The sequence below is a fragment of the Spiroplasma endosymbiont of Nomada ruficornis genome (genome assembly GCF_964030795.1).
Classification (GTDB): domain Bacteria; phylum Bacillota_I; class Bacilli_A; order Mycoplasmatales; family VBWQ01; genus Spiroplasma_E; species Spiroplasma_E ixodetis_A.
This window is the reverse complement of sequence record NZ_OZ034962.1, coordinates 1,153,431-1,211,101: the sequence shown is the minus strand read 5'-3', so window position 1 is coordinate 1,211,101 and position 57,671 is coordinate 1,153,431. Positions and strand designations below refer to the sequence as shown.

Annotated in this window: 82 protein-coding genes (1 of these 82 only partly in view); 51 read left to right on the top strand and 31 right to left on the bottom strand. The window is 23.3% G+C overall.

Going from position 1 to position 57,671, the window contains the following annotated elements; all coding sequences use genetic code 4:
- The 6 genes from rpsP to AAHM79_RS07365 form a co-directional block, all read left to right on the top strand.
- Positions 1-147 carry the final stretch of a 30S ribosomal protein S16 gene (gene rpsP, locus AAHM79_RS07390; RefSeq protein WP_342257505.1) on the top strand. It extends 210 nt beyond the left edge of the window, so the window shows 147 of its 357 coding nt (coding positions 211-357); its start codon lies beyond the left edge, outside the window; the stop codon is at positions 145-147.
- Positions 148-435: 288 nt separating this feature from the next.
- Complete coding sequence (gene rimM, locus AAHM79_RS07385; protein WP_342257504.1) at positions 436-951, top strand: ribosome maturation factor RimM; 516 nt, start codon at positions 436-438, stop codon at positions 949-951.
- Positions 944-1,705, top strand: coding sequence for a tRNA (guanosine(37)-N1)-methyltransferase TrmD (gene trmD, locus AAHM79_RS07380; RefSeq protein WP_342257503.1), 762 nt, complete (start codon positions 944-946; stop codon positions 1,703-1,705). Before rimM ends, trmD begins: the two co-directional genes overlap by 8 nt.
- A gap of 3 nt (positions 1,706-1,708) precedes the next feature.
- Positions 1,709-2,074, top strand: coding sequence for a 50S ribosomal protein L19 (gene rplS / locus AAHM79_RS07375; RefSeq protein ID WP_252319419.1), 366 nt, complete (start codon positions 1,709-1,711; stop codon positions 2,072-2,074).
- Between the two features lie 85 nt (positions 2,075-2,159).
- Complete coding sequence (gene ylqF / locus AAHM79_RS07370) at positions 2,160-3,062, top strand: ribosome biogenesis GTPase YlqF (protein ID WP_342257502.1); 903 nt, start codon at positions 2,160-2,162, stop codon at positions 3,060-3,062.
- The gene (locus AAHM79_RS07365) at positions 3,052-3,669 is read left to right on the top strand and encodes a ribonuclease HII (RefSeq protein ID WP_339039984.1); all 618 of its coding nucleotides are present in this window, start codon (positions 3,052-3,054) and stop codon (positions 3,667-3,669) included. Before ylqF ends, AAHM79_RS07365 begins: the two co-directional genes overlap by 11 nt.
- 326 nt (positions 3,670-3,995) lie before the next feature.
- On the opposite strand, the gene AAHM79_RS07360 is transcribed toward AAHM79_RS07365, so the two are convergent.
- Both AAHM79_RS07360 and AAHM79_RS07355 read right to left on the bottom strand, forming a co-directional pair.
- Positions 3,996-4,946 (bottom strand): IS30 family transposase, encoded by a 951-nt coding sequence (locus AAHM79_RS07360; RefSeq protein ID WP_342257501.1) that lies wholly within the window; start codon positions 4,944-4,946, stop codon positions 3,996-3,998.
- A 120-nt stretch (positions 4,947-5,066) separates the two neighbouring features.
- Positions 5,067-6,227 carry an Mbov_0401 family ICE element transposase-like protein gene (locus AAHM79_RS07355; protein ID WP_342257416.1) on the bottom strand — a complete coding sequence of 387 codons (1,161 nt, stop codon included), beginning with the start codon at positions 6,225-6,227 and terminating at the stop codon, positions 5,067-5,069.
- Positions 6,228-6,300: 73 nt separating this feature from the next.
- Between AAHM79_RS07355 and AAHM79_RS07350 the strand changes: the two genes are divergently transcribed.
- Positions 6,301-8,007: a hypothetical protein gene (locus tag AAHM79_RS07350; protein WP_342257500.1), complete on the top strand. Its 1,707-nt coding sequence runs from the start codon at positions 6,301-6,303 to the stop codon at positions 8,005-8,007.
- Between the two features lie 150 nt (positions 8,008-8,157).
- The gene (locus tag AAHM79_RS07345; protein WP_342257499.1) at positions 8,158-8,436 is read left to right on the top strand and encodes a hypothetical protein; all 279 of its coding nucleotides are present in this window, start codon (positions 8,158-8,160) and stop codon (positions 8,434-8,436) included.
- Here AAHM79_RS07345 and AAHM79_RS07340 read toward each other — a convergent pair.
- Positions 8,433-9,305, bottom strand: a complete 873-nt coding sequence (locus AAHM79_RS07340; RefSeq protein WP_342257498.1) for a hypothetical protein — start codon at positions 9,303-9,305, stop codon at positions 8,433-8,435. The two genes, AAHM79_RS07345 and AAHM79_RS07340, sit on opposite strands and share 4 nt — an antisense overlap.
- Before the next feature lie 639 nt (positions 9,306-9,944).
- Here AAHM79_RS07340 and AAHM79_RS07335 point away from each other — a divergent pair.
- The 22 genes from AAHM79_RS07335 (at position 9,945) to AAHM79_RS07230 (ending at position 24,000) form a co-directional block, all read left to right on the top strand.
- Entirely contained in the window at positions 9,945-10,076 is a 132-nt protein-coding gene (locus AAHM79_RS07335; RefSeq protein ID WP_338958910.1) for a hypothetical protein, read from the top strand.
- Between the two features lie 12 nt (positions 10,077-10,088).
- Entirely contained in the window at positions 10,089-10,607 is a 519-nt protein-coding gene (locus AAHM79_RS07330) for a hypothetical protein (protein WP_342257226.1), read from the top strand.
- Positions 10,608-10,741: 134 nt separating this feature from the next.
- Positions 10,742-10,906: a hypothetical protein gene (locus AAHM79_RS07325; RefSeq protein ID WP_338957566.1), complete on the top strand. Its 165-nt coding sequence runs from the start codon at positions 10,742-10,744 to the stop codon at positions 10,904-10,906.
- A 2-nt stretch (positions 10,907-10,908) separates the two neighbouring features.
- Positions 10,909-11,346, top strand: coding sequence for a hypothetical protein (locus AAHM79_RS07320; protein ID WP_342257225.1), 438 nt, complete (start codon positions 10,909-10,911; stop codon positions 11,344-11,346).
- Complete coding sequence (locus AAHM79_RS07315) at positions 11,336-11,629, top strand: hypothetical protein (RefSeq protein WP_338957564.1); 294 nt, start codon at positions 11,336-11,338, stop codon at positions 11,627-11,629. The genes AAHM79_RS07320 and AAHM79_RS07315 overlap by 11 nt, the downstream gene beginning before the upstream one ends.
- 3 nt (positions 11,630-11,632) lie before the next feature.
- The gene (locus tag AAHM79_RS07310; RefSeq protein ID WP_338957563.1) at positions 11,633-11,794 is read left to right on the top strand and encodes a hypothetical protein; all 162 of its coding nucleotides are present in this window, start codon (positions 11,633-11,635) and stop codon (positions 11,792-11,794) included.
- A gap of 17 nt (positions 11,795-11,811) precedes the next feature.
- Entirely contained in the window at positions 11,812-12,018 is a 207-nt protein-coding gene (locus AAHM79_RS07305; RefSeq protein WP_342257316.1) for a hypothetical protein, read from the top strand.
- A complete protein-coding gene (locus AAHM79_RS07300; RefSeq protein WP_338957561.1) occupies positions 12,018-12,305 on the top strand; it encodes a hypothetical protein in 288 nt (95 codons plus the stop codon). Before AAHM79_RS07305 ends, AAHM79_RS07300 begins: the two co-directional genes overlap by 1 nt.
- Positions 12,244-12,810, top strand: coding sequence for a hypothetical protein (locus tag AAHM79_RS07295; protein WP_342257223.1), 567 nt, complete (start codon positions 12,244-12,246; stop codon positions 12,808-12,810). The genes AAHM79_RS07300 and AAHM79_RS07295 overlap by 62 nt, the downstream gene beginning before the upstream one ends.
- A complete protein-coding gene (locus AAHM79_RS07290; protein ID WP_338957559.1) occupies positions 12,810-12,953 on the top strand; it encodes a hypothetical protein in 144 nt (47 codons plus the stop codon). The genes AAHM79_RS07295 and AAHM79_RS07290 overlap by 1 nt, the downstream gene beginning before the upstream one ends.
- Positions 12,946-13,221, top strand: coding sequence for a hypothetical protein (locus tag AAHM79_RS07285; protein ID WP_342257222.1), 276 nt, complete (start codon positions 12,946-12,948; stop codon positions 13,219-13,221). Before AAHM79_RS07290 ends, AAHM79_RS07285 begins: the two co-directional genes overlap by 8 nt.
- Positions 13,190-13,462, top strand: coding sequence for a hypothetical protein (locus AAHM79_RS07280; RefSeq protein ID WP_342257221.1), 273 nt, complete (start codon positions 13,190-13,192; stop codon positions 13,460-13,462). The genes AAHM79_RS07285 and AAHM79_RS07280 overlap by 32 nt, the downstream gene beginning before the upstream one ends.
- Positions 13,463-13,577: 115 nt before the next feature.
- Positions 13,578-13,961: a hypothetical protein gene (locus tag AAHM79_RS07275; RefSeq protein WP_342257220.1), complete on the top strand. Its 384-nt coding sequence runs from the start codon at positions 13,578-13,580 to the stop codon at positions 13,959-13,961.
- Positions 13,962-13,976: 15 nt separating this feature from the next.
- Entirely contained in the window at positions 13,977-14,135 is a 159-nt protein-coding gene (locus AAHM79_RS07270) for a hypothetical protein (RefSeq protein WP_338957552.1), read from the top strand.
- A gap of 34 nt (positions 14,136-14,169) precedes the next feature.
- Positions 14,170-14,361 (top strand): hypothetical protein, encoded by a 192-nt coding sequence (locus AAHM79_RS07265; RefSeq protein ID WP_338957816.1) that lies wholly within the window; start codon positions 14,170-14,172, stop codon positions 14,359-14,361.
- 16 nt (positions 14,362-14,377) lie between these two features.
- Positions 14,378-14,755, top strand: a complete 378-nt coding sequence (locus AAHM79_RS07260) for a hypothetical protein (RefSeq protein WP_342257497.1) — start codon at positions 14,378-14,380, stop codon at positions 14,753-14,755.
- Positions 14,756-14,773: 18 nt separating this feature from the next.
- Entirely contained in the window at positions 14,774-15,958 is a 1,185-nt protein-coding gene (locus AAHM79_RS07255) for a hypothetical protein (RefSeq protein WP_342257421.1), read from the top strand.
- Positions 15,959-15,969: 11 nt separating this feature from the next.
- A complete protein-coding gene (locus AAHM79_RS07250) occupies positions 15,970-17,667 on the top strand; it encodes a hypothetical protein (RefSeq protein ID WP_342257496.1) in 1,698 nt (565 codons plus the stop codon).
- A 3-nt stretch (positions 17,668-17,670) separates the two neighbouring features.
- Positions 17,671-19,563: a hypothetical protein gene (locus AAHM79_RS07245; RefSeq protein ID WP_342257209.1), complete on the top strand. Its 1,893-nt coding sequence runs from the start codon at positions 17,671-17,673 to the stop codon at positions 19,561-19,563.
- A 189-nt stretch (positions 19,564-19,752) separates the two neighbouring features.
- Complete coding sequence (locus tag AAHM79_RS07240; RefSeq protein ID WP_338979395.1) at positions 19,753-20,703, top strand: IS30 family transposase; 951 nt, start codon at positions 19,753-19,755, stop codon at positions 20,701-20,703.
- 83 nt (positions 20,704-20,786) lie between these two features.
- A complete protein-coding gene (locus AAHM79_RS07235; protein WP_342257495.1) occupies positions 20,787-22,025 on the top strand; it encodes a hypothetical protein in 1,239 nt (412 codons plus the stop codon).
- Positions 21,976-24,000 (top strand): hypothetical protein, encoded by a 2,025-nt coding sequence (locus tag AAHM79_RS07230; RefSeq protein ID WP_342257211.1) that lies wholly within the window; start codon positions 21,976-21,978, stop codon positions 23,998-24,000. The genes AAHM79_RS07235 and AAHM79_RS07230 overlap by 50 nt, the downstream gene beginning before the upstream one ends.
- On the opposite strand, the gene AAHM79_RS07225 is transcribed toward AAHM79_RS07230, so the two are convergent.
- From AAHM79_RS07225 to AAHM79_RS07215, 3 genes are all read right to left on the bottom strand, one after another.
- Complete coding sequence (locus AAHM79_RS07225) at positions 23,997-24,275, bottom strand: hypothetical protein (protein ID WP_342257494.1); 279 nt, start codon at positions 24,273-24,275, stop codon at positions 23,997-23,999. The genes AAHM79_RS07230 and AAHM79_RS07225 overlap by 4 nt on opposite strands.
- A 150-nt stretch (positions 24,276-24,425) precedes the next feature.
- Positions 24,426-25,049 (bottom strand): hypothetical protein, encoded by a 624-nt coding sequence (locus AAHM79_RS07220; protein WP_342257493.1) that lies wholly within the window; start codon positions 25,047-25,049, stop codon positions 24,426-24,428.
- A 50-nt stretch (positions 25,050-25,099) separates the two neighbouring features.
- Positions 25,100-26,131 (bottom strand): hypothetical protein, encoded by a 1,032-nt coding sequence (locus AAHM79_RS07215; protein ID WP_342257492.1) that lies wholly within the window; start codon positions 26,129-26,131, stop codon positions 25,100-25,102.
- Between the two features lie 73 nt (positions 26,132-26,204).
- On the opposite strand from AAHM79_RS07215, the gene AAHM79_RS07210 reads away from it, so the two are divergent.
- Together AAHM79_RS07210 and AAHM79_RS07205 are read left to right on the top strand one after the other, a co-directional pair.
- Positions 26,205-27,365 carry an Mbov_0401 family ICE element transposase-like protein gene (locus AAHM79_RS07210; RefSeq protein WP_338957526.1) on the top strand — a complete coding sequence of 387 codons (1,161 nt, stop codon included), beginning with the start codon at positions 26,205-26,207 and terminating at the stop codon, positions 27,363-27,365.
- Positions 27,366-27,485: 120 nt separating this feature from the next.
- A complete protein-coding gene (locus tag AAHM79_RS07205; protein ID WP_342257491.1) occupies positions 27,486-28,436 on the top strand; it encodes an IS30 family transposase in 951 nt (316 codons plus the stop codon).
- A 175-nt stretch (positions 28,437-28,611) separates the two neighbouring features.
- On the opposite strand, the gene AAHM79_RS07200 is transcribed toward AAHM79_RS07205, so the two are convergent.
- The 23 genes from AAHM79_RS07200 to AAHM79_RS07090 form a co-directional block, all read right to left on the bottom strand.
- Positions 28,612-29,730, bottom strand: a complete 1,119-nt coding sequence (locus AAHM79_RS07200) for a hypothetical protein (RefSeq protein ID WP_342257490.1) — start codon at positions 29,728-29,730, stop codon at positions 28,612-28,614.
- Entirely contained in the window at positions 29,681-30,919 is a 1,239-nt protein-coding gene (locus AAHM79_RS07195; protein ID WP_342257419.1) for a hypothetical protein, read from the bottom strand. The genes AAHM79_RS07200 and AAHM79_RS07195 overlap by 50 nt, the downstream gene beginning before the upstream one ends.
- Positions 30,920-30,932: 13 nt before the next feature.
- Positions 30,933-31,055 carry a hypothetical protein gene (locus AAHM79_RS07190; RefSeq protein ID WP_338957828.1) on the bottom strand — a complete coding sequence of 41 codons (123 nt, stop codon included), beginning with the start codon at positions 31,053-31,055 and terminating at the stop codon, positions 30,933-30,935.
- 4 nt (positions 31,056-31,059) lie between these two features.
- Positions 31,060-32,952 carry a hypothetical protein gene (locus AAHM79_RS07185; protein WP_342257420.1) on the bottom strand — a complete coding sequence of 631 codons (1,893 nt, stop codon included), beginning with the start codon at positions 32,950-32,952 and terminating at the stop codon, positions 31,060-31,062.
- A gap of 3 nt (positions 32,953-32,955) precedes the next feature.
- Complete coding sequence (locus tag AAHM79_RS07180; protein ID WP_342257489.1) at positions 32,956-34,653, bottom strand: hypothetical protein; 1,698 nt, start codon at positions 34,651-34,653, stop codon at positions 32,956-32,958.
- Between the two features lie 11 nt (positions 34,654-34,664).
- On the bottom strand, positions 34,665-35,849 hold the full coding sequence (locus tag AAHM79_RS07175; RefSeq protein ID WP_342257421.1) for a hypothetical protein: 1,185 nt from the start codon (positions 35,847-35,849) through the stop codon (positions 34,665-34,667).
- 18 nt (positions 35,850-35,867) lie between these two features.
- Entirely contained in the window at positions 35,868-36,245 is a 378-nt protein-coding gene (locus tag AAHM79_RS07170; protein WP_342257219.1) for a hypothetical protein, read from the bottom strand.
- A 16-nt stretch (positions 36,246-36,261) separates the two neighbouring features.
- On the bottom strand, positions 36,262-36,453 hold the full coding sequence (locus tag AAHM79_RS07165) for a hypothetical protein (protein ID WP_338957816.1): 192 nt from the start codon (positions 36,451-36,453) through the stop codon (positions 36,262-36,264).
- A gap of 34 nt (positions 36,454-36,487) precedes the next feature.
- Positions 36,488-36,646, bottom strand: coding sequence for a hypothetical protein (locus tag AAHM79_RS07160; RefSeq protein WP_338957552.1), 159 nt, complete (start codon positions 36,644-36,646; stop codon positions 36,488-36,490).
- Positions 36,647-36,661: 15 nt separating this feature from the next.
- Positions 36,662-37,045, bottom strand: coding sequence for a hypothetical protein (locus tag AAHM79_RS07155; protein WP_342257220.1), 384 nt, complete (start codon positions 37,043-37,045; stop codon positions 36,662-36,664).
- A gap of 115 nt (positions 37,046-37,160) precedes the next feature.
- The gene (locus AAHM79_RS07150; RefSeq protein WP_342257221.1) at positions 37,161-37,433 is read right to left on the bottom strand and encodes a hypothetical protein; all 273 of its coding nucleotides are present in this window, start codon (positions 37,431-37,433) and stop codon (positions 37,161-37,163) included.
- Positions 37,402-37,677 (bottom strand): hypothetical protein, encoded by a 276-nt coding sequence (locus AAHM79_RS07145; protein ID WP_338957557.1) that lies wholly within the window; start codon positions 37,675-37,677, stop codon positions 37,402-37,404. Before AAHM79_RS07145 ends, AAHM79_RS07150 begins: the two co-directional genes overlap by 32 nt.
- The gene (locus AAHM79_RS07140) at positions 37,670-37,813 is read right to left on the bottom strand and encodes a hypothetical protein (RefSeq protein ID WP_338957559.1); all 144 of its coding nucleotides are present in this window, start codon (positions 37,811-37,813) and stop codon (positions 37,670-37,672) included. Before AAHM79_RS07140 ends, AAHM79_RS07145 begins: the two co-directional genes overlap by 8 nt.
- A 70-nt stretch (positions 37,814-37,883) precedes the next feature.
- A complete protein-coding gene (locus AAHM79_RS07135) occupies positions 37,884-38,378 on the bottom strand; it encodes a hypothetical protein (RefSeq protein WP_342257318.1) in 495 nt (164 codons plus the stop codon).
- Complete coding sequence (locus AAHM79_RS07130; RefSeq protein WP_342257317.1) at positions 38,317-38,541, bottom strand: hypothetical protein; 225 nt, start codon at positions 38,539-38,541, stop codon at positions 38,317-38,319. Before AAHM79_RS07130 ends, AAHM79_RS07135 begins: the two co-directional genes overlap by 62 nt.
- Positions 38,542-38,602: 61 nt before the next feature.
- Positions 38,603-38,809, bottom strand: coding sequence for a hypothetical protein (locus AAHM79_RS07125; RefSeq protein ID WP_342257316.1), 207 nt, complete (start codon positions 38,807-38,809; stop codon positions 38,603-38,605).
- Positions 38,810-38,826: 17 nt separating this feature from the next.
- Positions 38,827-38,988 (bottom strand): hypothetical protein, encoded by a 162-nt coding sequence (locus AAHM79_RS07120; RefSeq protein WP_338957563.1) that lies wholly within the window; start codon positions 38,986-38,988, stop codon positions 38,827-38,829.
- Positions 38,964-39,284 (bottom strand): hypothetical protein, encoded by a 321-nt coding sequence (locus tag AAHM79_RS07115; protein ID WP_342257315.1) that lies wholly within the window; start codon positions 39,282-39,284, stop codon positions 38,964-38,966. Before AAHM79_RS07115 ends, AAHM79_RS07120 begins: the two co-directional genes overlap by 25 nt.
- A gap of 12 nt (positions 39,285-39,296) precedes the next feature.
- Positions 39,297-39,710 carry a hypothetical protein gene (locus AAHM79_RS07110; protein WP_342257422.1) on the bottom strand — a complete coding sequence of 138 codons (414 nt, stop codon included), beginning with the start codon at positions 39,708-39,710 and terminating at the stop codon, positions 39,297-39,299.
- Positions 39,711-39,712: 2 nt separating this feature from the next.
- Positions 39,713-39,877: a hypothetical protein gene (locus tag AAHM79_RS07105; protein WP_338957566.1), complete on the bottom strand. Its 165-nt coding sequence runs from the start codon at positions 39,875-39,877 to the stop codon at positions 39,713-39,715.
- 134 nt (positions 39,878-40,011) lie between these two features.
- Positions 40,012-40,206 (bottom strand): hypothetical protein, encoded by a 195-nt coding sequence (locus tag AAHM79_RS07100; RefSeq protein WP_342257314.1) that lies wholly within the window; start codon positions 40,204-40,206, stop codon positions 40,012-40,014.
- Positions 40,207-40,269: 63 nt separating this feature from the next.
- Positions 40,270-40,530 (bottom strand): hypothetical protein, encoded by a 261-nt coding sequence (locus tag AAHM79_RS07095; RefSeq protein ID WP_342257423.1) that lies wholly within the window; start codon positions 40,528-40,530, stop codon positions 40,270-40,272.
- Positions 40,531-40,542: 12 nt separating this feature from the next.
- On the bottom strand, positions 40,543-40,674 hold the full coding sequence (locus AAHM79_RS07090) for a hypothetical protein (RefSeq protein ID WP_338958910.1): 132 nt from the start codon (positions 40,672-40,674) through the stop codon (positions 40,543-40,545).
- Between the two features lie 561 nt (positions 40,675-41,235).
- Here AAHM79_RS07090 and AAHM79_RS07085 point away from each other — a divergent pair.
- From AAHM79_RS07085 to AAHM79_RS07025, 13 genes are all read left to right on the top strand, one after another.
- The gene (locus AAHM79_RS07085; protein WP_342257488.1) at positions 41,236-41,559 is read left to right on the top strand and encodes a hypothetical protein; all 324 of its coding nucleotides are present in this window, start codon (positions 41,236-41,238) and stop codon (positions 41,557-41,559) included.
- Positions 41,559-41,702, top strand: a complete 144-nt coding sequence (locus AAHM79_RS07080) for a hypothetical protein (RefSeq protein WP_338957559.1) — start codon at positions 41,559-41,561, stop codon at positions 41,700-41,702. Before AAHM79_RS07085 ends, AAHM79_RS07080 begins: the two co-directional genes overlap by 1 nt.
- Positions 41,695-41,970, top strand: a complete 276-nt coding sequence (locus AAHM79_RS07075; RefSeq protein WP_338957557.1) for a hypothetical protein — start codon at positions 41,695-41,697, stop codon at positions 41,968-41,970. The genes AAHM79_RS07080 and AAHM79_RS07075 overlap by 8 nt, the downstream gene beginning before the upstream one ends.
- Positions 41,939-42,709, top strand: coding sequence for a hypothetical protein (locus tag AAHM79_RS07070; RefSeq protein WP_342257487.1), 771 nt, complete (start codon positions 41,939-41,941; stop codon positions 42,707-42,709). The genes AAHM79_RS07075 and AAHM79_RS07070 overlap by 32 nt, the downstream gene beginning before the upstream one ends.
- Before the next feature lie 15 nt (positions 42,710-42,724).
- Positions 42,725-42,883, top strand: a complete 159-nt coding sequence (locus tag AAHM79_RS07065) for a hypothetical protein (protein WP_338957552.1) — start codon at positions 42,725-42,727, stop codon at positions 42,881-42,883.
- A gap of 34 nt (positions 42,884-42,917) precedes the next feature.
- On the top strand, positions 42,918-43,109 hold the full coding sequence (locus AAHM79_RS07060) for a hypothetical protein (protein ID WP_338957816.1): 192 nt from the start codon (positions 42,918-42,920) through the stop codon (positions 43,107-43,109).
- A gap of 16 nt (positions 43,110-43,125) precedes the next feature.
- Positions 43,126-43,503 carry a hypothetical protein gene (locus tag AAHM79_RS07055; protein ID WP_342257486.1) on the top strand — a complete coding sequence of 126 codons (378 nt, stop codon included), beginning with the start codon at positions 43,126-43,128 and terminating at the stop codon, positions 43,501-43,503.
- 18 nt (positions 43,504-43,521) lie between these two features.
- Complete coding sequence (locus AAHM79_RS07050) at positions 43,522-44,706, top strand: hypothetical protein (RefSeq protein ID WP_342257485.1); 1,185 nt, start codon at positions 43,522-43,524, stop codon at positions 44,704-44,706.
- Between the two features lie 11 nt (positions 44,707-44,717).
- Complete coding sequence (locus tag AAHM79_RS07045; RefSeq protein WP_342257484.1) at positions 44,718-46,415, top strand: hypothetical protein; 1,698 nt, start codon at positions 44,718-44,720, stop codon at positions 46,413-46,415.
- A gap of 3 nt (positions 46,416-46,418) precedes the next feature.
- Positions 46,419-47,309, top strand: a complete 891-nt coding sequence (locus tag AAHM79_RS07040; protein ID WP_342257483.1) for a hypothetical protein — start codon at positions 46,419-46,421, stop codon at positions 47,307-47,309.
- A 72-nt stretch (positions 47,310-47,381) separates the two neighbouring features.
- Positions 47,382-48,332, top strand: coding sequence for an IS30 family transposase (locus AAHM79_RS07035; protein ID WP_338979395.1), 951 nt, complete (start codon positions 47,382-47,384; stop codon positions 48,330-48,332).
- A 557-nt stretch (positions 48,333-48,889) separates the two neighbouring features.
- The gene (locus tag AAHM79_RS07030) at positions 48,890-49,219 is read left to right on the top strand and encodes a hypothetical protein (protein WP_342257482.1); all 330 of its coding nucleotides are present in this window, start codon (positions 48,890-48,892) and stop codon (positions 49,217-49,219) included.
- A gap of 94 nt (positions 49,220-49,313) precedes the next feature.
- On the top strand, positions 49,314-49,721 hold the full coding sequence (locus AAHM79_RS07025) for a hypothetical protein (protein WP_342257481.1): 408 nt from the start codon (positions 49,314-49,316) through the stop codon (positions 49,719-49,721).
- 90 nt (positions 49,722-49,811) lie between these two features.
- On the opposite strand, the gene AAHM79_RS07020 is transcribed toward AAHM79_RS07025, so the two are convergent.
- A complete protein-coding gene (locus tag AAHM79_RS07020; RefSeq protein WP_342257480.1) occupies positions 49,812-50,735 on the bottom strand; it encodes a hypothetical protein in 924 nt (307 codons plus the stop codon).
- Between the two features lie 414 nt (positions 50,736-51,149).
- Here AAHM79_RS07020 and AAHM79_RS07015 point away from each other — a divergent pair, with 414 nt between their 5' ends.
- Entirely contained in the window at positions 51,150-51,614 is a 465-nt protein-coding gene (locus AAHM79_RS07015) for a hypothetical protein (protein ID WP_342257479.1), read from the top strand.
- A gap of 71 nt (positions 51,615-51,685) precedes the next feature.
- Here the strand turns inward: AAHM79_RS07015 and AAHM79_RS07010 are convergent, their stop codons facing one another.
- Positions 51,686-52,984: a YfcC family protein gene (locus tag AAHM79_RS07010; protein ID WP_342257478.1), complete on the bottom strand. Its 1,299-nt coding sequence runs from the start codon at positions 52,982-52,984 to the stop codon at positions 51,686-51,688.
- On the opposite strand from AAHM79_RS07010, the gene AAHM79_RS07005 reads away from it, so the two are divergent.
- The 5 genes from AAHM79_RS07005 to AAHM79_RS06985 all read left to right on the top strand — a co-directional run bounded on the left by AAHM79_RS07005 (position 52,950) and on the right by AAHM79_RS06985 (position 57,387).
- Complete coding sequence (locus AAHM79_RS07005; protein WP_342257477.1) at positions 52,950-53,189, top strand: hypothetical protein; 240 nt, start codon at positions 52,950-52,952, stop codon at positions 53,187-53,189. The genes AAHM79_RS07010 and AAHM79_RS07005 overlap by 35 nt on opposite strands.
- 332 nt (positions 53,190-53,521) lie before the next feature.
- Positions 53,522-55,282, top strand: coding sequence for an APC family permease (locus AAHM79_RS07000; RefSeq protein ID WP_342257476.1), 1,761 nt, complete (start codon positions 53,522-53,524; stop codon positions 55,280-55,282).
- Positions 55,283-55,538: 256 nt separating this feature from the next.
- Positions 55,539-55,898 (top strand): hypothetical protein, encoded by a 360-nt coding sequence (locus AAHM79_RS06995; RefSeq protein WP_342257475.1) that lies wholly within the window; start codon positions 55,539-55,541, stop codon positions 55,896-55,898.
- Positions 55,899-55,945: 47 nt separating this feature from the next.
- The gene (locus AAHM79_RS06990) at positions 55,946-56,371 is read left to right on the top strand and encodes a hypothetical protein (RefSeq protein ID WP_342257474.1); all 426 of its coding nucleotides are present in this window, start codon (positions 55,946-55,948) and stop codon (positions 56,369-56,371) included.
- A gap of 239 nt (positions 56,372-56,610) precedes the next feature.
- Positions 56,611-57,387, top strand: coding sequence for a hypothetical protein (locus AAHM79_RS06985; protein WP_342257473.1), 777 nt, complete (start codon positions 56,611-56,613; stop codon positions 57,385-57,387).
- The last annotated feature ends 284 nt before the right edge of the window (positions 57,388-57,671 follow it).

Here is a 57,671-nt window from a genome sequence, read left to right as displayed (position 1 = left end):
GTTCGTAGTTTATTATCAGCAGAAGGAATTATGACTAAATTTCATAATTTAAGACAAGAGAGAAAAAGTAGCAAACCTAAAAAAATAACAAAAAAAGTTACTGTAAAAAACAAAAAAACTGCTACTACTGATTCTATTAAAAAATAAGAAGCACTCGCTACTTAATATTAAAATATGCTACAAGTGATTAATTAATATGTATGTAACATTGTTAGAAGGTTTAATTGAACCAATTTTACTTGATAAAATTTGTGAAGTTGAGATTCGCGAATTAGTAGAAAAAAATCACTATGATTTAATATTAATGGTACCAATCATTAATATCAGTATTGATTGGTAAAAAAGGAAATACTATTCGTGCATTATCAACAATTATTGAAAGCAAAGCATATTTAGAAAACAATACTATTAAATTAGTAATTAATGAGTTTTAAGATGAAATATTTAGAATTAGGTACTATTGTTAATACTCATGGTCTTATTGGTGAAGTTAAGGTTTTATGTAATTATTATGGTAATAAATTTTCATGAAAAGAAAAAACAACAGTTTATTTAGAAGAAACTAAACAACTAACACCTTTAATTATTTCAAGAGTAAGAAATCATAAGCAGTTTTTATTATTAACATTTGAAAATTATAATACTATTGAGTTAGTAGAAGGTATGAAAAATAAAAATTTAGTTATTAATACTGAAGAAATAATTAATGACAACTTACCTTGATTTTATGAAGATATTCTAAATTATGAAGCATTTGATGCTAATAATAATGCTTTTTTAGGAAAAGTTATTGCTTTCTTAGATAATAATCATCAAGGTTTATGAGAAATAAAAATGACTAATAAAAAAACCTTTTTTATTCCTAATAATAAAGTATTTATTAATAAAATTCATAAAGAAGAACAAAAAGTTTATTTTAATATTATTGAAGGATTAATTAATAATGACTAAAAACCAATTCACAATTATAACTTTATTTCCCAATGCTTTTAATGATTTTATGCAAACATCAATCATCAAACGAGCTATTACTAAAAAACAAATTAGCATTGATATTATTGATATTAGAAGTTTTGCTAATAATAAACACCAACAAGTTGATGATGATCCTTATGGTGGTGGCAATGGTATGGTTTTACAAGCAATGCCAGTAATTAATGCTATTAATAGCGTAAAACTTAAATATCCTAAGGCTAAAACAATTTTACTTAGTCCACAAGGTCAACAATGAAATCAACAATTAGCTTATAAATATAGTCAAAAAAATATTAATTATATTTTAGTTTGTGGTCATTACGAAGGTATTGATGAACGCATTATGTCTTATATTGATGAAGAGATTTCAATTGGTGATTATGTATTAACTGGTGGTGAATTACCAGCAATGGTTATTATTGATTGTATTACTAGGTTAATTCCTAATGTTATTCAACATCAATCTCATCTTAATGATTCTTTTAATAACTCATTATTGGATTATCCAACATATACAAGACCAGAAGAAGTACTAGGTATGAAAGTTCCAGAAGTTTTAATTGGTGGTCACCATGAAAAGATAGCAGAATATCGTCATCAACAAGCATTAATTAATACTTATAAAAAAAGAATTGATTTATTTAAAAAATATCAATTATCTGCAAAAGATAAAATAATAATTGAAGAATATAAATCTTCACTTAAAAAAAATAAACGAAAGGAGAAATAAAACATGCAAAATGCAATTATTAAATTAGTTAGCGAAAGTCAACTAAATCATAATCTTCCTAATTTTAAATCTGGAGATACAATCCAAGTTTTTTCTAAAATTAAAGAAGAAAAAAAAGAACGTATTCAAATGTTTGAAGGAGTAGTTATTGCTCGCAAAGGTTCAGGAATTACGCAAAATGTTATTGTTCGTAAAACTGTTGGTGGTAAAGGTGTCGAAAAAACATTTGCTTTACATTCACCATTAATTGATAAAATTAATGTTATTCGTAAGGGTAAAGTAAGAAGAGCACGTATTTTCTACTTACGTAAATTAAGCGGTAAAGCTGCTAGAATTAAAGAAATTAAAACAGTAAAACCCGTTAAATAATAATTAAACCACCGTTATTAAAATCAATGGTGGTTTTCTAAATTGATATAAAATAATAATAAAATGTATTAAAGGAGTTAAAAAAATGCCTAATGAAAGTACCCATAATCAAATTCATTGATTCCCTGGTCATATGATGAAAGCCATTAAAGCAATTGAAACTAAGTTACCAATTATTGATGTTGCAATTGAAGTTTTAGATGCACGAGCACCATTAGCAACAAAAAGTACTTTATTAGATCGTTTATTAGAGAAAAAAATAAGAATTATTGTTCTTAACAAAGTTGATTTAGCAGATGATAATTTTACTAAAGAATGAGTTACTTTTTTTGAAAGTCAAGGTTTTTCTGTTTTATTGGCAAAATCATTAACTACAAAAATGAAACCACAGTTGTTAAATTTAATTACTAAATTAATGGAACTGCAAATGGAAAAAGAATTGGCAAAAGGTATTGTTAATCCAAAAATTAAGGTATTAATTATGGGATTACCAAATACGGGTAAATCAACATTTATCAATAATTTATTGCAACGTAAAGTAACACAAACTGCTAATATACCTGGTGTTACTAGAGGTCAACAATGAATTAAATTAAATCCAACGATTGATTTGTTAGATAGTCCTGGTATTTTACCACCAAAAATGAATGATCAAAAAGTAGTAATGATTTTAGCTTTAATTAAAGCAATTCCTGTTAAACATTTATTTTTAGAAGAAATGGCTAATTTTGCTTTAACCTTTTTACTTGAGAATTATTATGAAAGATTAGTAAAATATTATAATATTAATTTTGAAATTAAAAATATTAATGATGAAACATTATTTCTTTATTTTAAGAAATTAGCACAAAAATATCATTTAAAATTGGCTAATGATGAAGATAATACTCATCGTGCCATGAATTTATTTATTAATGATTTACAAGTAGGGAAACTAGGATTAATTTCATTTGAAATACCACCTAAGATTTTAAAACATGAAAAGTAGTTTACGATACGAAATTGATAATTATTCATCAGGAACATTAATTGCTGGTTTTGATGAAGTGGGAAGGGGAGCTATTGCAGGACCAATTGTTGTTGCAAGCGTTATTCTTAAACCAAACTTTAATCATCCTTTAATTAAAGATTCAAAACAATTATCAGCAAAACAACGAATAGCAATGTATCAAATTATAATTGATAATGCACTAACAGTTGTTGTTAGTATTAAAAGTCATCAATTTGTTAATATTCATAATCCTAAGCAGACTAGTATTTTAGCAATGATAGAAGCATTTAATAAATTAAAAATAGTACCTGATGTGTGTTTAGTTGATTTTGAAAAACCGCAATTTCCTAATTTTCTAGGAAAAGTTGAAGCAATAGTTAAAGGTGATCAAAAATCACTTAATATTGCTAGCGCTTCGATTATTGCTAAAGTAGTAAGAGATAAAATTATGATTGATTATGATACTCAATATCCTAATTATGGGTTTAAAAATCATAAAGGGTATTATACAAAAAATCATCAGATAGCATTACAAAATTATGGTATTTGTGATATTCATCGTATTAGTTGTGCGCCCGTTAAAAAATATAGCGGAATTATATAATAGAGAAACTTTTATTATTACAATTATTTACTGGTAATAAGTTATTATCTTTATTATCAATTACTAACATAGTTGAAAATATTTCTTTATATATTTTTTTGGGAGCGTACCGATGTTGTCAATAATATTCAAATTTGTCTTTAAATTATAAGTTTAGACGAGAATAATTTAGACTTCAATATGCAATTGTAAGTTAATCTTAACACTTCAAAAATATTAGTCAACAATAATACTTACTTTTATAACTCAAAAATTCTTATTAAAGTTTTCTTTAATAAGTTTTATTTTATTTTTATTTATTTGCTAAATTGTAAAGGTAAGTGCAACTAAATTATTTTTCTATCCAAATATTCGATTGGTGAAAGATAATTTAGTATTTTTCTCGGTCTTTGATTTAAAGACAATATAAATTTATGAACTTCATTTTTATTAGTTTTTGAAAAAATAAATTTTTTAGGAAATTTTTCTCTAATTAAACCATTAGTATTTTCATTAGTACCTCTTTGTCAAGGTGAATATGGATTGGCAAAATAAATTTTTACATCTAAATTTTTTTCAAGTTGTTGTCAATTTGAAAATTCTTTGCCACGATCAAAAGTAATAGTTTTAACAATGTTTTTAGGAAGAATTGATAAATAATAACTGACATTTTTATTAATAACTTTAGTAGTTCTGTTTTTAACTAACATGGCTAAAGTCAATCGTGATACTCTTTCAACTAAAGTTATTAAACATGATTTGCTTTTACCTCGTGATGATACTATAGTATCTCCTTCTCAATGACCAAGTGTTATACGATCATTAACATTTATATCTCGTTCTTTAATTGATTTACCATTAAACTTGCCACGATTTTCTTTAGATTTTCGTTTTTTACCTTTTCTTCTTAAATTTTTACTAGTAACTTTATCAAGCATTCCAAAATAAATTCAAGTATAAATTGTTTTAAAACTAATAACTCACTCTTTATGAAAATTTTTAATTCTGCCATAAATTTGTTCAGATGATCAACCTAATAGTAATTTTTGTTGTACATATTTTACTAAATTCTTATTTTTAAACTTATGAAAACTAATATGTGATTGTTTTCGATTTTCAGCTTTATTTTGTGCAATTAATGAAAAATCATGATTATTATCTTTATTTCTATTAATTTCTCGAATAATAGTACTAATACTTCGATTAAGATTTTTAGCTATTTCACTAATTTTAAATTTAAATTTCAATTGATTCTCAATATAAATCCTTTCATCTATGCCAAGATGTTTATAACTCATATAAAAACTCCTTACTTTTTTCTAAACTAAATTTAGCATTATGAAATTTTTATATGAGAATTTTTTGCAATTTTATTTACTTGCACTTACAAGTATAATTCAGCAAATTTAAGTTTTAATTTATAATAACTGGATAATTGTATTTATTTGATAACATTTAAAATTAACCATTTTTGTATACATATCAATGTTATAAGTTCTATCACCAATCATATGCTTTAAAATTTGTTTAATATTAGTTTCAGTAAAGCAACCAATATTTTCAACTAATGCTTGGTTTAATACACCATCTTTTGCATTAATAAAATAACCAACTTTTAATTTTTTATATTGTAAAGTTAATGCTTGTAAAAAATCAATTAATTCATAATATTGACCTTTGGCAAATAAATTTATTGCATTTTGATAGTGTAATTTAGCAATTTGATTTTTTCTTCTTCCTGCCATTATACCAAGAAATAAAACATGAAAAGCATGAAATTTATCTAAAATAAATTTAGCATTTAAAATTGTAGCAGTTTTTCTAATTCATTTTGCACTATCTCCACAAACTATTAAATTTGCTTGGTCAAAGTTTTCAAAAAATAAATTACCATATTTTTCTATTAATTTTGCGGTTTTTTCAGCACCAATTTCTGTTTTTGAAACTCTTATTTTACATACAGCTCTTTTATTAATTAATTTTCCATTTTTCTTTTTACCAGTACACATTACTATTAATCTCATCGAACATTTTTTACAATTTTTAGTATTGTGTTTTTCATTAAACTTAAATTTTCGATGACCATCATCAATATTTACATATAAATTTTGATTTGGTTGTAATGGTATTTTGGGAATATTTGCTTTTGGTAATTCAAATTTTTGATATGTTCTACAAACTGTACTATTACTTATTAAATCTTCAATAAAAGTATCACAAACATCACGATACTTTTTACCATCAGCAAAATATTTTAAAATTTGTTTAATAACGTTAGGTGCAAGTTTACTATATTTTTTAACACCAAGATAATTATCTAATAATGATACGTACTCCATTTTTTGTGTTTTTGTGTTATAATGTGTACAAATACGTCGCTTATAAGTTAATAAAACTTTTTTTGCTTTTAATTTTCGTTGTCTAAATCTATATGATTTATATTCAGATTTATCACATATACTTCATAAATAATCATCTATTTTTGCAAATAATTCTTCTGTTTGTTTTAAACTTAATTCATCTTGATTAAAATCATGTTTGTCTCAATCAAAATGATTTGCGAATGGTAATATAAACATTTTTAATGTTCCTTTCTAATTTTTGTTTGTTAATAATTTAAGTTTAATTTTTTTTAAAAAATAAGGAGTAAATATGGCTTTTATTAGTAGTTATGGACAATTAAATAAAAAATATAATCTTAATTTTAGTGATAATAATTATGGTTTTAGTTGAGATATTTTTAAAGAATTTGTTGGTGATGAATGAGCAGAATATTTTACTACTAATTGTTTTTATCGTTTTGTTCCAACAGCACGTGGAACAAGAAAAACTTGAAACTGTTTAGCATTTGATTTATTTATATGTTGTAATTTTAGAGATAGTAGTGTTCAAGAAGTAAGAAGATATGAAAATACTCATAGTGAAACTACAATTGGTGCTTTAATGAATGTTTGTCAAGTTTTATTAGATACATATAATATTAATTTATTACCTAATAATCCACATGGCATTAAATGAAAAATTACTAAGGATGGGGGATGTATTATCTTTCCAAGTAATCAACAAATTGACTTTATTGGTTATGCTAATGGTAATAAGATTTTTGGAAAAGAAGCAGGTGGGTCAAGTTTTTTAGGTTCAAGAACAGATGAAATTATTATGGCAGAAGAAAAAGAAACATTAACTGAAAAACAATTAACATATCGATATGAACGTTTACAAAACTCTATGTTTAGAAGTAATCGTATTAAAGTATCAAATAAACCTATTAAAGAGTGAAGTTGAACATTTATTGATAAAAATATATATAGTTCTACCTTTGGACAAAAGATTACTCGTTATTTTTATAAAAGTTTTTTCATTACTTTTACATGTAATCCTTATGATAAATATCATCCATTTTATTTAAAATACTGTACACCATTTTTACCATTAAATGATGAAGTCATGAAAAATCTTAAAAAAGTTGGTAAAGTTTATTATGAAAATAAAGATATGTTTAGTGGTTTAGGTTTATTTGTTTTAAGATTTACTATTCAACCATTTTGAAATAAATTACCTGACATTCAACAAAGAACATTATTAGAAATGGAAAAAAGTAATCCAGATGAATATAATACTGTTTATTATGGTTTTGAATTTTTAGATAGCGATGCAACAATTTTCCCATTTCAAAAAACAGTAAAATATTGACAATCATATGATTTAAAACAATTTTATAATCAAGAAAAAGAAATGTATAAATTTGATTTTTATAGTGTTGGTATTGATTGAGCTACGGGACCAAAAGACCATAATGTATTTATGGTAGTTGGTTTTAAAGAATATAATAATACTGGTTATTATGATGCTTATATTATTTGTGAATTAGTAGTTACTCCAAATGATTTTATAAATGAAAATGAAAAAATTAATGCTTATGTTAATGAAATTTTAGGATTAATGGATAATTTTGAAAATTTTGAACAAGCAATTTATTTTTATGATGATAAAGCAAGAACAGCAATGGATTGATTAAATCAAAAATTAATTGATGAACACAATACTATTTTAATAACACAAACCGCTATTAAACATGCTTCAAATTTAAATCAAGAAGCCGGATTAACTAATAGAGTAGTTTGAATGAGAAATATTATGAGTTATGGAAACTTTTATGCAAATAAAGATGATTTACCAAAAACAACTCAATGTTTAGAAGAATTACGTTATGACCAAACCAAAACTAACATTCCTGACAAAAATATGTATCAAGACCCTTATGATGCATTATTTTATGCATTATATCCATATAAAAATGTAATTAGGGGTAAAAATAATGCTACTGTAAAAAAAAGTATCTTCACATTTGCAATATAATAAATAAGCGCAATACAATTAATATTATAGGTATCAAAAAATAAACACCTTTAATTTAGGCGTTATTTTGCTTTTAAAAGCATACTTGTAAAAATAATCAAAAATAGTACAATTTAAAAGTAAAATCAAGGAAAAAAGGAGATATTTATTATGAAAATATGAATAAAAACAAATTTTCAAAAAATATCATTATCATTTGCTGTAATAACTGGTGTTACCGGTTTAATCTTAGGAATAGTTTCATATAATAAAAATAATCAATTAACATATTTTTATGATTACGACCATGAAGCACACTGGGGGGCAACTATTTGAGCAAGACAAGTAAGTAATAAACATAAAATTACTCTTTACTGAGCATCAAATAAATTAACTGATGATGCAGTAAAATGAGATGGTATTTATCCAGATGGATATTTTGATAATTAAATTTCTAAATTTATATAAGAAATATTTTCATTATATTTATCAAATAAATTAATATTATTTAAATTTATTTCTTGTTTATTTGTTACTAAAATTAAATCATAATTACCAGCACCAAATAGTCCGCTAACTTCAATTCGATTTAAGTTATTAATTGGATTTTCAATTTGTAATTCAAATTCACTATTATTGTCAATTTGTAAAACTTCTTTATAAAATTCTAATTTAGAAAATAATTGTGATTTATTTGAACCATATAAATTTAAAGCATTTTCGGTTTTATTTTTATTAATAATTAATCTTGTAAAATATTTTCCATATTCACCATTACCTAATGTTCAATCTGCCGGAATTAATGATGGTATATTATTGCTTTCTAATTCATTAGTTATGGATAGTCAGTTAAATTGATTATCATCTAATTTCAATAATTCATTTTGACTAATGTCATTGTTTTTTAGTTTAATGTTATTGATATCTGTAAAATCAAAATATGCAGATTTTAATACTACTTTTATATCTTTAAATTCTCAAATCTTATCAGGTGTAGAATGTATAGGATTTGATTTTAATTCAAAATAATAAGGTAATAATAATTTATAGTCATCATTTAAACCGTTATTAATAGACATGGTTGAATAAATATTTTTTGATAGCATTATAACTATTTGTTTTAATATTTTAACTTTTGGTAAATTTGTATAGTTAGGATAATCTAATTCTCATTGTTTAAATAAATTAGTAATAACTTCATTTGGTTTTTGTCCTTCAAACTTAGCACGAATTTTATCTAAATCATTCATTTCTTTTAAAACATTACTTAATGATGCACCATCAAAGTTTCTATTATAAGTATATGTATAAGTTAACATATCTAATAATACTTTTTGTAAACTATCAATTGGTGGTCTATCTTTTATTTCTAGTTCAACATCATGAAATTTATTTGTTGTAGAAATAAATAGGGAGCGTACCGAAGATGTCGATAAATAAAAATTTTTAAAAATAACTCCTTTCTTTTTTAAACTATTAAATTAAAAAATAAATGACAAAAGACGAGAATAAAATTCTTGTCTTTTTTTGTAATTGTAAAATTTTAAAATTTTTAATAACCGTCTTTAGCACTATTATCAACACGTGTTAGGGAAATAAAAAAGTGAACTACAACATAGTTGTTAAAAATAGTAGCTAGCATGTGGACTTGCATGGATAAATAAAAAGTGGAGTGATACCTAATAAAATATACTAACCAGAAATGGTAATTCTTGGGGTGGGAGCGAATTGGAAACTAGTATATATAGACCCGGAGTGGGGACCAACTATTATTCTTTATTTAACCAACCTTGCCACTACCAAGTGAGCAAGTGTTGGTTTTATTTTTTATTTTTTTTTGAAAAATTTTTGGGCGAGAAAATAAATTTCAAACTTGTAAAAAAAATTGAGGCATTCGGTTCAATTAAAATATTAATTTGCTAAACGCAAATTAAATAAATATTGAATCGAATGCCTCAATGTTTTTTAAAATTTCACAATTTATTTTTGAGCCCAGAATTGCTGGAATGAATAAAACAAATAGTAGTATTATTAATAATCTAAGAATAAAAATATATGTTCTTTATGCTAGAAGCAACAGAACATATTAGGAAAGGATTATTATGCAAATAGAATTTAAAAAAGAACAAATTGTTAAAGATAAACCACAATCTATTCTTATTGATTATGTTGAATATAAATTATCTCTTCCAAAATGAATGATTAAAAATAATTCTTTTATTGTTGATAACAGTTGCACATATTGAGTTTTTAATTTAGAAAATATTAAAAAAGAATTAAGTGGTAATGAATTAATAAAGTTATTAGAACCATATATTAAAGACCAAAAAATAACTGTTAATAAACCAACTGCTCCAAAAGAATATTATCTTAATGATATAAAACTTGAACAATTAACATTTTATGAACAGCATAATAGTTGATTTATGGGTGAAATAACAGATAACAAAACTAAAATTACTAATCCTTGTTTTAAATATAACATTACGTGAGAAGAAAACAGAAAAGGTTTTAAAATAAATAATCCATATAAACATGATGATTTACCAATTAATTATATAGTTACTTCTTATAAGGAAATTTCAACTCATAATGAAAAAGTATTTTTGTTGAACATGTAAACAAAATAAATTAGATTATTTATTCTTTAATACTAATGATATAAAAACAAGAAAATATTTTTTAAGAGATAAAAATAGTAAAGCAATTTGTTATGACTGTATTTTAAATATTAGGTTAAGTAGGAGGTATAAATATGAATAAAGAAAAAATACTTGAATATCTTAAAGATGAATGAGAATGAAATAAAGAAATGAGAGACGATGAAAAAGTAACTAAACTTTGAAAAAGTTGTTTTAATGGAAGATTAAATCTTATATCTCAATTAAATCAAAAAATTAAAAATGGTGAATTTGATTAATAATGCAATATGACTTAATTATTGGGATTGACCCCGCTGGTATTGGTAATAATGGAATTGTTATATATTCAAATGAAACAAATAGGATTATTTATACAGAAACATTCAACACAACACATGTTTTTGAAAGTAAAAATCGTTATAAAAGAATATTATCAATAATCAAAGAACAATTTTTTGAAAACAAAATATTAGTTATTGTAGAAAATTTCTTTTTAAGTTCAAAACAATTATTAACTAATCCATTAGCAACTCCTAAAATTATTGGTTCATTAATGGTATTAGTACAAGATGTTTTCAACTGAGATTATCTAGAAAACCAACCAAAAAATAAAAATAAAATAACAAATTATAAAGGAAATATAAAATTAAAAAAACATGAACAAGATGCATATAAACACATTCAATACTATTTAAGGAATTATAAAAATGAAAGATAAAGCCAATTATGTCAAATTAACAGTAAAACTAAGTAACACTATTGAAGCAAAATATTACGAAAAAGGTAATAAAGAATTATATTATAGTGTTCGTGGTCAATGAAATGGTTTAAACTATGTTACTTTAATTTTTAATAATCCAAAATTTTATAACCGATGTATTTTATTAAACAAAAACGATGAAATTATTGTCACTGGTCAAATTTTTAATACTTTAAACATTCCTAAAAATCGTGTATTTTGTTCAATTAATGTTAAATGATTTAAAAAATGAAAAGAGTAAAAAATGATATGATGAGAAATTTTATTAATAGCACCAATATTAATAACAAGTATAACACTAATAATATTTTTAATATTTATTATTAAAGAATTAAAAAATGAATATAAAGTATTAAAAATATTAAGTGAAATTGCTAATCAAATTGAAAATAAGGAGAATAAATAATGAAATGTTTTCTTTGCATGCATGGAGAAATATATTCTCCAAAAACCTTGTATAAAATAAAAAAATTGAAAAAAATAATTTACCAAGATAGAGATATTGATAGTGAAGATTTTAAGAAAAGATATGAATATCTTTTAAAAAAATTAGGTGATGGTGATAATCAAATTATTTGAATAAATTTCTTAATAAAGCAAGAAAGAAATAATAGAAAGGAGAATAAATAATGAATAAAGAAGTATGTTGTGAAGATTGTTGTGTATGTGATAAAAAACATGATTTATTTACTTGCGAAAAAAACTGCTGAGAAAATGTATGTGAACATTGTTATCAAGGTGATAAAGAACATAGAAATAAAGTTGATGAAATTAATAAATCAAGACATAAAAATTGTATTAATAAAGAAAGATTTATGCAATATCTTAAAAACACATATCGCTTAAACGGATATTATGAAGAAGTTTATAAACCAATTAAAACCAGAATTAAAGACCGGTGATTTGATAATGACTAATTATTTACTTTCAATTGACCCAAGTATTAAAAATACTGGATTTACTTTATGAAAAAAAGTTTATTTACATGATAAATATGATTTTTGAAATTGAAAACCAATATTTGTTAAAAGTTATAATTTAAAAGAATATGATGGACAAAGAAAATTTTATTGAGATATAAAAGTTAATGATAATGAATTGGATTTAATTATTGAACGTGGTACTTTTAATTCAAAAAATGGTATTGGTTATGAAAATCAAGAACATTTACGTGGTTTTATTGCAGGACAATTTAATAAATTATTAACAAAAGATATGTTAATAAGTCCAAGTGAATGAAAGAAATGATATGAACGTTATGACCCACCTATTTTTTGATTAAGACCTTGAGATAAAGAACTAAGTATATATGTTGCTGAAGAAATTATTAAAGAAAATAATTGAAATATAAAAATATCAAATCATGATGAAGCAGATAGTTTATTAATTGGTTGATATTATTTAAATAAGGAGAATAAATAATGAATAAAGAAAAATTACTTAAATATATGAAAGATATAATTAAATGAACTAAAAAAATTAATTATACAAACTCTGATTTGGACAAAAATATTTTAAATTTATTAATTGAAAAAATAGAAAAAGGTGAATTTGATAATGACTAAATTAACAGATTTATTTGGTCAAGATAAAATAGAAATATTTTCACCAAATCCCAAAGATTTAACAGATAGTAATGATATAAAAACAATTATTTTATGAAAATATCCTAATGTTATTGCTGAATATTTAGTTGTTTCTCAACCACATGCAAATACTGCTATTTTAGTTGGTGATAACGTTCACTATACAGGTTGAGTTGAAGTGTTTATTAAACCAAAAAATGAAGGAGTAAATGAAAATGCCAAATGACACGAATGTACAATCAAATAACTATACTTTATTAAAAATAATAAGAATTGGAATAAGTCCATTATCAGCAATGATTGGTACAAGTGCTTATTATGGTCAAATTATTGGTAATCCAGTATTAGGAAGTATTAATGCTTTATTATTTAGTAAAAAGTTAGGAATTGATATATGAAACTTAAATCAAATGCCAAGTACTAAAAAGAAAATATTAAATTCAAGTAAAAAAAATATTATTAGGTTTAGGAACTATTGGTTTAATTAATTATGCAAAATTTACAAAAATCAATCCTAATCCTGAACCACCACCTTGATTAACAACTACTACCACAGAAACACCACCATGACCATTATTATTAACTAATGATAATAAACAACAAATGGATTGAGATACATATATTAGTTTAAGTACTTATGGTATATCAAATCTAATTGGTGGGTTAAGTGAACTAATACCTAATAGATTTGAAGTAATAAGAAAAATATGTAATATGGCAACTAGTGGATGTCTAATTTCAAGTGGTGTAGCTATGGGTATAAATAATGATTTTAATAATGCTTATGCAGTACCAACAATAGTTGCTGGTGCAAGTGAAATTATACATAATTTATTACCTATGGAAACTACAAATTATAATCAAGAAATGCAAGAAACATCATTTACAAATGAAACAAGAAGATTAATTAATAGTGATGCTATTAGTAATAATAGTGGAAGTAGTGATGTTTTATATGAAAGACCAACTACATATGATAGTTTATAAAGGAGATGATAACTAATGAATAAAGAAAAATTGATTGAATATTATAACAATGAAATTCAGACATATAAAGAAAGAATGGAACAATTAAATAAAGAAATATCTTTATTGGTAACTATTATAAGTAATTCAAAATCAATGATTGAAAGAATTAATAATGGTCAATTTGACGAATAATTAAAAATAAATAATTGAAAGGAAATAATTGAAAATGAAAGAATTTTTACATGAATTAATTATTATTGGAACAAGTGTAGGAACATTAATTTGTAGAGAATTAATTGTTTGATTTAAAAGATTTATTACAACTCCAAAACATATTAGAAGAAATAATAAAGTGATGAAACATCAAAAAAAATTAGCAAAACTTAATGAAAAAATTAATGGAAAAGAAAATAAATAATAAAGGTGTGATTTAAATGTTAGAAAATGAAACTAATGTTGAACAAAATACTGAACCTTTAATTGAAAATAATAATTTACAACAAGAGCAAGAAATTAAGATTGTTGAATTAGAAAATAAGTTAAATAAACTTAATCAAGAAATTAAAGAAAAAGAAATAATTAATATATTTAAAAAATATCAAGTTAAAAAAGAATTTTATGAATTTTTAAAATTTAAAAAAAGTAATATAGAAAATTCAAAAATTGAAGAAACTATTAAAAAAATGATTAAAGAACAACCACTATTTAAAGAACCAATTAATACAGGTGGTAAACAAGAAACAATATTAACAAATCAAGAAACTTCAATAAAAAGTAGTTTATTAGATTATAAAAAGAAAAATAATTTATAAAAGAAAGGAAAATTTAAAATGCCAAATCCAGTGCCATTTAAACAAAATTGAGATAATACTACAAAATTAGTAGAAACACCTGAATTTATAGAATTTTATAAACAATCAAATAGTCCATGAGCAAGTTTTTTTCCAATTGAAATGGTTAATTCTACAAAAATTGAATTTATAGTTAAAAAACCAAAAGACCCAACATTCAAAATACTTCATTGAAATGATAAAAGTAAAGGATTAGAAGTTGGTTATGTTGATACTGATAAAATTATTAAAGAAATTACAAAAGAAGCTAGTACAGGAGAAATGATTGGTGAAGTTGATTTATTTGCAGATAATGGGCAAAATTTACTAGAAAGTATGCAATATGAAGTTGCTAATGATTTAGCAGATTATTTAGCAAATAATGATACAAATACAATTGCTAAATCTGCCAAAAAAGTAATCATTACTGATACAACACCAGTAGGATATTTAAAATCAATGTTATCAGCATGAAATACTTTATTTCAATTAAGAAATAGTAATAATTGTAAATTTTTTATAACAAATAGTCTTTATGATACTTTAGTTTATTTAGCAGATAATAAAGGTTTAATTACTGATAATCAACTAGCACAACAATTAAGATTAAATGGAACAAATTTATATATTAAAGGTGTATTATGTCAAATTGTTATGGATGATTATATGACATTTAAAAATACTGAAAATAAAAATCAAATTATGAATTTTGTTTTAGCAACACCAAAAGCAATGAAAAGATATATGTTACAACAAACTAGTATATATGTTGAAGATATTAAAGATGGTAAAGTTCCAAAAAGATATTTAGTTGGTGGACAAGTAACAGGAGAATCTATTCCTTATATGTCAAACTCAGAAACAGAATCAAGATGAATGTTATGTGGTATTGTTAATAAAAAATATTTAAGTGAAGAAATTACAACATTAACAACTAATATTACTGCTGATACTACTAAAAAGAATAAATTATTAGATACAACAATTAAAAATACAACTGAACTAAATAATTTAAATCCAAATTTAACAACTCCAATTATTAATTATTTTAGTGATGCCCAAGGTCAAGTTGATGTAAGTAATCAAAACCAAAAAGCAGGAGATTTATATGTAGTAATCACTACTAATGACACTGATAAAAATTATCAAGGTTCAACAAATCCTATAAAAATAACTCTTAAATAAGGATAATTATTATGCCAATTGGTACAACTAGTACAGCAATACTTTTAAACATAAATAAACCAAAACATACTAGAACAAGTCAACAACAAGAACATAAAAGTTGATGATGAGAAATTTTAGAAATGATTGGTGTACAAGTAATAGCAGTAGCACTTGCTCCTTTTACTGGTGGATTAAGTGAAAGTTTAGCACTTGGTTTAGGTGCAAGTGATTTACTTGCTAGTATTAGTGCTGTTGGTGTAGAGTTTTTAACTGATTTTACTATTAATCAAGTTTATGATTATTTAAAAGGAAATGTTACACCATTAAATACTTTTTTTAATATATTACCTGCATTTGCTGGACTTAATAGAATTAGTCGTGGTTATCGTACAACTAAATTTATTAGTTTAGCAGAAAAAACTAAAACATTAGAACAAATTGGCATTAAAAAAGCAAAAAATTTACAAGAAATCATTAGTCAAGTAAGTGGAAAAGAAATTTTAACAGATAAAATTATTGGAAATAAACGTTATTTATTTAATTATAACCATGCTCCAAATCGCGAAACAATAATACAAAATTTAGGTTTTGTTGCTGAAAGACAATATAAAAATAATTTTGCAAAATTAGAAGTACAAGAATTAAAAAATTATTTATTATTACAAAATGAATTAATAAAGTTAAGTACACAGTTAACTCCTAAATTTAAAATTAAAGATATTGATAAAGCAAACAATTTTTTACAAAAATATAATACTGATTTAAAAGAAGTATTAAAAATGAACCAACATGACTGATTAAATTTAGTTCATACAATACATGCAGAAAATAGATATGGAAAATCTTTAATTTTAGATTTACAAAAAATTCGTGCTAATGCAATTAAATTTAATTTTAAAAATAGTTCAATTCATAAATTAGTATTAAAAGCAAATCAAACTTTTAAATATTTTGATATTAAATTTTATTTTAAAAAAGGTTTAAATAAATTTTGAAAAGATACTTCATATTTTGAAAAAATAAGAATAAATATTTATAAATTACAAGAGAAATTCGAAAAATTAGAAAAACAAGCATTTGAAAAAATTAATAAATTAAAAGAAAAAACAATTGATGTATTTACAAGTGCTGAAAAGAAAGCAATTAAACATGCACAATTAATTCCATTAAATTCACCAGTATTTATGGCTTGTAAAATTCAACCTTTATCATTAGATAAATGTGGAATTACTATTTATCATCGTAATCCTAAATATAAACCAATTGTAGTTATTGATAGTATTATCAAAGCAGAAACTTTTGTTATTCAAATACATCCATTTCATTGATATAGATGATATAGCGGTTGATATATTGGATATGGAGTTAGTCAAAATAAATGATTAAAAAGTATTGCTTTTGCTCTACCAGTTGTACAACAAATGATTAAAGATAGTTTTAAAATTTATAGGCAAATATTAAGGACAATTAGAACTTATCATAAAGTAGTTAATGTTATTAATAATCCTATTGATAATGTCAATAAATCATTTAAAAGGGTGGGTTTAAAATTATCAGTTAATACTGTATTTGGTACTGGATTGTTAAGACATTTAGAAAAATTTGCATATAATCAAGTTGTAAAAAAAGGAAAGAAAAAATTACAAAAAGAAATTATACATATATCACATAGAAAAACTAAATCAAAAACCAAACGTTATAAAAAAGCATTTTTTAAGGAATGATAAAATATGATTAATAAACTTTGAACTGGTGTCAGTTTAGAAAATTATAATAACTGATATCCATTAACTGGAACAATTACAGAAACACCACGACAATATATAAATACATGACCAAATGTTGATGATTGATTTAAAACATTTGCTATTCGTGCTCAAAATGATATTAATGCTTATCTTGATTTTATTTTATCTAAATTTCCTTTTGATAGTTTTAAAGATGAATTAATTAAAGAAACTTTAAGAGATATGGTTTATGTTATGGTTGAACATTGAGTATTTAATCGTACACCAATTGAATTTAATGTTGATGCTACTATTCAATTTAATAATGGTAATCAATTTAGTGCAAGTAGTACTCCTACGATTAATATTTGAGATTTAGCACCTAGTAGAATGAAAATATGAGCAAGATTAACAGAATTAAAACAAATATTTTCAAATTATAATAATGATGAAATAGATGTTGAAAAAATTGACTTAAAAGCATTTTATACTAGAAACCAAGTTAATGAATTAATTCAAGAACAAAAAGAATTTACATTATCAAAGCAAATAAAATTATATGATGATACCATTAATGGTAATAAAAATGAAACATATAGGGGACCAGTTACAAATTTAATAAATAAAGGTTATGTTGCAACAGAATATGACTCAAAAACTGAAACTATGATTTTAGATTGACCTAATGAAATTGGAACATTACCACCTGATGTTTTACAAAACAATCCACAAATTGGTGATTATACACATGCACCAACTTGTGATTTTTCTGCTAAACAACAAAAACGAATTACTACAAATGAAAATGAAATTACCAAATTAAATAGTGAATTAATTAAAACAAACGAAAATATTAATGATGTTAAAAATAATTGATTTAATATTGAAACTAGTCCCTTATGAAAAAAAGTTGAAAATAATAATATAGAAATATTTAAATGATATTTTATTAAAATCAGTTATCAATATTCAACAGAAAATAACTTTATGAAATTTTATAAAGTAATTAAAATTTATTTAAATAATGTTTTTAACGAATTTGAATTGTTAAATGTTGATTCCATGACTTATGGAGAACAAATACAAAATAAAAATATTTTAAATATTGGAACTATTTACTATAACAATAAAAAGAAACAATTTAGTGGTGGTGGTAATTCTTATCCTGAACTTGGAAAAATTAATTTAATTGGTGATATAGAAGAAATATATCAATATCAAGGAATAGATACACCAACTGAATTTATAGCAGAAGAAAATACTGAACATGATTATTATACAAAACTAGAAACAAATCAATTATTAGATAAAAAACAAGATAAGTTAATTGCTGGTGAAAATATTAAAATTGATGAAAATAATAAAATTAGTGCTACTTGCGGGAAAACTGATTTAACTGATTATTATAAAAAAGAAGAAGTAGATAAAAAATTAGACAATAAAATGGATAAAGACCAATTCAAATATGCTTTTTCTATAAATACTATTGGTACTGAAATTCCTAATTTAGAAACTACTGATAAAACTGTTGCTGGTGCTATTAATGAAATTATCAAAAAACAACCACAACCAATTCCAATTCCTCCAAGTAGTTCAATTTGAAAAGAAGTAGGAATAAGAGAAAAAAATAAATGAGATAATTGACAAATTACTTATGATTTTATAGTTAATAAAAGATATAAAGTTTATTATTCTTGAAATATATATAATAATGTTTTTGCAATTAAAGAATTTATTATAACTAATACAAAAATAGCAGGTGTACCAATAGAAGTTTTTAACAATAATACTAATGTCTTAGTTTTATCAGTACAACACTCAAAATTTATTACTATTTATTCTTTAAAAGGTAGCGATAAAGGTAATACATGAAAAGTAGAAGAATTACAGGAATAAAATTATGATTTGAAAAATTATAAAAATTATTTTAAGTTTAATTGGAGTTTTATTATCTTCTGCTGTTGCTGGTTTAATTATATTTGCTGAATTATACTTGTAAGTGCAAGTAAATAAAATTGCAAAAAATTCTCATATAAAAATTTCATAATGCTAAATTTAGTTTAGAAAAAAGTAAGGAGTTTTTATATGAGTTATAAACATCTTGGCATAGATGAAAGGATTTATATTGAGAATCAATTGAAATTTAAATTTAAAATTAGTGAAATAGCTAAAAATCTTAATCGAAGTATTAGTACTATTATTCGAGAAATTAATAGAAATAAAGATAATAATCATTATTTTTCATTAATTGCACAAAATAAAGCTGAAAATCGAAAACAATCACATATTAGTTTTCATAAGTTTAAAAATAAGAATTTAGTAAAATATGTACAACAAAAATTACTATTAGGTTGATCACCTGAACAAATTTATGGCAGAATTAAAAATTTTCATAAAGAGTGAGTTATTAGTTTTAAAACAATTTATACTTGAATTTATTTTGGAATGCTTGATAAAGTTACTAGTAAAAATTTAAGAAGAAAAGGTAAAAAACGAAAATCTAAAGAAAATCGTGGCAAGTTTAATGGTAAATCAATTAAAGAACGAGATATAAATGTTAATGATCGTATAACACTTGGTCATTGAGAAGGAGATACTATAGTATCATCACGAGGTAAAAGCAAATCATGTTTAATAACTTTAGTTGAAAGAGTATCGCGATTTACTTTAGCAATATTAGTTAAAAACAGAACTACTAAAGTTATTAATAAAAATGTCAGTTATTATTTATCAATTCTTCCTAAAAACATTGTTAAAACTATTACTTTTGATCGTGGCAAAGAATTTTCAAATTGACAACAACTTGAAAAAAATTTAGATGTAAAAATTTATTTTGCCAATCCATATTCACCTTGACAAAGAGGTACTAATGAAAATACTAATGGTTTAATTAGAGAAAAATTTCCTAAAAAATTTATTTTTTCAAAAACTAATAAAAATGAAGTTCATAAATTTATATTGTCTTTAAATCAAAGACCGAGAAAAATACTAAATTATCTTTCACCAATCGAATATTTGGATAGAAAAATAATTTAGTTGCACTTACCTTTACAATTTAGCATTTATTATAGTAAAAATTGTCTTAAAAATTAATCAAATATTTTAGAAAGGAGAAAAAAATGAAACCTTTTTGACCAAGAAAAGATAAAACAAATATTAATAATAATGAAGAAAAATCTAAATTAATTTTTTTAGAAAATAAAAGTACACACACTTCTATTTTAAGTTATTTTGGTTTTAATGATTTTAATCATGAGACTTATTTTACTGATTTTGTTGCTGAAAATAATGCTAATTTATATAATGCTCCATTGGATATTAATAATGAAACTATTAAACAATATTTAATTAAACAAGAATTTTATAGAAAGAATTGAAATTCTATTTTTAAATTAAGCAAATTAGGAATTAGTGGTTATTTAATTTATATTGCTAATGATGATTTATATTTTCAAGTAGTAGATATACAGCAAAGAATTTATGATATTACTGGTAAATTAATTCAATGTACTATTTTTTATGATAGTTATCAACAAAATGCACAAACAGTAAGATTATTTGAAGTTTATAAATTAAATAATGAACAAGTAACTATTAATCGTGCAATTTATAGTATTAGTGATAATAAAAAACAATTTCCTTTACCTTTTAAAGAATATAGTAATAATCCTAATTTAGAACAAGAACAAACATTAAATATTAATTATATTCCAATAGCAATTATGAGAAATAAAGCAAATGAGTTAGCAGATTGTAATAAAGTAATGGATAAAATTAAAGCATTAGATGTTATTGATGAACAAATTGTTTTAGATACTATTTTAAATTCACCAAAGTTTATTTTTGACCAAACTTATGGTAATGCTAAATCTACAATGGATGAAGCCGTAAGAACATTAGTTACTAACAACTATATTTGAAAAACTACTGGTGATAATAATGAAAAAAGTGAAAATATTAATATGACAAGTAGTAATTTTAAAGGTAAAAATTTAACTGATATATATGATTGAAATATTAATGAAATATTTAAACGTTGTGGTATTCATATACCAAGTCAAAAGAAATCAGCACAACAATCGGTTCCCGAAAGTACAGCGGTAAATATTTCAACTATTAATTATATTGAACAAAAATTATGACAATTTAATATTGATATTCTTAAATTTATTCAAATATTAGTACGTTTAGATAAAGATTTATTAAATAGTAAAACATTTAATATTAATGATGAACAAGAAATTCATAACTTAACAGTTAAATTAAAATTATTTAATCCAGAAAATAACCAATTAATAGGAGAAAACAATGGAAAACAACAACAAACCACAAACGAAGTTTCCACAGAAACAAACTAAACTTAATCAAGCAGAAATAGAAAATGATTATTTAATTGATAATATTCCTTATGATTTTACTAATATGATGAGTGCTACTAGTGACCCTGATATTAATAGAGCATACGATGAATTTAAAAAAAGAAAAATTTATATTTATGAAATTGAACGTTTATTTAAAAATAATGAAAATAATAGTTTAAGATTTTCAGCAAATACTATTAAAATAGGTTTTATTGATATTGATAAAGTATTAAAAACTACTGCTGTTGAAACATCTGATTTTACTATGCAATTAAATCAAAGAGCAAGTACTAATATTAATGACAATACAATTGAATATAGTATGACTGATATTAAAAATTTAATATTTCAAGAAATAAATTTATTAAATCAATTTAAGTTATATGCAGTTAGTATAAATGAACCATTAACTGAAAATAATATTGATAATTTATATATTATTAATAATTATTCAGAACCTTATCAAAATCCAAAAACTAGAAGTACTAAAAGTATTACTATTATTAAAATTAAAGACTTTAAAACAAGAGATGGTTATCCAATTATTATTAAATTACAAAAACCACTAGATAAAGACACCAAAGTTATTGGTTTAAAAATTAAAGCACCTAGAAGCATGATTTTTGGCAATATAAAGGTACTTGGTGAAGTCGACAATATGGAGGTATACCCAAAGTTATTTGTCAAAGATAAGATAGCATTTCCGCTATTATCAATGCCTATTGAAACTCAACCAAAAGTTAGAATATTACAACAATGATTTAGTGAACAAATATTACCTTGAAATTTAGCAAAACAATTTATAGGACAAGAAAAATCAGTTTTAGATTTAATTGCTATTGGCGGTGGTAGAGAAACAAGAAAAGAAATTATTAATAATGCAAGAGTAACTAATGATAAAATTGGTTATGATGTTTCTAAAAATTCAAAAGTATGACCATTATCTGATGAACTAGAATTAAAAGATAAAAAATTAGAGTCATGATTTTTAGTAAGTGACTATAATTTATTTATTTCTACAACAAATAAATTTCATGATGTTGAACTAGAAATAAAAGATAGACCACCAATTGATAGTTTACAAAAAGTATTATTAGATATGTTAACTTATACATATACTTATAATAGAAACTTTGATGGTGCATCATTAAGTAATGTTTTAAAAGAAATGAATGATTTAGATAAAATTCGTGCTAAGTTTGAAGGACAAAAACCAAATGAAGTTATTACTAATTTATTTAAACAATGAGAATTAGATTATCCTAACTATACAAATTTACCAAAAGTTAAAATATTAAAACAAATAGTTATAATGCTATCAAAAAATATTTATTCAACCATGTCTATTAATAACGGTTTAAATGATGACTATAAATTATTATTACCTTATTATTTTGAATTAAAATCAAATCCTATACATTCTACACCTGATAAGATTTGAGAATTTAAAGATATAAAAGTAGTATTAAAATCTGCATATTTTGATTTTACAGATATCAATAACATTAAACTAAAAAACAATGACATTAGTCAAAATGAATTATTGAAATTAGATGATAATCAATTTAACTGACTATCCATAACTAATGAATTAGAAAGCAATAATATACCATCATTAATTCCGGCAGATTGAACATTAGGTAATGGTGAATATGGAAAATATTTTACAAGATTAATTATTAATAAAAATAAAACCGAAAATGCTTTAAATTTATATGGTTCAAATAAATCACAATTATTTTCTAAATTAGAATTTTATAAAGAAGTTTTACAAATTGACAATAATAGTGAATTTGAATTACAAATTGAAAATCCAATTAATAACTTAAATCGAATTGAAGTTAGCGGACTATTTGGTGCTGGTAATTATGATTTAATTTTAGTAACAAATAAACAAGAAATAAATTTAAATAATATTAATTTATTTGATAAATATAATGAAAATATTTCTTATATAAATTTAGAAATTTAATTATCAAAATATCCATCTGGATAAATACCATCTCATTTTACTGCATCATCAGTTAATTTATTTGATGCTCAGTAAAGAGTAATTTTATGTTTATTACTTACTTGTCTTGCTCAAATAGTTGCCCCCCAGTGTGCTTCATGGTCGTAATCATAAAAATATGTTAATTGATTATTTTTATTATATGAAACTATTCCTAAGATTAAACCGGTAACACCAGTTATTACAGCAAATGATAATGATATTTTTTGAAAATTTGTTTTTATTCATGTTTTCATAATAAATATCTCCTTTTTTCCTTGATTTTACTTTTAAATTGTACTATTTTTGATTATTTTTACAAGTATGCTTTTAAAAGCAAAATAACGCCTAAATTAAAGGTGTTTATTTTTTGATACCTATAATATTAATTGTATTGCGCTTATTTATTATATTGCAAATGTGAAGATACTTTTTTTTACAGTAGCATTATTTTTACCCCTAATTACATTTTTATATGGATATAATGCATAAAATAATGCATCATAAGGGTCTTGATACATATTTTTGTCAGGAATGTTAGTTTTGGTTTGGTCATAACGTAATTCTTCTAAACATTGAGTTGTTTTTGGTAAATCATCTTTATTTGCATAAAAGTTTCCATAACTCATAATATTTCTCATTCAAACTACTCTATTAGTTAATCCGGCTTCTTGATTTAAATTTGAAGCATGTTTAATAGCGGTTTGTGTTATTAAAATAGTATTGTGTTCATCAATTAATTTTTGATTTAATCAATCCATTGCTGTTCTTGCTTTATCATCATAAAAATAAATTGCTTGTTCAAAATTTTCAAAATTATCCATTAATCCTAAAATTTCATTAACATAAGCATTAATTTTTTCATTTTCATTTATAAAATCATTTGGAGTAACTACTAATTCACAAATAATATAAGCATCATAATAACCAGTATTATTATATTCTTTAAAACCAACTACCATAAATACAGTATGGTCTTTTGGTCCCGTAGCTCAATCAATACCAACACTATAAAAATCAAATTTATACATTTCTTTTTCTTGATTATAAAATTGTTTTAAATCATATGATTGTCAATATTTTACTGTTTTTTGAAATGGAAAATTGTTGCATCGCTATCTAAAAATTCAAAACCATAATAAACAGTATTATATTCATCTGGATTACTTTTTTCCATTTCTAATAATGTTCTTTGTTGAATGTCAGGTAATTTATTTCAAAATGGTTGAATAGTAAATCTTAAAACAAATAAACCTAAACCACTAAACATATCTTTATTTTCATAATAAACTTTACCAACTTTTTTAAGATTTTTCATGACTTCATCATTTAATGGTAAAAATGGTGTACAGTATTTTAAATAAAATGGATGATATTTATCATAAGGATTACATGTAAAAGTAATGAAAAAACTTTTATAAAAATAACGAGTAATCTTTTGTCCAAAGGTAGAACTATATATATTTTTATCAATAAATGTTCAACTTCACTCTTTAATAGGTTTATTTGATACTTTAATACGATTACTTCTAAACATAGAGTTTTGTAAACGTTCATATCGATATGTTAATTGTTTTTCAGTTAATGTTTCTTTTTCTTCTGCCATAATAATTTCATCTGTTCTTGAACCTAAAAAACTTGACCCACCTGCTTCTTTTCCAAAAATCTTATTACCATTAGCATAACCAATAAAGTCAATTTGTTGATTACTTGGAAAGATAATACATCCCCCATCCTTAGTAATTTTTCATTTAATGCCATGTGGATTATTAGGTAATAAATTAATATTATATGTATCTAATAAAACTTGACAAACATTCATTAAAGCACCAATTGTAGTTTCACTATGAGTATTTTCATATCTTCTTACTTCTTGAACACTACTATCTCTAAAATTACAACATATAAATAAATCAAATGCTAAACAGTTTCAAGTTTTTCTTGTTCCACGTGCTGTTGGAACAAAACGATAAAAACAATTAGTAGTAAAATATTCTGCTCATTCATCACCAACAAATTCTTTAAAAATATCTCAACTAAAACCATAATTATTATCACTAAAATTAAGATTATATTTTTTATTTAATTGTCCATAACTACTAATAAAAGCCATATTTACTCCTTATTTTTTAAAAAAAATTAAACTTAAATTATTAACAAACAAAAATTAGAAAGGAACATTAAAAATGTTTATATTACCATTCGCAAATCATTTTGATTGAGACAAACATGATTTTAATCAAGATGAATTAAGTTTAAAACAAACAGAAGAATTATTTGCAAAAATAGATGATTATTTATGAAGTATATGTGATAAATCTGAATATAAATCATATAGATTTAGACAACGAAAATTAAAAGCAAAAAAAGGTTTATTAACTTATAAGCGACGTATTTGTACACATTATAACACAAAAACACAAAAAATGGAGTACGTATCATTATTAGATAATTATCTTGGTGTTAAAAAATATAGTAAACTTGCACCTAACGTTATTAAACAAATTTTAAAATATTTTGCTGATGGTAAAAAGTATCGTGATGTTTGTGATACTTTTATTGAAGATTTAATAAGTAATAGTACAGTTTGTAGAACATATCAAAAATTTGAATTACCAAAAGCAAATATTCCCAAAATACCATTACAACCAAATCAAAATTTATATGTAAATATTGATGATGGTCATCGAAAATTTAAGTTTAATGAAAAACACAATACTAAAAATTGTAAAAAATGTTCGATGAGATTAATAGTAATGTGTACTGGTAAAAAGAAAAATGGAAAATTAATTAATAAAAGAGCTGTATGTAAAATAAGAGTTTCAAAAACAGAAATTGGTGCTGAAAAAACCGCAAAATTAATAGAAAAATATGGTAATTTATTTTTTGAAAACTTTGACCAAGCAAATTTAATAGTTTGTGGAGATAGTGCAAAATGAATTAGAAAAACTGCTACAATTTTAAATGCTAAATTTATTTTAGATAAATTTCATGCTTTTCATGTTTTATTTCTTGGTATAATGGCAGGAAGAAGAAAAAATCAAATTGCTAAATTACACTATCAAAATGCAATAAATTTATTTGCCAAAGGTCAATATTATGAATTAATTGATTTTTTACAATCATTAACTTTACAATATAAAAAATTAAAAGTTGGTTATTTTATTAATGCAAAAGATGGTGTATTAAACCAAGCATTAGTTGAAAATATTGGTTGCTTTACTGAAACTAATATTAAACAAATTTTAAAGCATATGATTGGTGATAGAACTTATAACATTGATATGTATACAAAAATGGTTAATTTTAAATGTTATCAAATAAATACAATTATCCAGTTATTATAAATTAAAACTTAAATTTGCTGAATTATACTTGTAAGTGCAAGTAAATAAAATTGCAAAAAATTCTCATATAAAAATTTCATAATGCTAAATTTAGTTTAGAAAAAAGTAAGGAGTTTTTATATGAGTTATAAACATCTTGGCATAGATGAAAGGATTTATATTGAGAATCAATTGAAATTTAAATTTAAAATTAGTGAAATAGCTAAAAATCTTAATCGAAGTATTAGTACTATTATTCGAGAAATTAATAGAAATAAAGATAATAATCATGATTTTTCATTAATTGCACAAAATAAAGCTGAAAATCGAAAACAATCACATATTAGTTTTCATAAGTTTAAAAATAAGAATTTAGTAAAATATGTACAACAAAAATTACTATTAGGTTGATCATCTGAACAAATTTATGGCAGAATTAAAAATTTTCATAAAGAGTGAGTTATTAGTTTTAAAACAATTTATACTTGAATTTATTTTGGAATGCTTGATAAAGTTACTAGTAAAAATTTAAGAAGAAAAGGTAAAAAACGAAAATCTAAAGAAAATCGTGGCAAGTTTAATGGTAAATCAATTAAAGAACGAGATATAAATGTTAATGATCGTATAAAACTTGGTCATTGAGAAGGAGATACTATAGTATCATCACGAGGTAAAAGCAAATCATGTTTAATAACTTTAGTTGAAAGAGTATCACGATTTACTTTAGCAATATTAGTTAAAAACAGAACTACTAAAGTTATTAATAAAAATGTCAGTTATTATTTATCAATTCTTCCTAAAAACATTGTTAAAACTATTACTTTTGATCGTGGCAAAGAATTTTCAAATTGACAACAACTTGAAAAAAATTTAGATGTAAAAATTTATTTTGCCAATCCATATTCACCTTGACAAAGAGGTACTAATGAAAATACTAATGGTTTAATTAGAGAAAAATTTCCTAAAAAATTTATTTTTTCAAAAACTAATAAAAATGAAGTTCATAAATTTATATTGTCTTTAAATCAAAGACCGAGAAAAATACTAAATTATCTTTCACCAATCGAATATTTGGATAGAAAAATAATTTAGTTGCACTTACCTTTACAATTTAGCAAATAAATAAAAATAAAATAAAACTTATTAAAGAAAACTTTAATAAGAATTTTTGAGTTATAAAAGTAAGTATTATTGTTGACTAATATTTTTGAAGTGTTAAGATTAACTTACAATTGCATATTGAAGTCTAAATTATTCTCGTCTAAACTTATAATTTAAAGACAAATTTGAATATTATTGACAACATCGGTATGCTCCCAATAAATAAATTATAGTCACTTACTAAAAATCATGACTCTAATTTTTTATCTTTTAATTCTAGTTCATCAGATAATGGTCATACTTTTGAATTTTTAGAAACATCATAACCAATTTTATCATTAGTTACTCTTGCATTATTAATAATTTCTTTTCTTGTTTCTCTACCACCACCAATAGCAATTAAATCTAAAACTGATTTTTCTTGTCCTATAAATTGTTTTGCTAAATTTCAAGGTAATATTTGTTCACTAAATCATTGTTGTAATATTCTAACTTTTGGTTGAGTTTCAATAGGCATTGATAATAGCGGAAATGCTATCTTATCTTTGACAAATAACTTTGGGTATACCTCCATATTGTCGACTTCACCAAGTACCTTTATATTGCCAAAAATCATGCTTCTAGGTGCTTTAATTTTTAAACCAATAACTTTGGTGTCTTTATCTAGTGGTTTTTGTAATTTAATAATAATTGGATAACCATCTCTTGTTTTAAAGTCTTTAATTTTAATAATAGTAATACTTTTAGTACTTCTAGTTTTTGGATTTTGATAAGGTTCTGAATAATTATTAATAATATATAAATTATCAATATTATTTTCAGTTAATGGTTCATTTATACTAACTGCATATAACTTAAATTGATTTAATAAATTTATTTCTTGAAATATTAAATTTTTAATATCAGTCATACTATATTCAATTGTATTGTCATTAATATTAGTACTTGCTCTTTGATTTAATTGCATAGTAAAATCAGATGTTTCAACAGCAGTAGTTTTTAATACTTTATCAATATCAATAAAACCTATTTTAATAGTATTTGCTGAAAATCTTAAACTATTATTTTCATTATTTTTAAATAAACGTTCAATTTCATAAATATAAATTTTTCTTTTTTTAAATTCATCGTATGCTCTATTAATATCAGGGTCACTAGTAGCACTCATCATATTAGTAAAATCATAAGGAATATTATCAATTAAATAATCATTTTCTATTTCTGCTTGATTAAGTTTAGTTTGTTTCTGTGGAAACTTCGTTTGTGGTTTGTTGTTGTTTTCCATTGTTTTCTCCTATTAATTGGTTATTTTCTGGATTAAATAATTTTAATTTAACTGTTAAGTTATTAATTTCTTGTTCATCATTAATATTAAATGTTTTACTATTTAATAAATCTTTATCTAAACGTACTAATATTTGAATAAATTTAAGAATATCAATATTAAATTGTCATAATTTTTGTTCAATATAATTAATAGTTGAAATATTTACCGCTGTACTTTCGGGAACCGATTGTTGTGCTGATTTCTTTTGACTTGGTATATGAATACCACAACGTTTAAATATTTCATTAATATTTCAATCATATATATCAGTTAAATTTTTACCTTTAAAATTACTACTTGTCATATTAATATTTTCACTTTTTTCATTATTATCACCAGTAGTTTTTCAAATATAGTTGTTAGTAACTAATGTTCTTACGGCTTCATCCATTGTAGATTTAGCATTACCATAAGTTTGGTCAAAAATAAACTTTGGTGAATTTAAAATAGTATCTAAAACAATTTGTTCATCAATAACATCTAATGCTTTAATTTTATCCATTACTTTATTACAATCTGCTAACTCATTTGCTTTATTTCTCATAATTGCTATTGGAATATAATTAATATTTAATGTTTGTTCTTGTTCTAAATTAGGATTATTACTATATTCTTTAAAAGGTAAAGGAAATTGTTTTTTATTATCACTAATACTATAAATTGCACGATTAATAGTTACTTGTTCATTATTTAATTTATAAACTTCAAATAATCTTACTGTTTGTGCATTTTGTTGATAACTATCATAAAAAATAGTACATTGAATTAATTTACCAGTAATATCATAAATTCTTTGCTGTATATCTACTACTTGAAAATATAAATCATCATTAGCAATATAAATTAAATAACCACTAATTCCTAATTTGCTTAATTTAAAAATAGAATTTCAATTCTTTCTATAAAATTCTTGTTTAATTAAATATTGTTTAATAGTTTCATTATTAATATCCAATGGAGCATTATATAAATTAGCATTATTTTCAGCAACAAAATCAGTAAAATAAGTCTCATGATTAAAATCATTAAAACCAAAATAACTTAAAATAGAAGTGTGTGTACTTTTATTTTCTAAAAAAATTAATTTAGATTTTTCTTCATTATTATTAATATTTGTTTTATCTTTTCTTGGTCAAAAAGGTTTCATTTTTTTCTCCTTTCTAAAATATTTGATTAATTTTTAAGACAATTTTTACTATAATAAATATAATTAAACCAGCAACAGCAGAAGATAATAAAACTCCAATTAAACTTAAAATAATTTTTATAATTTTTCAAATCATAATTTTATTCCTGTAATTCTTCTACTTTTCATGTATTACCTTTATCGCTACCTTTTAAAGAATAAATAGTAATAAATTTTGAGTGTTGTACTGATAAAACTAAGACATTAGTATTATTGTTAAAAACTTCTATTGGTACACCTGCTATTTTTGTATTAGTTATAATAAATTCTTTAATTGCAAAAACATTATTATATATATTTCAAGAATAATAAACTTTATATCTTTTATTAACTATAAAATCATAAGTAATTTGTCAATTATCTCATTTATTTTTTTCTCTTATTCCTACTTCTTTTCAAATTGAACTACTTGGAGGAATTGGAATTGGTTGTGGTTGTTTTTTGATAATTTCATTAATAGCACCAGCAACAGTTTTATCAGTAGTTTCTAAATTAGGAATTTCAGTACCAATAGTATTTATAGAAAAAGCATATTTGAATTGGTCTTTATCCATTTTATTGTCTAATTTTTTATCTACTTCTTCTTTTTTATAATAATCAGTTAAATCAGTTTTCCCGCAAGTAGCACTAATTTTATTATTTTCATCAATTTTAATATTTTCACCAGCAATTAACTTATCTTGTTTTTTATCTAATAATTGATTTGTTTCTAGTTTTGTATAATAATCATGTTCAGTATTTTCTTCTGCTATAAATTCAGTTGGTGTATCTATTCCTTGATATTGATATATTTCTTCTATATCACCAATTAAATTAATTTTTCCAAGTTCAGGATAAGAATTACCACCACCACTAAATTGTTTCTTTTTATTGTTATAGTAAATAGTTCCAATATTTAAAATATTTTTATTTTGTATTTGTTCTCCATAAGTCATGGAATCAACATTTAACAATTCAAATTCGTTAAAAACATTATTTAAATAAATTTTAATTACTTTATAAAATTTCATAAAGTTATTTTCTGTTGAATATTGATAACTGATTTTAATAAAATATCATTTAAATATTTCTATATTATTATTTTCAACTTTTTTTCATAAGGGACTAGTTTCAATATTAAATCAATTATTTTTAACATCATTAATATTTTCGTTTGTTTTAATTAATTCACTATTTAATTTGGTAATTTCATTTTCATTTGTAGTAATTCGTTTTTGTTGTTTAGCAGAAAAATCACAAGTTGGTGCATGTGTATAATCACCAATTTGTGGATTGTTTTGTAAAACATCAGGTGGTAATGTTCCAATTTCATTAGGTCAATCTAAAATCATAGTTTCAGTTTTTGAGTCATATTCTGTTGCAACATAACCTTTATTTATTAAATTTGTAACTGGTCCCCTATATGTTTCATTTTTATTACCATTAATGGTATCATCATATAATTTTATTTGCTTTGATAATGTAAATTCTTTTTGTTCTTGAATTAATTCATTAACTTGGTTTCTAGTATAAAATGCTTTTAAGTCAATTTTTTCAACATCTATTTCATCATTATTATAATTTGAAAATATTTGTTTTAATTCTGTTAATCTTGCTCATATTTTCATTCTACTAGGTGCTAAATCTCAAATATTAATCGTAGGAGTACTACTTGCAATAAATTGATTACCATTATTAAATTGAATAGTAGCATCAACATTAAATTCAATTGGTGTACGATTAAATACTCAATGTTCAACCATAACATAAACCATATCTCTTAAAGTTTCTTTAATTAATTCATCTTTAAAACTATCAAAAGGAAATTTAGATAAAATAAAATCAAGATAAGCATTAATATCATTTTGAGCACGAATAGCAAATGTTTTAAATCAATCATCAACATTTGGTCATGTATTTATATATTGTCGTGGTGTTTCTGTAATTGTTCCAGTTAATGGATATCAGTTATTATAATTTTCTAAACTGACACCAGTTCAAAGTTTATTAATCATATTTTATCATTCCTTAAAAAATGCTTTTTTATAACGTTTGGTTTTGGATTTAGTTTTTCTATGTGATATATGTATAATTTCTTTTTGTAATTTTTTATTTCCTTTTTTTACAACTTGATTATATGCAAATTTTTCTAAATGTCTTAACAATCCAGTACCAAATACAGTATTAACTGATAATTTTAAACCCACCCTTTTAAATGATTTATTGACATTATCAATAGGATTATTAATAACATTAACTACTTTATGATAAGTTCTAATTGTCCTTAATATTTGCCTATAAATTTTAAAACTATCTTTAATCATTTGTTGTACAACTGGTAGAGCAAAAGCAATACTTTTTAATCATTTATTTTGACTAACTCCATATCCAATATATCAACCGATATATCATCTATATCAATGAAATGGATGTATTTGAATAACAAAAGTTTCTGCTTTGATAATACTATCAATAACTACAATTGGTTTATATTTAGGATTACGATGATAAATAGTAATTCCACATTTATCTAATGATAAAGGTTGAATTTTACAAGCCATAAATACTGGTGAATTTAATGGAATTAATTGTGCATGTTTAATTGCTTTCTTTTCAGCACTTGTAAATACATCAATTGTTTTTTCTTTTAATTTATTAATTTTTTCAAATGCTTGTTTTTCTAATTTTTCGAATTTCTCTTGTAATTTATAAATATTTATTCTTATTTTTTCAAAATATGAAGTATCTTTTCAAAATTTATTTAAACCTTTTTTAAAATAAAATTTAATATCAAAATATTTAAAAGTTTGATTTGCTTTTAATACTAATTTATGAATTGAACTATTTTTAAAATTAAATTTAATTGCATTAGCACGAATTTTTTGTAAATCTAAAATTAAAGATTTTCCATATCTATTTTCTGCATGTATTGTATGAACTAAATTTAATCAGTCATGTTGGTTCATTTTTAATACTTCTTTTAAATCAGTATTATATTTTTGTAAAAAATTGTTTGCTTTATCAATATCTTTAATTTTAAATTTAGGAGTTAACTGTGGACTTAACTTTATTAATTCATTTTGTAATAATAAATAATTTTTTAATTCTTGTACTTCTAATTTTGCAAAATTATTTTTATATTGTCTTTCAGCAACAAAACCTAAATTTTGTATTATTGTTTCGCGATTTGGAGCATGGTTATAATTAAATAAATAACGTTTATTTCCAATAATTTTATCTGTTAAAATTTCTTTTCCACTTACTTGACTAATGATTTCTTGTAAATTTTTTGCTTTTTTAATGCCAATTTGTTCTAATGTTTTAGTTTTTTCTGCTAAACTAATAAATTTAGTTGTACGATAACCACGACTAATTCTATTAAGTCCAGCAAATGCAGGTAATATATTAAAAAAAGTATTTAATGGTGTAACATTTCCTTTTAAATAATCATAAACTTGATTAATAGTAAAATCAGTTAAAAACTCTACACCAACAGCACTAATACTAGCAAGTAAATCACTTGCACCTAAACCAAGTGCTAAACTTTCACTTAATCCACCAGTAAAAGGAGCAAGTGCTACTGCTATTACTTGTACACCAATCATTTCTAAAATTTCTCATCATCAACTTTTATGTTCTTGTTGTTGACTTGTTCTAGTATGTTTTGGTTTATTTATGTTTAAAAGTATTGCTGTACTAGTTGTACCAATTGGCATAATAATTATCCTTATTTAAGAGTTATTTTTATAGGATTTGTTGAACCTTGATAATTTTTATCAGTGTCATTAGTAGTGATTACTACATATAAATCTCCTGCTTTTTGGTTTTGATTACTTACATCCACTTGACCTTGGGCATCACTAAAATAATTAATAATTGGAGTTGTTAAATTTGGATTTAAATTATTTAGTTCAGTTGTATTTTTAATTGTTGTATCTAATAATTTATTCTTTTTAGTAGTATCAGCAGTAATATTAGTTGTTAATGTTGTAATTTCTTCACTTAAATATTTTTTATTAACAATACCACATAACATTCATCTTGATTCTGTTTCTGAGTTTGACATATAAGGAATAGATTCTCCTGTTACTTGTCCACCAACTAAATATCTTTTTGGAACTTTACCATCTTTAATATCTTCAACATATATACTAGTTTGTTGTAACATATATCTTTTCATTGCTTTTGGTGTTGCTAAAACAAAATTCATAATTTGATTTTTATTTTCAGTATTTTTAAATGTCATATAATCATCCATAACAATTTGACATAATACACCTTTAATATATAAATTTGTTCCATTTAATCTTAATTGTTGTGCTAGTTGATTATCAGTAATTAAACCTTTATTATCTGCTAAATAAACTAAAGTATCATAAAGACTATTTGTTATAAAAAATTTACAATTATTACTATTTCTTAATTGAAATAAAGTATTTCATGCTGATAACATTGATTTTAAATATCCTACTGGTGTTGTATCAGTAATGATTACTTTTTTGGCAGATTTAGCAATTGTATTTGTATCATTATTTGCTAAATAATCTGCTAAATCATTAGCAACTTCATATTGCATACTTTCTAGTAAATTTTGCCCATTATCTGCAAATAAATCAACTTCACCAATCATTTCTCCTGTACTAGCTTCTTTTGTAATTTCTTTAATAATTTTATCAGTATCAACATAACCAACTTCTAATCCTTTACTTTTATCATTTCAATGAAGTATTTTGAATGTTGGGTCTTTTGGTTTTTTAACTATAAATTCAATTTTTGTAGAATTAACCATTTCAATTGGAAAAAAACTTGCTCATGGACTATTTGATTGTTTATAAAATTCTATAAATTCAGGTGTTTCTACTAATTTTGTAGTATTATCTCAATTTTGTTTAAATGGCACTGGATTTGGCATTTTAAATTTTCCTTTCTTTTATAAATTATTTTTCTTTTTATAATCTAATAAACTACTTTTTATTGAAGTTTCTTGATTTGTTAATATTGTTTCTTGTTTACCACCTGTATTAATTGGTTCTTTAAATAGTGGTTGTTCTTTAATCATTTTTTTAATAGTTTCTTCAATTTTTGAATTTTCTATATTACTTGTTTTAAATTTTAAAAATTCATAAAATTCTTTTTTAACTTGATATTTTTTAAATATATTAATTATTTCTTTTTCTTTAATTTCTTGATTAAGTTTATTTAACTTATTTTCTAATTCAACAATCTTAATTTCTTGCTCTTGTTGTAAATTATTATTTTCAATTAAAGGTTCAGTATTTTGTTCAACATTAGTTTCATTTTCTAACATTTAAATCACACCTTTATTATTTATTTTCTTTTCCATTAATTTTTTCATTAAGTTTTGCTAATTTTTTTTGATGTTTCATCACTTTATTATTTCTTCTAATATGTTTTGGAGTTGTAATAAATCTTTTAAATCAAACAATTAATTCTCTACAAATTAATGTTCCTACACTTGTTCCAATAATAATTAATTCATGTAAAAATTCTTTCATTTTCAATTATTTCCTTTCAATTATTTATTTTTAATTATTCGTCAAATTGACCATTATTAATTCTTTCAATCATTGATTTTGAATTACTTATAATAGTTACCAATAAAGATATTTCTTTATTTAATTGTTCCATTCTTTCTTTATATGTCTGAATTTCATTGTTATAATATTCAATCAATTTTTCTTTATTCATTAGTTATCATCTCCTTTATAAACTATCATATGTAGTTGGTCTTTCATATAAAACATCACTACTTCCACTATTATTACTAATAGCATCACTATTAATTAATCTTCTTGTTTCATTTGTAAATGATGTTTCTTGCATTTCTTGATTATAATTTGTAGTTTCCATAGGTAATAAATTATGTATAATTTCACTTGCACCAGCAACTATTGTTGGTACTGCATAAGCATTATTAAAATCATTATTTATACCCATAGCTACACCACTTGAAATTAGACATCCACTAGTTGCCATATTACATATTTTTCTTATTACTTCAAATCTATTAGGTATTAGTTCACTTAACCCACCAATTAGATTTGATATACCATAAGTACTTAAACTAATATATGTATCTCAATCCATTTGTTGTTTATTATCATTAGTTAATAATAATGGTCATGGTGGTGTTTCTGTGGTAGTAGTTGTTAATCAAGGTGGTGGTTCAGGATTAGGATTGATTTTTGTAAATTTTGCATAATTAATTAAACCAATAGTTCCTAAACCTAATAATATTTTTTTTACTTGAATTTAATATTTTCTTTTTAGTACTTGGCATTTGATTTAAGTTTCATATATCAATTCCTAACTTTTTACTAAATAATAAAGCATTAATACTTCCTAATACTGGATTACCAATAATTTGACCATAATAAGCACTTGTACCAATCATTGCTGATAATGGACTTATTCCAATTCTTATTATTTTTAATAAAGTATAGTTATTTGATTGTACATTCGTGTCATTTGGCATTTTCATTTACTCCTTCATTTTTTGGTTTAATAAACACTTCAACTCAACCTGTATAGTGAACGTTATCACCAACTAAAATAGCAGTATTTGCATGTGGTTGAGAAACAACTAAATATTCAGCAATAACATTAGGATATTTTCATAAAATAATTGCTTTTATATCATTACTATCTGTTAAATCTTTGGGATTTGGTGAAAATATTTCTATTTTATCTTGACCAAATAAATCTGTTAATTTAGTCATTATCAAATTCACCTTTTTCTATTTTTTCAATTAATAAATTTAAAATATTTTTGTCCAAATCAGAGTTTGTATAATTAATTTTTTTAGTTCATTTAATTATATCTTTCATATATTTAAGTAATTTTTCTTTATTCATTATTTATTCTCCTTATTTAAATAATATCAACCAATTAATAAACTATCTGCTTCATCATGATTTGATATTTTTATATTTCAATTATTTCTTTAATAATTTCTTCAGCAACATATATACTTAGTTCTTTATCTCAAGGTCTTAATCAAAAAATAGGTGGGTCATAACGTTCATATCATTTCTTTCATTCACTTGGACTTATTAACATATCTTTTGTTAATAATTTATTAAATTGTCCTGCAATAAAACCACGTAAATGTTCTTGAGTTTCATAACCAATACCATTTTTTGAATTAAAAGTACCACGTTCAATAATTAAATCCAATTCATTATCATTAACTTTTATATCTCAATAAAATTTTCTTTGTCCATCATATTCTTTTAAATTATAACTTTTAACAAATATTGGTTTTCAATTTCAAAAATCATATTTATCATGTAAATAAACTTTTTTTCATAAAGTAAATCCAGTATTTTTAATACTTGGGTCAATTGAAAGTAAATAATTAGTCATTATCAAATCACCGGTCTTTAATTCTGGTTTTAATTGGTTTATAAACTTCTTCATAATATCCGTTTAAGCGATATGTGTTTTTAAGATATTGCATAAATCTTTCTTTATTAATACAATTTTTATGTCTTGATTTATTAATTTCATCAACTTTATTTCTATGTTCTTTATCACCTTGATAACAATGTTCACATACATTTCTCAGCAGTTTTTTTCGCAAGTAAATAAATCATGTTTTTTATCACATACACAACAATCTTCACAACATACTTCTTTATTCATTATTTATTCTCCTTTCTATTATTTCTTTCTTGCTTTATTAAGAAATTTATTCAAATAATTTGATTATCACCATCACCTAATTTTTTTAAAAGATATTCATATCTTTTCTTAAAATCTTCACTATCAATATCTCTATCTTGGTAAATTATTTTTTTCAATTTTTTTATTTTATACAAGGTTTTTGGAGAATATATTTCTCCATGCATGCAAAGAAAACATTTCATTATTTATTCTCCTTATTTTCAATTTGATTAGCAATTTCACTTAATATTTTTAATACTTTATATTCATTTTTTAATTCTTTAATAATAAATATTAAAAATATTATTAGTGTTATACTTGTTATTAATATTGGTGCTATTAATAAAATTTCTCATCATATCATTTTTTACTCTTTTCATTTTTTAAATCATTTAACATTAATTGAACAAAATACACGATTTTAGGAATGTTTAAAGTATTAAAAATTTGACCAGTGACAATAATTTCATCGTTTTTGTTTAATAAAATACATCGGTTATAAAATTTTGGATTATTAAAAATTAAAGTAACATAGTTTAAACCATTTCATTGACCACGAACACTATAATATAATTCTTTATTACCTTTTTCGTAATATTTTGCTTCAATAGTGTTACTTAGTTTTACTGTTAATTTGACATAATTGGCTTTATCTTTCATTTTTATAATTCCTTAAATAGTATTAATGTGTTTATATGCATCTTGTTCATGTTTTGTTAATTTTATATTTCCTTTATAATTTGTTATTTTATTTTTATTTTTTGGTTGGTTTTCTAGATAATCTCAGTTGAAAACATCTTGTACTAATACCATTAATGAACCAATAATTTTAGGAGTTGCTAATGGATTAGTTAATAATTGTTTTGAACTTAAAAAGAAATTTTCTACAATAACTAATATTTTGTTTTCAAAAAATTGTTCTTTGATTATTGATAATATTCTTTTATAACGATTTTTACTTTCAAAAACATGTGTTGTGTTGAATGTTTCTGTATAAATAATCCTATTTGTTTCATTTGAATATATAACAATTCCATTATTACCAATACCAGCGGGGTCAATCCCAATAATTAAGTCATATTGCATTATTAATCAAATTCACCATTTTTAATTTTTTGATTTAATTGAGATATAAGATTTAATCTTCCATTAAAACAACTTTTTCAAAGTTTAGTTACTTTTTCATCGTCTCTCATTTCTTTATTTCATTCTCATTCATCTTTAAGATATTCAAGTATTTTTTCTTTATTCATATTTATACCTCCTACTTAACCTAATATTTAAAATACAGTCATAACAAATTGCTTTACTATTTTTATCTCTTAAAAAATATTTTCTTGTTTTTATATCATTAGTATTAAAGAATAAATAATCTAATTTATTTTGTTTACATGTTCAACAAAAATACTTTTTCATTATGAGTTGAAATTTCCTTATAAGAAGTAACTATATAATTAATTGGTAAATCATCATGTTTATATGGATTATTTATTTTAAAACCTTTTCTGTTTTCTTCTCACGTAATGTTATATTTAAAACAAGGATTAGTAATTTTAGTTTTGTTATCTGTTATTTCACCCATAAATCAACTATTATGCTGTTCATAAAATGTTAATTGTTCAAGTTTTATATCATTAAGATAATATTATTTTGGAGCAGTTGGTTTATTAACAGTTATTTTTTGGTCTTTAATATATGGTTCTAATAACTTTATTAATTCATTACCACTTAATTCTTTTTTAATATTTTCTAAATTAAAAACTCAATATGTGCAACTGTTATCAACAATAAAAGAATTATTTTTAATCATTCATTTTGGAAGAGATAATTTATATTCAACATAATCAATAAGAATAGATTGTGGTTTATCTTTAACAATTTGTTCTTTTTTAAATTCTATTTGCATAATAATCCTTTCCTAATATGTTCTGTTGCTTCTAGCATAAAGAACATATATTTTTATTCTTAGATTATTAATAATACTACTATTTGTTTTATTCATTCCAGCAATTCTGGGCTCAAAAATAAATTGTGAAATTTTAAAAAACATTGAGGCATTCGATTCAATATTTATTTAATTTGCGTTTAGCAAATTAATATTTTAATTGAACCGGTCCCGCTCAATTTTTTTTACAAGTTTGAAATTTATTTTCTCGCCCAAAAATTTTTCAAAAAAAAATAAAAAATAAAACCAACACTTGCTCACTTGGTAGTGGCAAGGTTGGTTAAATAAAGAATAATAGTTGGTCCCCACTCCGGGTCTATATATACTAGTTTCCAATTCGCTCCCACCCCAAGAATTACCATTTCTGGTTAGTATATTTTATTAGGTATCACTCCACTTTTTATTTATCCATGCAAGTCCACATGCTAGCTACTATTTTTAACAACTATGTTGTAGTTCACTTTTTTAGTTCCCAACACGTGTTGATAATAGTGCTAAAGACGGTTATTAAAAATTTTAAAATTTTACAATTACAAAAAAAGACAAGAATTTTATTCTCGTCTTTTGTCATTTATTTTTTAATTTAATAGTTTAAAAAAGAAAGGAGTTATTTTTAAAAATTTTTATTTATCGACATCTTCGGTACGCTCCCGTTAAGATAATGAATTGGATTTAATTATTGAACGTGGTACTTTTAATTCAAAAAATGGTATTGGTTATGACACTCAAGAACATTTACGTGGTTTTATTGCAGGACAATTTAATAAATTATTAACAAAAGATATGTTAATAAGTCCAAGTGAATGAAAGAAATGATATGAACGTTATGACCCACCTATTTTTTGATTAAGACCTTGAGATAAAGAACTAAGTATATATGTTGCTGAAGAAATTATTAAAGAAAATAATTGAAATATAAAAATATCAAATCATGATGAAGCAGATAGTTTATTAATTGGTTGATATTATTTAAATAAGGAGAATAAATAATGAATAAAGAAAAATTACTTAAATATATGAAAGATATAATTAAATGAACTAAAAAAATTAATTATACAAACTCTGATTTGGACAAAAATATTTTAAATTTATTAATTGAAAAAATAGAAAAAGGTGAATTTGATAATGACTAAATTAACAGATTTATTTGGTCAAGATAAAATAGAAATATTTTCACCAAATCCCAAAGATTTAACAGATAGTAATGATATAAAAGCAATTATTTTATGAAAATATCCTAATGTTATTGCTGAATATTTAGTTGTTTCTCAACCACATGCAAATACTGCTATTTTAGTTGGTGATAACGTTCACTATACAGGTTGAGTTGAAGTGTTTATTAAACCAAAAAATGAAGGAGTAAATGAAAATGCCAAATGACACGAATGTACAATCAAATAACTATACTTTATTAAAAATAATAAGAATTGGAATAAGTCCATTATCAGCAATGATTGGTACAAGTGCTTATTATGGTCAAATTATTGGTAATCCAGTATTAGGAAGTATTAATGCTTTATTATTTAGTAAAAAGTTAGGAATTGATATATGAAACTTAAATCAAATGCCAAGTACTAAAAAGAAAATATTAAATTCAAGTAAAAAAATATTATTAGGTTTAGGAACTATTGGTTTAATTAATTATGCAAAATTTACAAAAATCAATCCTAATCCTGAACCACCACCTTGATTAACAACTACTACCACAGAAACACCACCATGACCATTATTATTAACTAATGATAATAAACAACAAATGGATTGAGATACATATATTAGTTTAAGTACTTATGGTATATCAAATCTAATTGGTGGGTTAAGTGAACTAATACCTAATAGATTTGAAGTAATAAGAAAAATATGTAATATGGCAACTAGTTGATGTCTAATTTCAAGTGGTGTAGCTATGGGTATAAATAATGATTTTAATAATGCTTATGCAGTACCAACAATAGTTGCTGGTGCAAGTGAAATTATACATAATTTATTACCTATGGAAACTACAAATTATAATCAAGAAATGCAAGAAACATCATTTACAAATGAAACAAGAAGATTAATTAATAGTGATGCTATTAGTAATAATAGTGGAAGTAGTGATGTTTTATATGAAAGACCAACTACATATGATAGTTTATAAAGGAGATGATAACTAATGAATAAAGAAAAATTGATTGAATATTATAACAATGAAATTCAGACATATAAAGAAAGAATGGAACAATTAAATAAAGAAATATCTTTATTGGTAACTATTATAAGTAATTCAAAATCAATGATTGAAAGAATTAATAATGGTCAATTTGACGAATAATTAAAAATAAATAATTGAAAGGAAATAATTGAAAATGAAAGAATTTTTACATGAATTAATTATTATTGGAACAAGTGTAGGAACATTAATTTGTAGAGAATTAATTGTTTGATTTAAAAGATTTATTACAACTCCAAAACATATTAGAAGAAATAATAAAGTGATGAAACATCAAAAAAAATTAGCAAAACTTAATGAAAAAATTAATGGAAAAGAAAATAAATAATAAAGGTGTGATTTAAATGTTAGAAAATGAAACTAATGTTGAACAAAATACTGAACCTTTAATTGAAAATAATAATTTACAACAAGAGCAAGAAATTAAGATTGTTGAATTAGAAAATAAGTGAAATAAACTTAATCAAGAAATTAAAGAAAAAGAAATAATTAATATATTTAAAAAATATCAAGTTAAAAAAGAATTTTATGAATTTTTAAAATTTAAAACAAGTAATATAGAAAATTCAAAAATTGAAGAAACTATTAAAAAAATGATTAAAGAACAACCACTATTTAAAGAACCAATTAATACAGGTGGTAAACAAGAAACAATATTAACAAATCAAGAAACTTCAATAAAAAGTAGTTTATTAGATTATAAAAAGAAAAATAATTTATAAAAGAAAGGAAAATTTAAAATGCCAAATCCAGTGCCATTTAAACAAAATTTAGATAATACTACAAAATTAGTAGAAACACCTGAATTTATAGAATTTTATAAACAATCAAATAGTCCATGAGCAAGTTTTTTTCCAATTGAAATGGTTAATTCTACAAAAATTGAATTTATAGTTAAAAAACCAAAAGACCCAACATTCAAAATACTTCATTGAAATGATAAAAGTAAAGGATTAGAAGTTGGTTATGTTGATACTGATAAAATTATTAAAGAAATTACAAAAGAAGCTAGTACAGGAGAAATGATTGGTGAAGTTGATTTATTTGCAGATAATGGGCAAAATTTACTAGAAAGTATGCAATATGAAGTTGCTAATGATTTAGCAGATTATTTAGCAAATAATGATACAAATACAATTGCTAAATCTGCCAAAAAAGTAATCATTACTGATACAACACCAGTAGGATATTTAAAATCAATGTTATCAGCATGAAATACTTTATTTCAATTAAGAAATAGTAATAATTGTAAATTTTTTATAACAAATAGTCTTTATGATACTTTAGTTTATTTAGCAGATAATAAAGGTTTAATTACTGATAATCAACTAGCACAACAATTAAGATTAAATGGAACAAATTTATATATTAAAGGTGTATTATGTCAAATTGTTATGGATGATTATATGACATTTAAAAATACTGAAAATAAAAATCAAATTATGAATTTTGTTTTAGCAACACCAAAAGCAATGAAAAGATATATGTTACAACAAACTAGTATATATGTTGAAGATATTAAAGATGGTAAAGTTCCAAAAAGATATTTAGTTGGTGGAAAAGTAACAGGAGAATCTATTCCTTATATGTCAAACTCAGAAACAGAATCAAGATGAATGTTATGTGGTATTGTTAATAAAAAATATTTAAGTGAAGAAATTACAACATTAACAACTAATATTACTGCTGATACTACTAAAAAGAATAAATTATTAGATACAACAATTAAAAATACAACTGAACTAAATAATTTAAATCCAAATTTAACAACTCCAATTATTAATTATTTTAGTGATGCCCAAGGTCAAGTTGATGTAAGTAATCAAAACCAAAAAGCAGGAGATTTATATGTAGTAATCACTACTAATGACACTGATAAAAATTATCAAGGTTCAACAAATCCTATAAAAATAACTCTTAAATAAGGATAATTATTATGCCAATTGGTACAACTAGTACAGCAATACTTTTAAACATAAATAAACCAAAACATACTAGAACAAGTCAACAACAAGAACATAAAAGTTGATGATGAGAAATTTTAGAAATGATTGGTGTACAAGTAATAGCAGTAGCACTTGCTCCTTTTACTGGTGGATTAAGTGAAAGTTTAGCACTTGGTTTAGGTGCAAGTGATTTACTTGCTAGTATTAGTGCTGTTGGTGTAGAGTTTTTAACTGATTTTACTATTAATCAAGTTTATGATTATTTAAAAGGAAATGTTACACCATTAAATACTTTTTTTAATATATTACCTGCATTTGCTGGACTTAATAGAATTAGTCGTGGTTATCGTACAACTAAATTTATTAGTTTAGCAGAAAAAACTAAAACATTAGAACAAATTGGCATTAAAAAAGCAAAAAATTTACAAGAAATCATTAGTCAAGTAAGTGGAAAAGAAATTTTAACAGATAAAATTATTGGAAATAAACGTTATTTATTTAATTATAACCATGCTCCAAATCGCGAAACAATAATACAAAATTTAGGTTTTGTTGCTGAAAGACAATATAAAAATAATTTTGCAAAATTAGAAGTACAAGAATTAAAAAATTATTTATTATTACAAAATGAATTAATAAAGTTAAGTCCACAGTTAACTCCTAAATTTAAAATTAAAGATATTGATAAAGCAAACAATTTTTTACAAAAATATAATACTGATTTAAAAGAAGTATTAAAAATGAACCAACATGACTGATTAAATTTAGTTAATACAATACATGCAGAAAATAGATATGGAAAATCTTTAATTTTAGATTTACAAAAAATTCGTGCTAATGCAATTAAATTTAATTTTAAAAATAGTTCAATTCATAAATTAGTATTAAAAGCAAATCAAACTTTTAAATATTTTGATATTAAATTTTATTTTAAAAAAGGTTTAAATAAATTTTGAAAAGATACTTCATATTTTGAAAAAATAAGAATAAATATTTATAAATTACAAGAGAAATTCGAAAAATTAGAAAAACAAGCATTTGAAAAAATTAATAAATTAAAAGAAAAAACAATTGATGTATTTACAAGTGCTGAAAAGAAAGCAATTAAACATGCACAATTAATTCCATTAAATTCACCAGTATTTATGGCTTGTAAAATTCAACCTTTATCATTAGATAAATGTGGAATTACTATTTATCATCGTAATCCTAAATATAAACCAATTGTAGTTATTGATAGTATTATCAAAGCAGAAACTTTTGTTATTCAAATACATCCATTTCATTGATATAGATGATATAGCGGTTGATATATTGGATATGGAGTTAGTCAAAATAAATGATTAAAAAGTATTGCTTTTGCTCTACTAGTTGTACAACAAATGATTAAAGATAGTTTTAAAATTTATAGGCAAATATTAAGGACAATTAGAACTTATCATAAAGTAGTTAATGTTATTAATAATCCTATTGATAATGTCAATAAATCATTTAAAAGGGTGGGTTTAAAATTATCAGTTAATACTGTATTTGGTACTGGATTGTTAAGACATTTAGAAAAATTTGCATATAATCAAGTTGTAAAAAAAGGAAAGAAAAAATTACAAAAAGAAATTATACATATATCACATAGAAAAACTAAATCAAAAACCAAACGTTATAAAAAAGCATTTTTTAAGGAATGATAAAATATGATTAATAAACTTTGAACTGGTGTCAGTTTAGAAAATTATAATAACTGATATCCATTAACTGGAACAATTACAGAAACACCACGACAATATATAAATACATGACCAAATGTTGATGATTGATTTAAAACATTTGCTATTCGTGCTCAAAATGATATTAATGCTTATCTTGATTTTATTTTATCTAAATTTCCTTTTGATAGTTTTAAAGATGAATTAATTAAAGAAACTTTAAGAGATATGGTTTATGTTATGGTTGAACATTGAGTATTTAATCGTACACCAATTGAATTTAATGTTGATGCTACTATTCAATTTAATAATGGTAATCAATTTAGTGCAAGTAGTACTCCTACGATTAATATTTGAGATTTAGCACCTAGTAGAATGAAAATATGAGCAAGATTAACAGAATTAAAACAAATATTTTCAAATTATAATAATGATGAAATAGATGTTGAAAAAATTGACTTAAAAGCATTTTATACTAGAAACCAAGTTAATGAATTAATTCAAGAACAAAAAGAATTTACATTATCAAAGCAAATAAAATTATATGATGATACCATTAATGGTAATAAAAATGAAACATATAGGGGACCAGTTACAAATTTAATAAATAAAGGTTATGTTGCAACAGAATATGACTCAAAAACTGAAACTATGATTTTAGATTGACCTAATGAAATTGGAACATTACCACCTGATGTTTTACAAAACAATCCACAAATTGGTGATTATACACATGCACCAACTTGTGATTTTTCTGCTAAACAACAAAAACGAATTACTACAAATGAAAATGAAATTACCAAATTAAATAGTGAATTAATTAAAACAAACGAAAATATTAATGATTGCTGAATTATACTTGTAAGTGCAAGTAAATAAAATTGCAAAAAATTCTCATATAAAAATTTCATAATGCTAAATTTAGTTTAGAAAAAAGTAAGGAGTTTTTATATGAGTTATAAACATCTTGGCATAGATGAAAGGATTTATATTGAGAATCAATTGAAATTTAAATTTAAAATTAGTGAAATAGCTAAAAATCTTAATCGAAGTATTAGTACTATTATTCGAGAAATTAATAGAAATAAAGATAATAATCATTATTTTTCATTAATTGCACAAAATAAAGCTGAAAATCGAAAACAATCACATATTAGTTTTCATAAGTTTAAAAATAAGAATTTAGTAAAATATGTACAACAAAAATTACTATTAGGTTGATCACCTGAACAAATTTATGGCAGAATTAAAAATTTTCATAAAGAGTGAGTTATTAGTTTTAAAACAATTTATACTTGAATTTATTTTGGAATGCTTGATAAAGTTACTAGTAAAAATTTAAGAAGAAAAGGTAAAAAACGAAAATCTAAAGAAAATCGTGGCAAGTTTAATGGTAAATCAATTAAAGAACGAGATATAAATGTTAATGATCGTATAACACTTGGTCATTGAGAAGGAGATACTATAGTATCATCACGAGGTAAAAGCAAATCATGTTTAATAACTTTAGTTGAAAGAGTATCACGATTTACTTTAGCAATATTAGTTAAAAACAGAACTACTAAAGTTATTAATAAAAATGTCAGTTATTATTTATCAATTCTTCCTAAAAACATTGTTAAAACTATTACTTTTGATCGTGGCAAAGAATTTTCAAATTGACAACAACTTGAAAAAAATTTAGATGTAAAAATTTATTTTGCCAATCCATATTCACCTTGACAAAGAGGTACTAATGAAAATACTAATGGTTTAATTAGAGAAAAATTTCCTAAAAAATTTATTTTTTCAAAAACTAATAAAAATGAAGTTCATAAATTTATATTGTCTTTAAATCAAAGACCGAGAAAAATACTAAATTATCTTTCACCAATCGAATATTTGGATAGAAAAATAATTTAGTTGCACTTACCTTTACAATTTAGCAAATAAATAAAAATAAAATAAAACTTATTAAAGAAAACTTTAATAAGAATTTTTGAGTTATAAAAGTAAGTATTATTGTTGACTAATATTTTTGAAGTGTTAAGATTAACTTACAATTGCATATTGAAGTCTAAATTATTCTCGTCTAAACTTATAATTTAAAGACAAATTTGAATATTATTGACAACATCGGTATGCTCCCATTTTTAACATTTTATTTTTCCTTTTTTATTTGGATATTTAATTTAATAAAAATCCTAATATAGAAAAATAGCTATATTAGGTATATACATTTATTAAATTAGAATAATTATATCTAAAAATATGAAATAATACTATTTATTTTTACTATTTATTTTTTATTATTGCTTTTCTTAATGATTATGGACAAATCTTATTGAGATTTTTAATTTAATTTTTTTGAAATAAACTTATATGTTTATTAAATTTTCTAGTTCTGTTATAATGAAAGTATATTAATTTAAAGTAAAATAGTTTTTAATTTATAATTTAAGATAGTCAGGGGAATTATAATGACAAAGAGATTCGGTTATAATTTATTAGCATTTGTATATTTTTCAAATCAACGTCGCGGTACTGCTAAATTAGTTTTGAAAAAAAGTACATGTAAACGTATTATTAAAATTTACAAGAAAAATAAAAATTTACAAATAAGTGATAAGGTAAGATTATTATCTAATTTGTTAAGTAGTAATATTGTTTCTAAAATTTCAGCTTTAGCAGAAGAATCTTCAATGCCATATACTTTGATTGATAAAATAGTTTTTGTTATTCTTGAACAATGAGAACTATTTTTACAATGAAGTAAAAAAAATAACAAATGCTCTTATTATTACTGTTAATAAAAATCTAGAATTTAGCGCTGATTGAGTAGGTAACGAGAATATTTTTGCAGAGTTAATAACCGAATATACTATTAATTATAAAGAATTAGGAATGAACACCATTATTAAAAATAATGGTTTTTCTTACGAAAGAGATGGCATTAAGTATAGTGCTAATGGTATTGCTAAAATTATTTTAACACCATGTTTATGAAAACAATTAGATAAATTAAATAATAGTTTTGGGATATCGCAATATTTAAGGAATGAACAAATATTTTGTTATCTTTCTTTAGAACCAAATTCTGATAAAATTTTAAATTATGCTTTTGAACAATTGGCAGTTTTAATTTTTAATAATAAAAAATATGTTAATGATGCTTTTCTTAAGTTTAAAGTAGGTGTTGTTTTAGAATTTGAAGCAGTAGTGCATGAACAATTTCAATTAAAACAAATTTCAGCAATGAAAGTTAATAGCGAAGAATTAAAATCATATATATTATTTTGAAGTAAAAAATAAGGTAATACTATACTAGTATTACCTTAATTAATATATTTTAGAAAAATTGAATAATGATTTTATGCTAATCATATCATTATTATTTTACTATTAATTGTTTATTCTTATTATTATTGTTGACTTTAAAGAAATAGTTTCTTGGTTTTTTACTAAAGCAATAGAAAGTGTTAGTTCATCTCCGTCTGTTAAATTATTTGGACGAGGGAATGCTCCTCTTCTTTCAAAACTTATAACATTAAATTTTGCTTTTCAACCAACTAATTGTTCAAAGTTATTAAATTTAATAGCTTTTTCAGTTTTGCTTTTGCTTATTAATGGTACTTCTGTTTTATCTTTTAATCATTTATTAACAGTTTCTTCTAATTTATAACCCGCTTGGAAATGCTCAATAGAACTTCCTTCATAAACAAATTCATTATAACTTAACTTAGCAGGACTATCACTTGCAAAAATATTAAATAAAGCATCAGTTCCAGTCATTACTTTTACTGTATATTTATCCCCTAAATTTGTTTGACCATCTTCTTTAAAGAATTGTAAATTATATGTCCCATCACCAACTACAAGTTTTTCATCATCATTTGGTTCTACAAATTTACTAGTAGAAACTTTTATATTAGATATTTTATTTTTAATTTTAGCAACTTCCGCTGCATCAAAAGTACCATCTTCAGGTGTTGTTCCTGATGTTAATTTCTGTTGTAAAACAGATTTTAAAAAATAGAAACTGTCTTTATCTTTAGCTTTGACTTGACCAGTAGTTGCCTCATTTTCTAATAATTTAGTAACTAAAATATCGGAATTATCAATTCAGAAAAAGGATGTATCTTTTTCTCAATCAAGTCTAATAGTTTTTAAACCTTTTCCTTCATCATTTGTTAAATCTAAATTTATTGATACTTGATCTAGTAATATTTTTACTTGATCTTCTTTGTTGTTACCACAAGCTATAACAGTAGTTACTGGCACTGTTGTTATGACACTAGCACCTAATAACTTTAATAATGTTCTCATATTCCTCATTTTTTTCTTAACCTCCTCAGTTAAATCTAGAATAGATGTGAGAAATTATCTTCAATAATCTTATGTAAAACATATTATTTTAAATAACTCACTAATACTATTATAATACATAAAAAAAATTTTATGGTTTTTTTACACCTTTAAGAGTTTATTTATAAATTATTAATAGTAAAATTAAATAAAAAACACTTATAATTTTATTTTTTAATATAATCAAAATATATTAAAAATATTTAAGATTTTAATTAAAAATTAAAATCATATTAGTATTTATTGTTATAAAGTAATATCTGAAAAAAATAAAAATAATAAAGTATAATATTTCTATAAATAAAAAAATATAAGTTTTTGACCTATTGTTTAAGTTTTAAGCAAGTAGGTTTTTTATTTTGAAAGGGGAAAAATATGAATTTAAAATCTTTACTATCTGAAATAAAAGTTGATTATAAAGAAATTATAGAAATTTTTAGAAAAATAGAAGCAAAAAAGGAAAATATTAAATCATTATGAGATGAATTAAGTAAGTATAAACAGCAATTACAGAAAGAAAAAAGTGATGATAATATTAACCAAAAATTATTAATTATTTATAAAGTTTCTGCTTTTGTTGAAGAAATGTTGTTAAATTCTTGTCAATCAACAGAATATGATCCTGCTACTGGAAAAATAATTAGAGACAGTAAAATGAGTGAAAATTTTGTAAATGATTGAAATAATATTAATAAAATATTAGAACAAATTTTTTTACCAGAAGATGAAGTTGTAGAAATTTCAGAATTAGCAGATGATCAATTAAGTCTACTAAATAATGAACAAACGCAAACAGATCGTGAATGTGAATGTTTTCCCAAACGATGTTTAATTTTATAAAAATGAAATAAAAATTAAAACTTTTCTCTAATTAGAGAAAAGTTTTAATTAACATAGTGCTTTAAATTCTACTAAAATATTGATTGAGGTAATAAAGTTCCAATACTTAACATTATTAAGGCAAAGACAGTAATACCAATAGTATATGGTCAGATTGATCGATAAAAACTTGTTAGGGGAACTTTAGCAATGGCAAGTCCTGCCATCATTACACCTGCACTTGGTGCAAATAAATTAATTCAACCACTAGACATAACAAAAGTAGTAATCATTCCTGAACCTAATCCTAAAGGAATTACTATTTTTGAAACAATAGGGAAAACAGCTTTTGCAAATCCTGATGTTGAAGGAATAACAAAGGCAATCAAAAGAAAAGCAAAAAAACCAATAATAACAATAGCAAATCTTGGCAATTTATCAATACTTTGCAATTGACCAACAACAACATGTTGCATTCCTGAATGTTGTAATGATCAGCCAATTCCACCAGCAACAGCAATTATTAAAGCAACACCTAATAATTCTGAAGAACCACTAATAAAATTACGAACATATTGTTCTTCGCCTTTTCAATCAATTGCTGCAATGATAATTGAAACAAAGAAAAATAAGAAAGCTAACATTTCAATATTTCAGTCACCAAATGCATTAATTTGACTTGTGAAATATGGAAAATATTTAATTAATGTATTGTGAAAATCATCAAAAATAGTTGTTCCTGTAATTTTACCTCATGGAATAATACAAAGCACCATAATTAAAAATGTTAATCCAAATAGTGCTAAAATAATTTTACGACGTTTAGTAAATTCAGGTATTTCTTCTTTATTAATAAATTCTTCATGATGCTCACTATGTAAGTGAAAAACAACTGATTTTTCGGGATTACGTTTAACACGGATTGCATATCACATAACAAAAGCAATAGTACCGATAGTTGCTAAAAATCAACAAATTAAACGTCAGGTGATTCCATCACCCGGATTTAAACCACTAGCTTGTGAAGCTGTGGCAATAGCAAAGGGATTAAGTGTTGAAAACATAACACCAACACCAGCACCCAATAAAATCATTAATACAGCTGTAACAACATCAAAACCAGCAGCTAACATTGCTGGAATAATAATTAAATAGTAAGGAATAGTTTCTTCACACATTCCTTCAACTGTTCCACCAATCGATAGGATAGTCATAATTGAAGGAATAATTCAAATTTCTTTTCCGTTTAGACGTTTAACTAAACGACCAATTCCTGCATCTAGTGCACCTGATTTCATAACTATGCCAATATATCCACCAATTACTAAAACAAAAACAATAATATCACTGCTACCAATGAAACCTTTAATTGGAGCCAAAAATAAGTCCATGATACCTAATGGCCCACCTTCTTGTCAGGGGTTATCAGTGCTTACAGGTTTTGATTCATCTTCTAATCATTTACCTGTTGTTCCTGGAATCCAAGAAATAATAATAATTAGAGCAATAATAAATAATAAGACTGTAATTGCTGTTGGCATTTTAAATGGAAATAAACGAAATTTTTTCTTTTTGGTAATTCCCATATATGATTAATACCTCCTTCTTTATTTTTTTAAAAGTATTATTATATAATACACTATTTATCATGTAGAATAAAAGATGTTTAAGCTTATTTTTTAAAATAACTTATTAAAAAAGTAGTATTTTTATTTAAGTAACATTATTATAATAATAGTTTTTAAAAAAATGTTATTTTTTTATTAGTATTATTTGAAAATTTAATTAAATATTAGTAGTATTTTAAAATAAAATTAGTTATTATAAATTACATATATTTTTTTATTTTTTTGATTTTATTGACTATTTCATTAATTAATGAAATCACTTTAAAGGTATATAATTATTATAATTGAAAGGAGAATATTATGTTAAAACTTTTTAAGAAAAAAGAAAGGACAAATCATAAATTAACTTTATCAGAATTAGTCTGGTTTGGTTTTAATTATACTGTTGGAATTACTTTTACTGCTAACTTTGCAATTTTAATTAATAAAGATAGTTTAAATTTAGGTTCTCATATGATTTGAATTTTTTTAGTAGAAGGATTAATTGCAGGAACTTGTGCTTGAGCTTTCTCAAGACTTTCAAGAGTACATCCGGGTAATAATGGTGCTGCTTATATTTATGTTAGAAGTAGTTATGGTCGCTTCTGAGGTTGATTAATTTCTTTTTTACAGTATGCTACTTTACCTGTTATAGTTAGTTCACAAATTGTATCAATGATTAGAATTAACTTTACTGATCCATCTTCTTTTTTATATGCTAATTGAGGAGTATGACAACATTTAGGATTAGATTTGATTGGAATTCTAATTTATGGTTTAGCTTCTTGTGTATTATTTTTAGGAATGGCTGCATTTAAAAAATTTGTGAATATTTCTAGTTATTTAAAATGAGGAACAACTTTTTTATTAATCATAGCAACTATTATATTATTTGTGATGGCAGGAACTTCAAATTGAGATATGACTACTTCTCATCAACAATTAACTGCCAATAACTTTTCACAAGCTTTTGCCATGTGTTTCTTTTTCTTTTTAGGATTTGAAACCTATTCAACAATTGGTAAAAATGTTAGAAATCCTGAAAAAAATATTAGTCGTTCATTAGTTATTGTTATGATTTTATCTACTATTTTTTATATGGCAGTAACAATCCTTATGATTTGTGCTGTTGCTGGTAATTTTTCAGATAATCCCAACTTAAGTATTTTTAAAATTTTAGGTGATAAAGCTCATGCACAATGATTAGGAATAATTGGTATCCTTGTAATGTTAATTTGTACTATTTCATTAAAGTCTAATGCTGGAATGCAAAATGCTTTATATAGTGGTGCTATTTTAGAACCATTATCTGTTGAGGGATATATTTCACCTAAATATAAAGAATTATCAAAAGATAACATTCCATTTAAAGCTTCTAGATTAAATTTAATTATTACTTTTTCTTCAGCTTTTGTATGATTAATTTTACCTGATATTATTGGAGTAATAGTTGATACGTTACATCCTGTTTATAAGGATGGACAATTAGTTTTAAGTTCGATTGTTAATTATGGAACATTAACTGCTGAAGCCGGTATTATTATGGTTATTATTTATGTTTTTGTACTTTCCATTGCAATTAAACTATCTATAGAAAAGAAATTGAAAAAAAATATTTTTGAAATTATTATTTGACTTGCAGCAACACTTTTCTTAGTTTGACAATTTGAAGAATGATTAAGATCTTTAATCAATGGTTTAATTTCGGGTGCAAGTCTTATTGGTAAAGGTGGAACTGATACTACAAAAGGAATATCTGATATAACTTCTAATGTTTTACAATTAGTTTATTTAATTGCTAGCATTGCGTTTGCTCTAATTTGATACTTTGCTTATTATAAACCAATGCAAAGAAAAAGAATGCTTACAAATCCTAAATTACAAGAAGAATTGGATAGCGAATTTAGAGTTAAAGATGATTGACCTTTTGTTGCAAAAAATCTACAAAATGAAATTGAAAATTATTTAGTACGTAATGTTTTAATTAATGGTGATTATAAAAACCCTAATTATACGATTGCTAAAAATGTACGTAAAGAATTATTGATGTCAGAAGGCGAATGGCGTGAAGACGAAGAATAAAAAAAGTTTAAAAATGTATTGGTTATTATAACTAATACATTTTTAGTATTTATTATTTTTGACAAATTTTTATAGTAATATTAAAGGTGTTAATAATTAATATTTTTTTATATTATTATAAAGTATATTGATGGTAGAAAGTAAAATATGATGTATAATGTTAATTGGATTCATTTCAATATTATGTTTAGAAGTAATTCTAAATTGTGGTTATTGTATTTGTAGTTCAAAAGTCATATTATTTGAGGTACTATATATGAATATGAAAAATATATTAAGATTAATGGGTGCATTAACATTAACAACAGCAGCTACTACTTCGGTTGTTGCTTGTGGTGATAAAGCTGGTGTAGCCATGAACGTAGAAGTATCAAAACAATTAGGGTTAACAGATGAAAAAGGAGAAGGTGTACAAACAGCTTCACTTGATACAACTGTCAAGGATAATGTTAGTTGAGCTGTTGCTGAAGCATCAGCAATTAAAGCTGGTAAATTATTAGGAGAAGGAGATAAAGCGGCAAATCAAGCATGTTTTGATTTTATTACTAATGTATTAAAAGTTAAACCAAAAGAGGGAACTACTTTTGCTGATGGAGTTTTTGAAGAGCTGTATTAGACGCAATAACTGCTGAAGTTACTAATATTAAACCAGAATTAGCTAAAATGGATGATAGTAAAGATTATGCTATTACTGGTGGTACTTTTAACTTCCAATTTAAAAAAGGTGAAGAGGCACTTGGTGATGTTTATGGCATTAAGTTAAAAGCTGATAAAACAAAAGGTGTTATTGCTGCTGGTCTTGCTGCAATAGCTGGTAAAATTACAATAGCAGATACTGATGTTGTTACAAATTCAAATATTTTATTTGTAAAAGATGGAACTATTCCCGAAGGTGCTAAACAAGGAGCAGCAATAAGTATTGTTGATAAAACAGATAATGGAAAACAATTTATGGCTTTAAATACGTTAACTGGCTTAAAAATTTCTGCGCAAATGGAATCGACTGATGCTGAAGGAACATGAGCAGAAGGTAAAAAAATAGAAATAAGTTATAAAACAGGTGATGTTAATTTTGATCTACTACTGTAAAAACTACATTAACGGTTGCATAATTTTATAAAATAAAAATAATATTATTACTCCTTTTAAATTAAAAGGAGTATTTTATTTTTAAAAAATGTTTATTTTTCATATTTTTAAACATTATAAACATATAGTATATAATAAATATTGGAGAACTTATTATACGATGTTATATTAAAAAAAGTAACTAAGTTATTGATTTATAGTTATTATAATAAGTTTAAAGAATATTATTGGAGGTATATGTGAATATGAAAAATATGTTAAGATTAATGGGTGCCCTTGCATTAACAGTAGGAGCAACTCCTTCAGTTGTTGCGTGCGGTAATAATGGTTCAAATATTCCTAATAATCCGCAATTAAATGGGAAATATGCAGAATTATTAGGATGATATAGTGATGAAAATACAAGTATAATTGATGAAGTAATAAATTTTGATAATCTTGGAACTTGTATTATCACTGCTGACTATACTAATCTTATTAAAGATAATTTGTTTAAAGAAAAGTTATTAGTTGAAGGTTCTGCTGCTGGTAAATGGAAAGCAAAAGATGTTGATGCTGCAACCTTTTTAAGGGAATTGGTATTTACATCTGGTAATCAAGATAATGATTATTCAGAATCCGATGTTGATGCTATTACCAATTTAATTATAACAATTAAAACTGCTGCTCCAGGTGAAATATCAGTTGCTGACACAACTGACTTTAAAGTAGCGGATGGTATTTGTCAAATTGATATTATGAGTAGCAAAACTGCTGCTAAGCTTGTTAAATCTTATAATATTAATATAAAGGCAGCAAATTTAAATGTTTCAAAGGTAATAACAAGTAATATTATAAAAGAACCTTTAACTGATTTCAAACTAACTGCTGATCAAGGATTCAAGGCCGATCAGCCAACTTCTGGTTTTAAATTAGAGTTTACTGATGAATTAAACAAAACAAAGTTTGAGTCTTTACTTAAAGTATTAAATACATCTTTTACAACTCATTTTTTTAGTTCACCTACCGGCACATAAGAAATAAAAACTTTTAATGATGGTGAACCCGCATTTTTACAGTTACATTTTGATAGTGTTATTCTTGCACAAAAAATGGCTGTTGGAACTCCAGGTAAATAATAAATTTTCTAATTAATATAAATTAAATTTAAATCTATAATAAAATATATTATTTTATTATAGATTTACTTTATTTCTAAATAATTTAGTTGTAAAATTAAATAAGAACTAATACTTGATTTTTTAAATCTCTTTTCATTTATTTAAATTGAAAAAGCATTTATTTTATTTAAAGGTGGTAA